The sequence below is a fragment of the Arthrobacter sp. StoSoilB5 genome (assembly GCF_019977235.1).
Lineage (GTDB): Bacteria > Actinomycetota > Actinomycetes > Actinomycetales > Micrococcaceae > Arthrobacter.
This window is the reverse complement of record NZ_AP024646.1, coordinates 2,353,165-2,410,835: the sequence shown is the minus strand read 5'-3', so window position 1 is coordinate 2,410,835 and position 57,671 is coordinate 2,353,165. Positions and strand designations below refer to the sequence as shown.

At 60.4% G+C, this 57,671-nt stretch carries 46 protein-coding genes and 1 pseudogene (1 of these 47 running past the window's edge); 17 read left to right on the top strand and 30 right to left on the bottom strand.

Translation table 11 applies throughout. From position 1 onward, the window contains the following. Positions 1-343 precede the first annotated feature (343 nt). The 6 genes from LDN75_RS24265 to LDN75_RS10870 form a co-directional block, all read right to left on the bottom strand. On the bottom strand, positions 344-595 hold the full coding sequence (locus tag LDN75_RS24265; RefSeq protein ID WP_346347167.1) for a hypothetical protein: 252 nt from the start codon (positions 593-595) through the stop codon (positions 344-346). Between the two features lie 158 nt (positions 596-753). Continuing rightward, complete coding sequence (locus LDN75_RS10890; RefSeq protein ID WP_263422365.1) at positions 754-1,707, bottom strand: LacI family DNA-binding transcriptional regulator; 954 nt, start codon at positions 1,705-1,707, stop codon at positions 754-756. A 267-nt stretch (positions 1,708-1,974) separates the two neighbouring features. Further along, positions 1,975-2,268, bottom strand: a complete 294-nt coding sequence (locus tag LDN75_RS10885) for a hypothetical protein (RefSeq protein ID WP_223937283.1) — start codon at positions 2,266-2,268, stop codon at positions 1,975-1,977. Then, positions 2,265-4,565, bottom strand: coding sequence for a family 78 glycoside hydrolase catalytic domain (locus tag LDN75_RS10880; protein ID WP_346347166.1), 2,301 nt, complete (start codon positions 4,563-4,565; stop codon positions 2,265-2,267). Before LDN75_RS10880 ends, LDN75_RS10885 begins: the two co-directional genes overlap by 4 nt. A 90-nt stretch (positions 4,566-4,655) precedes the next feature. Beyond that, positions 4,656-5,711, bottom strand: a complete 1,056-nt coding sequence (locus LDN75_RS10875; RefSeq protein ID WP_223937282.1) for a hydroxyacid dehydrogenase — start codon at positions 5,709-5,711, stop codon at positions 4,656-4,658. Positions 5,712-5,824: 113 nt separating this feature from the next. Further along, complete coding sequence (locus LDN75_RS10870; RefSeq protein ID WP_223937281.1) at positions 5,825-7,006, bottom strand: glycoside hydrolase family 99-like domain-containing protein; 1,182 nt, start codon at positions 7,004-7,006, stop codon at positions 5,825-5,827. A gap of 165 nt (positions 7,007-7,171) precedes the next feature. On the opposite strand from LDN75_RS10870, the gene LDN75_RS10865 reads away from it, so the two are divergent. The 4 genes and pseudogenes from LDN75_RS10865 (at position 7,172) to LDN75_RS24155 (ending at position 10,721) form a co-directional block, all read left to right on the top strand. After that, positions 7,172-8,071, top strand: coding sequence for an AraC family transcriptional regulator (locus LDN75_RS10865; RefSeq protein ID WP_223937280.1), 900 nt, complete (start codon positions 7,172-7,174; stop codon positions 8,069-8,071). Between the two features lie 193 nt (positions 8,072-8,264). Continuing rightward, positions 8,265-8,418, top strand: a pseudogene (locus LDN75_RS10860) (ISL3 family transposase); the annotation flags it as partial. Positions 8,419-8,540: 122 nt separating this feature from the next. After that, positions 8,541-9,710: a glycoside hydrolase family 99-like domain-containing protein gene (locus LDN75_RS10855; RefSeq protein ID WP_223937279.1), complete on the top strand. Its 1,170-nt coding sequence runs from the start codon at positions 8,541-8,543 to the stop codon at positions 9,708-9,710. Between the two features lie 684 nt (positions 9,711-10,394). Then, on the top strand, positions 10,395-10,721 hold the full coding sequence (locus LDN75_RS24155; RefSeq protein WP_263422364.1) for a hypothetical protein: 327 nt from the start codon (positions 10,395-10,397) through the stop codon (positions 10,719-10,721). Between the two features lie 307 nt (positions 10,722-11,028). On the opposite strand, the gene LDN75_RS10845 is transcribed toward LDN75_RS24155, so the two are convergent. The 4 genes from LDN75_RS10845 to LDN75_RS10825 form a co-directional block, all read right to left on the bottom strand. Next, positions 11,029-11,304 (bottom strand): hypothetical protein, encoded by a 276-nt coding sequence (locus LDN75_RS10845; protein ID WP_223937278.1) that lies wholly within the window; start codon positions 11,302-11,304, stop codon positions 11,029-11,031. Between the two features lie 34 nt (positions 11,305-11,338). Next, complete coding sequence (locus LDN75_RS10840; protein ID WP_223937277.1) at positions 11,339-11,938, bottom strand: polysaccharide deacetylase family protein; 600 nt, start codon at positions 11,936-11,938, stop codon at positions 11,339-11,341. 153 nt (positions 11,939-12,091) lie between these two features. Beyond that, the gene (locus LDN75_RS10835) at positions 12,092-12,361 is read right to left on the bottom strand and encodes a cupin domain-containing protein (protein WP_223937549.1); all 270 of its coding nucleotides are present in this window, start codon (positions 12,359-12,361) and stop codon (positions 12,092-12,094) included. Between the two features lie 392 nt (positions 12,362-12,753). Then, positions 12,754-13,107 carry a cupin domain-containing protein gene (locus tag LDN75_RS10825; protein ID WP_223937276.1) on the bottom strand — a complete coding sequence of 118 codons (354 nt, stop codon included), beginning with the start codon at positions 13,105-13,107 and terminating at the stop codon, positions 12,754-12,756. A 410-nt stretch (positions 13,108-13,517) separates the two neighbouring features. Between LDN75_RS10825 and LDN75_RS10820 the strand changes: the two genes are divergently transcribed. The 7 genes from LDN75_RS10820 (at position 13,518) to LDN75_RS10790 (ending at position 22,010) form a co-directional block, all read left to right on the top strand. After that, complete coding sequence (locus tag LDN75_RS10820; protein WP_223937275.1) at positions 13,518-14,507, top strand: extracellular solute-binding protein; 990 nt, start codon at positions 13,518-13,520, stop codon at positions 14,505-14,507. A 65-nt stretch (positions 14,508-14,572) separates the two neighbouring features. After that, a complete protein-coding gene (locus LDN75_RS10815) occupies positions 14,573-15,478 on the top strand; it encodes an ABC transporter permease (RefSeq protein ID WP_223937274.1) in 906 nt (301 codons plus the stop codon). Next, positions 15,475-16,257 carry an ABC transporter permease gene (locus LDN75_RS10810; RefSeq protein ID WP_223937273.1) on the top strand — a complete coding sequence of 261 codons (783 nt, stop codon included), beginning with the start codon at positions 15,475-15,477 and terminating at the stop codon, positions 16,255-16,257. The genes LDN75_RS10815 and LDN75_RS10810 overlap by 4 nt, the downstream gene beginning before the upstream one ends. After that, on the top strand, positions 16,254-17,429 hold the full coding sequence (locus tag LDN75_RS10805) for an ABC transporter ATP-binding protein (RefSeq protein ID WP_223937272.1): 1,176 nt from the start codon (positions 16,254-16,256) through the stop codon (positions 17,427-17,429). The genes LDN75_RS10810 and LDN75_RS10805 overlap by 4 nt, the downstream gene beginning before the upstream one ends. A gap of 23 nt (positions 17,430-17,452) precedes the next feature. Next, the gene (locus tag LDN75_RS10800) at positions 17,453-18,676 is read left to right on the top strand and encodes an NAD(P)/FAD-dependent oxidoreductase (protein ID WP_275959812.1); all 1,224 of its coding nucleotides are present in this window, start codon (positions 17,453-17,455) and stop codon (positions 18,674-18,676) included. Between the two features lie 211 nt (positions 18,677-18,887). Further along, a complete protein-coding gene (locus LDN75_RS10795) occupies positions 18,888-20,369 on the top strand; it encodes an NAD-dependent succinate-semialdehyde dehydrogenase (protein WP_223937271.1) in 1,482 nt (493 codons plus the stop codon). Positions 20,370-20,978: 609 nt separating this feature from the next. Beyond that, a complete protein-coding gene (locus LDN75_RS10790; RefSeq protein WP_223937270.1) occupies positions 20,979-22,010 on the top strand; it encodes a DUF4192 domain-containing protein in 1,032 nt (343 codons plus the stop codon). Between the two features lie 1,766 nt (positions 22,011-23,776). Here the strand turns inward: LDN75_RS10790 and LDN75_RS10785 are convergent. The 15 genes from LDN75_RS10785 to LDN75_RS10715 form a co-directional block, all read right to left on the bottom strand. Next, complete coding sequence (locus LDN75_RS10785; RefSeq protein WP_223937269.1) at positions 23,777-24,700, bottom strand: carbohydrate ABC transporter permease; 924 nt, start codon at positions 24,698-24,700, stop codon at positions 23,777-23,779. Continuing rightward, the gene (locus tag LDN75_RS10780) at positions 24,693-25,637 is read right to left on the bottom strand and encodes a sugar ABC transporter permease (protein WP_223937268.1); all 945 of its coding nucleotides are present in this window, start codon (positions 25,635-25,637) and stop codon (positions 24,693-24,695) included. The genes LDN75_RS10785 and LDN75_RS10780 overlap by 8 nt, the downstream gene beginning before the upstream one ends. Positions 25,638-25,827: 190 nt before the next feature. Further along, a complete protein-coding gene (gene uxaC / locus LDN75_RS10775) occupies positions 25,828-27,228 on the bottom strand; it encodes a glucuronate isomerase (protein ID WP_223937267.1) in 1,401 nt (466 codons plus the stop codon). Positions 27,229-27,231: 3 nt separating this feature from the next. Beyond that, positions 27,232-27,870, bottom strand: coding sequence for a bifunctional 4-hydroxy-2-oxoglutarate aldolase/2-dehydro-3-deoxy-phosphogluconate aldolase (eda, locus tag LDN75_RS10770; protein WP_223937266.1), 639 nt, complete (start codon positions 27,868-27,870; stop codon positions 27,232-27,234). Beyond that, positions 27,863-29,278, bottom strand: a complete 1,416-nt coding sequence (locus LDN75_RS10765; RefSeq protein ID WP_223937265.1) for a mannitol dehydrogenase family protein — start codon at positions 29,276-29,278, stop codon at positions 27,863-27,865. The genes eda and LDN75_RS10765 overlap by 8 nt, the downstream gene beginning before the upstream one ends. Positions 29,279-29,331: 53 nt before the next feature. Further along, positions 29,332-30,297, bottom strand: a complete 966-nt coding sequence (locus tag LDN75_RS10760) for a sugar kinase (protein ID WP_223937264.1) — start codon at positions 30,295-30,297, stop codon at positions 29,332-29,334. Next, the gene (gene manD, locus LDN75_RS10755; protein ID WP_223937263.1) at positions 30,294-31,505 is read right to left on the bottom strand and encodes a D-mannonate dehydratase ManD; all 1,212 of its coding nucleotides are present in this window, start codon (positions 31,503-31,505) and stop codon (positions 30,294-30,296) included. The genes LDN75_RS10760 and manD overlap by 4 nt, the downstream gene beginning before the upstream one ends. Positions 31,506-31,601: 96 nt before the next feature. Further along, a complete protein-coding gene (locus LDN75_RS10750; RefSeq protein WP_223937262.1) occupies positions 31,602-32,606 on the bottom strand; it encodes an acetylxylan esterase in 1,005 nt (334 codons plus the stop codon). Positions 32,607-32,658: 52 nt separating this feature from the next. After that, on the bottom strand, positions 32,659-33,282 hold the full coding sequence (locus tag LDN75_RS10745; RefSeq protein ID WP_223937261.1) for a Poxvirus protein I5: 624 nt from the start codon (positions 33,280-33,282) through the stop codon (positions 32,659-32,661). A gap of 26 nt (positions 33,283-33,308) precedes the next feature. Then, complete coding sequence (locus LDN75_RS10740; protein ID WP_223937260.1) at positions 33,309-34,229, bottom strand: carbohydrate ABC transporter permease; 921 nt, start codon at positions 34,227-34,229, stop codon at positions 33,309-33,311. Beyond that, a complete protein-coding gene (locus LDN75_RS10735) occupies positions 34,226-35,179 on the bottom strand; it encodes a sugar ABC transporter permease (protein ID WP_223937259.1) in 954 nt (317 codons plus the stop codon). Before LDN75_RS10735 ends, LDN75_RS10740 begins: the two co-directional genes overlap by 4 nt. A gap of 33 nt (positions 35,180-35,212) precedes the next feature. Further along, positions 35,213-36,502, bottom strand: coding sequence for an ABC transporter substrate-binding protein (locus LDN75_RS10730; protein ID WP_223937258.1), 1,290 nt, complete (start codon positions 36,500-36,502; stop codon positions 35,213-35,215). A 50-nt stretch (positions 36,503-36,552) separates the two neighbouring features. Further along, positions 36,553-38,223 carry an acyltransferase gene (locus LDN75_RS10725; RefSeq protein ID WP_223937257.1) on the bottom strand — a complete coding sequence of 557 codons (1,671 nt, stop codon included), beginning with the start codon at positions 38,221-38,223 and terminating at the stop codon, positions 36,553-36,555. 91 nt (positions 38,224-38,314) lie between these two features. Continuing rightward, positions 38,315-39,277: a hydroxyacid dehydrogenase gene (locus LDN75_RS10720; RefSeq protein ID WP_223937256.1), complete on the bottom strand. Its 963-nt coding sequence runs from the start codon at positions 39,275-39,277 to the stop codon at positions 38,315-38,317. A 240-nt stretch (positions 39,278-39,517) separates the two neighbouring features. Then, on the bottom strand, positions 39,518-40,585 hold the full coding sequence (locus LDN75_RS10715; RefSeq protein WP_223937255.1) for a substrate-binding domain-containing protein: 1,068 nt from the start codon (positions 40,583-40,585) through the stop codon (positions 39,518-39,520). A gap of 472 nt (positions 40,586-41,057) precedes the next feature. On the opposite strand from LDN75_RS10715, the gene LDN75_RS10710 reads away from it, so the two are divergent. From LDN75_RS10710 to LDN75_RS10685, 6 genes are all read left to right on the top strand, one after another. Continuing rightward, a complete protein-coding gene (locus LDN75_RS10710) occupies positions 41,058-43,529 on the top strand; it encodes a rhamnogalacturonan lyase (RefSeq protein ID WP_223937548.1) in 2,472 nt (823 codons plus the stop codon). 83 nt (positions 43,530-43,612) lie between these two features. Next, positions 43,613-44,890: an ABC transporter substrate-binding protein gene (locus tag LDN75_RS10705; protein ID WP_223937254.1), complete on the top strand. Its 1,278-nt coding sequence runs from the start codon at positions 43,613-43,615 to the stop codon at positions 44,888-44,890. A gap of 35 nt (positions 44,891-44,925) precedes the next feature. Continuing rightward, positions 44,926-46,053, top strand: a complete 1,128-nt coding sequence (locus LDN75_RS10700; protein ID WP_223937253.1) for a hypothetical protein — start codon at positions 44,926-44,928, stop codon at positions 46,051-46,053. 31 nt (positions 46,054-46,084) lie between these two features. Further along, positions 46,085-46,579, top strand: coding sequence for a LacI family DNA-binding transcriptional regulator (locus LDN75_RS24260; RefSeq protein ID WP_346347165.1), 495 nt, complete (start codon positions 46,085-46,087; stop codon positions 46,577-46,579). Positions 46,580-46,606: 27 nt separating this feature from the next. After that, on the top strand, positions 46,607-47,905 hold the full coding sequence (locus LDN75_RS10690; RefSeq protein ID WP_223937252.1) for an extracellular solute-binding protein: 1,299 nt from the start codon (positions 46,607-46,609) through the stop codon (positions 47,903-47,905). Between the two features lie 147 nt (positions 47,906-48,052). Further along, on the top strand, positions 48,053-49,306 hold the full coding sequence (locus LDN75_RS10685; protein WP_223937547.1) for an IS256 family transposase: 1,254 nt from the start codon (positions 48,053-48,055) through the stop codon (positions 49,304-49,306). Positions 49,307-50,759: 1,453 nt separating this feature from the next. Here the strand turns inward: LDN75_RS10685 and LDN75_RS10680 are convergent. The 5 genes from LDN75_RS10680 to LDN75_RS10660 all read right to left on the bottom strand — a co-directional run. Beyond that, positions 50,760-52,112, bottom strand: a complete 1,353-nt coding sequence (locus tag LDN75_RS10680) for a cyclic GMP-AMP synthase DncV-like nucleotidyltransferase (protein WP_223937251.1) — start codon at positions 52,110-52,112, stop codon at positions 50,760-50,762. After that, complete coding sequence (locus LDN75_RS10675; RefSeq protein WP_223937250.1) at positions 52,112-53,020, bottom strand: SAVED domain-containing protein; 909 nt, start codon at positions 53,018-53,020, stop codon at positions 52,112-52,114. Before LDN75_RS10675 ends, LDN75_RS10680 begins: the two co-directional genes overlap by 1 nt. A 1,128-nt stretch (positions 53,021-54,148) precedes the next feature. Then, positions 54,149-55,750 (bottom strand): DUF6119 family protein, encoded by a 1,602-nt coding sequence (locus LDN75_RS10670; protein ID WP_223937249.1) that lies wholly within the window; start codon positions 55,748-55,750, stop codon positions 54,149-54,151. 1,244 nt (positions 55,751-56,994) lie between these two features. Then, positions 56,995-57,186: a hypothetical protein gene (locus tag LDN75_RS10665; protein ID WP_223937248.1), complete on the bottom strand. Its 192-nt coding sequence runs from the start codon at positions 57,184-57,186 to the stop codon at positions 56,995-56,997. A gap of 195 nt (positions 57,187-57,381) precedes the next feature. Then, positions 57,382-57,671, bottom strand: partial view of a hypothetical protein gene (locus tag LDN75_RS10660; RefSeq protein ID WP_223937247.1) — the end only. Its footprint extends 385 nt past the window's final position; only the last 290 of its 675 coding nucleotides appear in the window; the start codon falls outside the window, past its right edge; the stop codon is at positions 57,382-57,384.

Below are 57,671 nucleotides of genomic sequence, written 5' to 3'. Positions count from 1 at the left end.
GTGCGAACGACACCCAGATCATCGTAGGCCGTGGCGAGACCTCGCTGCGAACCCAAGGCACGACCTCACCACCTCCCGCCCCAACACCAAGTGGGTATTCCGCGGAATATCACATGGGCGCCACATCCAGCCCGGACACCTGATCATGTCCCTCGAGCGTCCAGCAGAGGATGACTAACCGGCCAGCGATCAATGCGTCCCTATGGGTTGGCGACCAGCTCCAATTCGAATCCGTCGGAGTTCACCAGATAGGCGGCGTAGTGGTCGGGGCCGCCGGCATACGGATACTTGTCCACGAACAACGGGTTCCAGCCGTGATGTCCGCTATCGCCAGCTAAAGCGTCTACGCTCCCGGCGTTGAAGCCAGATGATTCAGCCCGGGCGCAGTGCGCTGATGCTCGCGGATGCTCAGGTCGGGTGATTCTTCGACAACTATGTAGGTGGGACCTAGCTTCCAGCTGATTCCGCTGCCCCAATTCTGATAATTCTCGTAGCCCAAGATGGAGAGGAGCCATCCCCACTCATCCTTAGCTCGGCTGAGGTTTGGTACCCACAGTTCGATGTGGTGCAGGTCGCCCTTCAAGTCATCGCTCACCTCGTGAGTCTTTCACGCCAACTCCACACAACGATGGCGGGTGGCCCTGAATCAGGCCGTCTTGGTGGTCCTGAATTACGTTGACATAGCAATCGGATCGGGTTGACCCAATTGCCCCGCGCACGCAAACAGCGACTTCGATAGTTCAATCATGCCGTTCATGGTTTGCCCACTGACCTTACTGGAGCTGTTGTGCTGGCTCGGAGCATCACTTCCCCTTCCAGGACACAATCAACGTCCTCCCCGATCGCTATCTCGGCTGCTCGGGCGCCGATTTCCTGGAGCGGGAGTCTCACTGTCGACAGGAGTGGCCAAAAGTCTTGGACTTGAGGAATGTCATCAAAGCCCCCGATGGCATAGTCGCGGGGGCTTTCGCAGCCGGCAGCGCTGAGGGCTGAAATACACCCCATGGCAACCCTGTCGTTGACGGAAAGGACGCCGTGCCTCATCCCGTACTGCTGGTCCCTGATGGTGCGAAGGACTTCCTGTCCGGCCTTGAGACCGCCCGCACGGTTCATCTCGCCGCGGATCACCTTGGCCATCGGAGCACCCGACTCCCTCAGCCCACGGATGAACCCACTAACCCTACGATCGGATTGGCGCACAAGTTCAGGCCCCGCGACAATCGTGAATCTGCTGCAGCCCCGAACTGCCAAGGCAGAGGCCAGTTCGGCTGCGCGTTCCTCCTCCTGGATACGGAGGACAAATTCAGCGCCGGGCGTGTTGGCGAGGATTCCTTCACCTACGGTCACCACGCGTCCCCCGGAACGCGTGTACCTTTCTATTGCCTCCGCCAGGAGCAAGGTCGTTTCATGGAAACCGGGACCATCGCACCTGCTGCCTGCGAGAATGATCCCCTCGACACGCTGGGAAACGAGTGCCTTAAACGCACGCAGCTCGTCGCCGGTGCTTCCGTCGATGCCGGCCAACAGCAACAACGTTCCGTTCCGCGCACTTGCCTCCTGTGCCCCTTTAGCGATTGAGGAAAAATAGGGGTCGCCGATGTCGGGGACGACGAGCCCAAGGAGTCTGGATGTTGACCGGATCACGGCCTGTGCTGTTGCGTTGGGCCGGTAGTCGAGCGTCTCGGCAACAGATCGAACGCGTTCCACAATATCCGGCTTCGACCGTCTATTCCCCGAACCGTTAAGGACCCGTGATGCCGTGGCAACAGATACGCATGCCTGCCGGGCCACGTCAATGAGTGTCGCTGCCACCGCGGTTTTCCCCTCCACCCTCCGCTCGCCGAACGCATCTGGCCAGGTCCCCGCTTAATCGGCTATCTGCCGGCAAGGGCATGCAAAAACGATTATCCGTTCTCACGCCGCAGAGCCGGCCCACATGGCTCATCGAGGAAAACAATGGAGAGCGCAGGATACTCATGGCCGCTCCCACAATTGCTCACCGAGTTCGCTGGAGTGGACCAAACTGACGCTGTATTCCTGAAATTCCACGATGCGCCGCTCACCGTGGTCGTCGGTTGCCCAGAATAGGTCAAATTGAGGCATCAGCTCAGTGACGCGCGCTGAGAAGTAGAGCACGCCCCCTCGACGGGCCTCGATCCGGTCGCCAGACCTTATCCCATCACAGGATTCGATGGCCGGGTGTGAGCCGGTGGCTGCCGCGTCGGCCAGTTCAACAGTGCCGGACCCGGTTGGGATCATGGACGTCATACCCCCACTGCAAGGACTGAAGCCTTGGACTTCCACGGAAAGCGCCGTTCATGGGCTCCTGCAGCAAGGACCTCATCCGCTGCGCCAGGGACACGCAGAACAGCCTCGGTACCCGCGGGGATCACGAGAACGAGATGCAACTCATCCTCACGGATGACCTCCCACCGGACACACACGAGTCCGTGCAGAGTCTCAAGAGTTGTCTTGGCCCAGGTGAGCCCGCCGCCTGGCTGGGGGGCGACCAGGATGCGGCGGTAGCCCGGCTCCAGCGGCGCCAGACCACCGACACAACGGTGCAGCCAGTCCACGACCGCGCCGAGGGCGTAATGGTTGAAGCTCGTCATGTCGCCGGGGTTGATGGTCCCGTCCGGGAGCATCGAGTCCCACCGCTCCCAGATAGTCGTGGCGCCCTTGGTTACCGAGTACAGCCACGACGGGCATTCTGTCTGCAGCAGCAGCAGGTACGCGGTGTCCAAATGCCCTGTGGCAGTGAGGGCATCGGTGACGAACGGGGTGCCGGCGAACCTGGTCGAGATCCGGTGCCCGGCGGCCTCGACGAGTCCGGCCAGCCGGTCACCGGCAAACTCGACGTCGGCCTGGTTCAGGATCCCGAAAACGATTGCAAGGGCGTACACAGTTGTGCAGTCGCTCTTAACCACCCCGCCTTGGACATAGTGCTCGTTGAATGCGGCGCGCAGTCCGTCGGCCATGGCACCGAACTCGGCGGCCGCGGACGCGTCGCCAAGGACCTGGGCAATGCGCGCGAGAAGGTCCGCGGTCCGGTACGCACAGAGCGTGGCGACCACGTGCCGGTCCGCTTTCGCCTCCGCGGGCTGCTCAGGGGCCGCGTCCGGATCCAGCCAGTCACCGAACTGAAACCCCGTGTCCCAGAGCCCGTTCGGCGAGAGCAACTGACCTAAACGCCTGGCGTGGGAAAGCATCGAGGGAAACGCCTCCTCGAGCACCCTCCTGTCACCGTAGGCCTGCCAGAGCGCCCAAGGCACCCACACGGCCGCGTCGCTCCACAAGGCTGTGGTTACCGGATCTGGCAGCTCCGCCGAATGGTTAACGTACTTGAGTACATCCGGGACCACAAAGGGCACAATGCCGTCCTGGTGCTGCTGCTCTAGAGTCAGATCACGCAGCCAGTCGCGTAAGAAGCCCTGGGAGTCGAAGAGAAAGCACGCGCTGGGGGCGAACGCCGCGATGTCCCCGGTCCACCCCAACCGCTCATCGCGCTGCGGACAGTCCGTGGGCACATCAACAAAGTTTCCCCGCATCCCCCACACCGTATTCTCATGCAGCTTGTTCACGAGCCGGTTCGACGTTTCAAACCTACCCGTCCTGCGCAGTTCGGATGAAACTACGACGGCGGTCAGCCCACCATGGGACTGCAACGCCCCGGCACCGCCGGGCCAACCCGCGACCTCGACATACTGGAAGCCGTGGAACGTAAACGACGGCTCGAACACATCCGCCCGGCCCGAAAGCGTGAACCGGTCCGTCGCCTCCGCCGTACGCAGCGGCCGCGTGCCCAGTTCCCCATGGTCCAGAACCTCAGCGTGCCGCAACGTCACCACAGCACCTTCCTGCCCGACAACTTCGGTCCGCACCCACCCGACTACGTTCTGACCAAAGTCCACAAGCACACGGCCCGACGGGGACTCCCAAACCCTCACCGGCTCCAGCTCCATCTGCTTCCGCACCGGCGGACCAACATACGGCTCAAGGCGGGACAGGTCGTCGTCGAGCACAAGCACGCCCACCCACTCAGGTGAGGCGAACCCGGGAGCCAGCCAACCGTCGTCGTACTTCCGGGCATCAATATCCTGCCCGTCATAAAGGTCATTCGAAGTCGTAGCCGACGCCCCCGCGCTCCAGGAGGAATCCGTCCCGAACACCTGCACATGCCCATCCGCGAACCGCACCCGCAACTCCGCGAACCCGGCCAACTCATCCCCGTACAACGCCGACGCGCCAGTCCACGTCAACCTCCCCCGGTACCAGCCATTACCCAGCGCAAGGCCCAGCACCGTCGTCGGCCCCACCAACGCGGTCACATCCAGCTCCGCATACCGGACCCGCCACTCATAAGCCGACCACCCCGGCGTCAGCAAGTCCTCCGAAGCCTTCTTCCCGTTCACCCACGCCTCAACCACACCAAGCGCGGACACGAACAGGGTCGCCGAGAGAACCTCCCCATGTCCCTCCTCAAGGAGGAACTCCCCGCGCAACAGCGGGGCACCACCAAAATCAACATCAGAAGAAACCAGTCGGGCATGCCAGGAAGTCATCATCGTGCTCCATTGCGTTGGAAGGTTACTTTGAATATCTTGACTGCCGTCTATAGGCAGTACCGTCCGGATGGTTGGGAAGCCTGGGGGCACTCAGGCCTGTAGGGCCAGTGTTTCCCTGGTAATCGGGCTGAGTGGGGGCAGCCCAGTGGCGTACCGTTCAAGTTCGGTGAGTACTGCATGTGTCATCCTCCGAGTCTCTGAGCCCATCGAGCCCGCCACATGCGGGGTCAGGACGACGTTCGGAAGGTCATAGAACGGCGATTCCGCAGGCAGGGGTTCGGGGTCGGTGACGTCCAGAATGGCGTCCAGCCGGCCCGTGGCACACGCCCGTTCCAGAGCCGCGGTGTCCACCAGCGACCCGCGGGCAGTGTTGATCAGCGTCGCTCCCGGCCGAAGCAGCGCAAGCTCCGCCGACCCGATCATGTGCCGCGTCTCCGGCAGGGCCGGCGCATGCAACGACAGGACATCCGCACGCGAGAGGGCATCGGCCAGAACTGCCGGTTCGGCGCCCGCCGCCATGACTTCGGCAGGGTCCGCGTACGGGTCCACCACCAAAATCGTGTTACCGGTCTCCAGCCTGCCCAGCAGATCAACAACCCGCCGGCCAATCCGGGAGAAGCCCACTACTACCACCGTGCGTCCGTAGCCGCTCAGCTCGCCGTGCCGGTCACGATACGACACGTCCTGGCGGAACCGGCGGGCGTCCTGCGCGAGGAACGGGACCTTCTTCAACGCCCACAGCACAGCTGCCACCGTGTACTGCGCTACCGGCTCGGCGTTGACACCCGCGGCGGTCGTGACCAGGAGACCACGCTCAAACACCGCCTCACCCACGTGCCCCCGCACGCTTCCGGCCGCATGCAGGACCGCCCGAAGACGCGGGGCAGCATCCAGAACCGCTTTATCAAGCGGCGGGCATCCCCAGGACGTAATCAGCACCTCAACCTCGGCAAGACGGGCACGGACACCAGCCGACCCCAGCTCATCGGTCACCACAGGCGTCCCAACACTGGCAGTTTTATGAAGCCGAGCCAGCTCCGCCGCACCAAACTGCCACCCCACCACATCGTTGCCCATAACCAGCAAGGTCTCAGGCCTATGCTGTCGGGTGCTCAGGTCGCGTTCGTGTAATTCAGGAAAATTCATATGTACCTCCAGTGAAAGGGTGGCCGCGGGTCCAAGCCTCCGGCATTAATCAAGATTGGGGTCGCACGAAAGTGAGAGCCACCGCCCCGGGCTCGCCGGAATGCCCAGGACGCTCACTCCAGATGGGAAGGAAATTGTGCCGAAGCGGTATTCAACGCTGAGCCAAGCGCGTTCCCGAAGACGCTTCGGATCTGCTCCAGATACCCGGTGCCGTGAAGCGTATCCGGTTCAAGGTAGCTACCCTCGGTCCATTCGTTCCACGCGTTGATGGTCACTAATGGAAGCTTGTTGTTTTCCACGAAGTTGCGGACTTTCTCCAATGCGCGTCGGAATTGCTCCGGATTGGCATCCGAGAGGATATTGGTGTGCGGGTAGCCCAGGCTCGGGTCATATACGTCGGACTGGACAGTTCGAGGCGACGGGTCCCAGCCGACTGTGACATTGGGGAAGTACGGTACGTCGTACCGTGCTGAGTTCGTCTCCCAGCCCTTCTCAGCTTGTTCGAGCATCTCAATGTAGGGGGTTTGCAGCTTTTGCATAGGGTAGTGGTGCACCCAGACATAGGACGTCACGCTATCGAAACCAAGGCCGTTGATCAGCCGCGCCTCACTCCAAGCGGACAGGTCCTGCCCGAAAGTGGAGCCTTCCCCTGCAATCGCGTTGAGATGGATCTCAGGATGTCCGGCCCTGGCTGCCCGGTGTCGAAGACCCTGCAGCGCGTCCTTCGTGGGACCAACACCGCCGAGACCTTCCAGAAGTGTGGTCAACGAGTAGATCGAAAGGTACGGCCGGCCATCGAGCCGCAAATATGCTGGATGGCTCAAGTACCGCTCCAAGAGATAGTCTGTCGAAGCTTCGAACTGATCCGCGTCGACACGGCCTGACTCCAGTCTGGTGGCCGGTGTAGCCGTCTTCCACGGATGAATGTTAACCAAGTCGTGATTCGCCCACATGATCGCAAACTTCATATCGTGGGCGCCGGCATTTGGCATGAACGCTTCCTCCAGTGGGCGTTCGAGGAACGGACGATCGGCATACCAATACCAGTCGAAAATGAATGCATCCACGCCGTGCGCCGTTGCCAGGGCGATCTTGCCCTCCATTACTGCAGGGTCGGCCTCATCCTCGTAGCCGTGGAGGGGAACGCGAGGCTGCTGGTGTCCAGCGAAGCGTGGAGTCGCCCGTTTCAGCAACTCCCACTCCGTCCAACCTCTGCCATGCCACTTCTCATTTCGCGGGTCGATGTGGTAGTTGGGAAAGTAATATGCGGCAATAGTCGCATCATTCCCGTTCATGAATGGCCTCCATTGCCGCGTTGATGATGGACGAATAAACCCTCGTCTTTAGGTCAGTATTGTGATGTTATTGAATTTAAATCCAGTCCGCACGGGTGCGGGTTGAGGGAAAGTAGGACAAAATTGACATCCATTCGACGAAAGCCGCGTTATGAGGCGGCGCTCGTGTTCAATCCGGATGGTCTGCCCGTCTGGGCGGACCGCCACAGACTCGACGGCGGCGTTGCTGCGCACGATCACGACTTTTTCGAGATAGCACTGGTCACCCAAGGCAGTGGCCTTCACATTGCGGCCGACGGTGACTATCCGATTCAGCCAGGGAGCGCTGTGATCGTGCCGCCCAACCAGTGGCATGCCTACGGCGAATGCGAGGACCTGGTGGTCTTCGACTGTTTTGTCGCACCGGACCTTATCGACAGCACCTTGTCGTTCCTCGACGCCGAGCTGCCGCTGATGCAGTCGATCAGCACATCGAGCCTGACACTGCCGCAACGCATCCAGTTGGATCCCCACGACCTCAGCCTGGTAATTGCTCAGTTGTACAGCATGAGCGATGTCAGTTCCGGACGGCGCTCACGTATTCAGGTTATTGGGCACCTTTTGATTTACCTGGATATCCTCAACCGTGCCTGGTCTGCAGACCGCGGGACAGGCCGTCGTATCCCCCTCCATCCTGCCGTCTCTGGAGCTGTAAAGATGATGGAGGACGAACCTGGTCACAGTTGGACGCTGGCGGAATTGGCCAACGCGAGTTGCACGGAACGCACGCATCTCGTGCGATTGTTCCAACGCGACCTCGGGGTACCGCCAATCGCGTACTTGAACCGGTTGCGGGCGCAGGCTGCAGCGCGGCTGCTAGTTCAAACCGACGAGCCGATCGCACAGTTGGGGGCACGGCTTGGATGGGATGATGCCAGCTACTTCGCTCAGCGATTCAAGAGTGCGTATGGTCTTAGCCCTTCTGCGTACAGGAAGCGCGCAGTCACAGGTGAAAACCGCTATCACTCCCCTGAGCCCAACCTGCCCACGAGCGGTGCACGTTTTGATTTGGCTTCTGAGGACTGAAGCGGCGAAGCCTGAGCTCCTGATATCAGGAACTGGACCCAGAAAGATCCGTCCCATTCAAAGAAGGCTCGGCTCGACCGAGCGGAGTTCGGACACCGACGAAGACTCACGGGTCACGGTCAGACCGCCGGAGATGATTCGAGTTCTCCGTCCCTGTGCAGGCTCTCGGCCGATCCAGTGATCGGGCCTGGCGGTGTTGGAATGCCGTGTTGTTGATCCGGAGGACTGGTGGTGCGCATGGCATCGCTCGCGGCACGGTCGCGCGGCCCCTCGCGCACTGACGATTGGGCTGGCGGCCTCCGACGCTGCTGGTGAGGGTCTGCCGCTACAGGTGCATTGGCTGCGGGTTTGCTGACAGGACCCTCGTGCGGCTTGTGCCCTGAGCGTGGCAGCTGACGACAACTTTGTCCTACTTTCACCCACTCCATTGCCTAACGGCCCCAACTACAGGCTCTATAGCCTCGTACGTATGACCGATAGCTCACCTTCGCATGACAAGAAGTCCTCATCACCTAGCCCGACTGTCGGCGCCTACTACTTTCCCAATTATCATGTCGATCCCCGAAATGAGGACTGGCATGGAACAGGGTGGACCGAGTGGGAACTGGTAAAGCGCGCCGAGCCACGCTGGGATGGTCATCAGCAACCGCGCATCCCGTTGCGCGGTTATGAGGACGAGGCGGATCCCGCCGTCATGGCGGACAAGATCGCGATGGCCACGACGCACGGTGTGAACGCGTTTCTCTTCGACTGGTACTGGTACAGTGGCCGACCTTACCTGCAGCGCGCTCTTGAGGATGGGTTCATGCCTCGAGCCGAGGCGGGCGGCATCCAGTTCGCATTGATGTGGGCAAACCACGACTGGACCAACATTCACCCCATGAAGCGGGGGACGCCGCAGACAATCCAGGAGCACGGCGGCCTCGATGCCGACCAGTTCCGTGCTGCGACCGACTACATGATCGACCAGTACTTCGGACATCCGAGTTATTTGCATATCGATGGCCGCCCGGTACTGCAAATTTACGACCTTCCTACGTTGGGGCACGGATTGGGCAGCATTGATGCCGCTCGCGCCTCCCTTGACGACTTGCGCAAGCGCGTCGCTAATGCAGGGCTAGGCGATCTCCATCTGAACGCCATCGTGAAGGATGTCACCGTCCTGCCGCAAGAAAGCGCCGGCTTCGACGGGCCGGGCCTGGTCGCCGCCCTTGGCTTCGACAGCGCGACCTCTTATGTGTGGGTTCACCATGTCGAGCTGCCTGAACTCGAGACGCCGTATTCTGCGGTCGCAGAAGAAGCTGCGGATGGTTGGGAAGTTCTCGCGTCGCGCTACAGTGTCCCCTACTATCCCAACGTCACGGTCGGCTGGGACTCGTCGCCCCGCACGGTGCAGTCCGATCTCTTCGACCCGGCCCAAGGCTATCCTCACACCAACACCATCGCCGAGGCCACACCGGCGGAGTTCGGGAAAGCGTTGGAACGAGCCAGCGCCTTCGCCCAGCAATCCGATTCGCCTCTGGTCACCATTAACGCCTGGAACGAGTGGACTGAGGGCACGTACCTTGAGCCCGACACGGTCCATCTCCACGGCCATCTTGAAGAGATACTTCGCGTCTTCGGAGGCCACAAACTCTGAATCCCGTTCGGCGCACCGCCCATTAAACGTGAGTGCAGGGATCCGTTGTTTTGCTACGGGAAGGGTCCGGGCTGCGAGACTTGCAGCCCGGACCCTGTCGCACGAGGCACTCCGTCCTCCTCCGTCACCAGTACCCACTTCACATGGGTGTTTTTGGACTTCCAGGAAGGGTTCGGCTGAACCACCGTACTGCTTGTTGTCCACCTTCAAATGGATGCGATCCATAAGCGAAGCTATGGCGGGGTCGGTCCTGCCCTCAGCAGTGATGTCCTCCAAGGCCACGCCGTCGTGCAGCATAGCAGCGGCCAAAGCGAAAGGCATGCTTAGTTGTGCTGCGACGAGGGATGACACGTCCCGGCCCCCACACATGTCGAAAATGAGGGCGCTGGTATGTACAGTGATCTGCTCGATGGATCGGGGTTCAAGCCTGTGTCCCTTCTTAAGGAGGAGCAAGGCGTCAATGGCAGAATGGGTGCTCCGGCAGGAGGCATAGGGTTTGATCGAAGAGTTTTCGACGAGCCAGTTGTCCCCGAGTCCGATGGATAGTTCGGACTCGTCTGCTGCGGGTCCGCCGTACAGCTTCAAAAAGCTTCCCCAGGGCGCGGAAAAGATGTCTGCTGGTCCTGTGAACCCGGCTCTTGCAAGGAGTGCTGAATTGAGGCCGGCCTCCGCGGCGCGTCCGACATGGAGTCTTTTAGACATGGTGTCGTCACTCATAAACGCCCAGGTGCCTCCGGTGAAGGATCCGGCGAGGCCTATCGCGGAAGTGAGCTGCTGCTCATTCAAATCAAGAACAATGCCTGCTGCGGCTACGGCCGCGAACGTTCCACAGACGCCCGTGGAGTGCCAACCTGCATTATTGACGTGGTCATATCCGCCCAGTGCATTTTGTACGCGCCTGCCCAGCTCGTAGCCTGCGATGACGGCGAGGACCAGCCGCTCCCCTGTTACGGGCACCTCGGCCAATTCGGCGGGGACGACGACGGCTCCGGAGTGGTCGCAGCCGCCTGAGTCATCCAGCTCGAATGCATGGGCTGCTATGCCGTTGATGAAGGCTGCCTGCAGCGGGGGGCGGACGCGGGGGTACCCCGAGGGGAACACCGGAACCGCCCTGCGCTACCTGCCCCGTCGGGGCCAAGGCCAACCGGCTGACTTCAGCCTCAAGGGACGCAGAACCGGCAATCCCGGCCCCCAGGGTGTCTAGTAGGTGCAACTTTGCCCGGTGTTGGGCGGAAGTCGGTATATCGCTCAGGTCCAGGCTGGTAACGAACTTCGAGAACGTCTGAGACGCAGTCGCCTGTGTGGTTTCCATGGTCACCTATCTGGTGTTGTAATTCTGATGTTCAGAAAGGGTCAACGCGTGGAAGATCTCTGCGGGGTGAGCGGGGCTGTTTTCAAGGTCTAGCGAGCTCCACCAACTTGCCACCTCGCTGCCAGTGGCGATCCAAACATCGTCGTACGCGGTCACGTAGTCCATGAACTCCCGCAGCAGCCCGATGCGGCCGGGAGTGGCAATTATTTCCGGGTGGACGGTCAGGACGAAGCAAAGACCTTCTGTCCGGTATGCATCAAACTCCAGAGTCCAGTTACGCAAAACCTCGCGAGTAGAAGCGATGCGTGGACTTCCCTTAGGAAGGGGGGTCCAGATTGAAGACAAAATAGGGATAATCGTCGAGTTCGTGATGTCTGCTCAATTCCACAAGGGCACTTGCTTCCGCTGCGTGAAAGTGGGGGATGTCATCACCATGCCACGACGAGGACCAGCTAAACCCTGCTTCAACCAGGGCAGACGGCAGTCCCCGGGCATATGAACAGCGGCCAGCGCGGAACCCCGTGGGCTTCACCCCTAAAACGGACTCGAACGAATCCTGGGACTTCGCCACCGATTCAACTTGCTCGTCCAAGGTCATGGCCGACAGGTTTTCCAGCGCCCAGCCCATATTCGCTATCTCGTGTCCCGCAGGGGCCACTGCCTCAACCTGACGAGGATAGCGCAGAAGGTTCGAAGCCGGGATAAACCAGCTGGCACGAGTCTGGGTGCGGCCTAGTTCTTCGAGCAGCCCATCCACTCCCCTGGTACCGCCGTACTGACCAACGGAAAGGCTTTTCGCCCGGTCTACAGCGTCGGGTGCTTCTGCAAGAATAGCCAGTTCAGCTTCGAAGGCCACCGTCAGTACAAAGGCGCAGGTTTTACCGGTGGGCCAGCGGGGTCCGGATTCTGTGGTCATTGCTTGACTGCCATGTTGTTTTGGCGCCACCAGGTACTGACTTCGTTGCACGTGGCAAACCAGACCCCGTCAGCTTCCTGCATGTGGGTGATCCAACGATCAAGTAGTACCGCCCGGCCCATCCCGGTGAGCATTATCTTTCCTGCGGCCGAGCTATTTTTTCGCCTGGGGGTCAGCGTCCATTGATGGTGGTGAGACGAAAATAAGGGCGGACCCTACCGCCTCGGATTCATTGCGGAGCCGGTGGGGAACCGATGAACGGAATTCCACTGTGTCCCCCGTTCCCAGTACGTACGTATCTTCGCCAAGATCCATTAGCAACTCGCCACTCAGAATGAACACGATTTCATCCGAGTCCCCGTGCGTATAGGGGGCGTCACCGGTGCTGTGACCTGGGTCAAGGGTGGAACGGTAGGCTTCCATGGTTCGGTGCATTGGCGTCGTAAGAAGTAATTTTGAATGCCCCGGTTCCAGATGAAGTTCTGGATGCTCATGGGAGCGTGTTACGTGTCCCTCGGGGCTATCTCCTTCGAAAAATTGGGGCAAACTCATGCCAAGGGCCCTAGTCAATTTCACCAGTGTCGCCAGACTTGCTCCACTTTCACCGCGCTCAAACTGACTGATAAAGCTGGCCGTAGTTCCTGATAGGCGCGCAAGTTCGCGAAGGCTCAAACCGCGGAGGCGGCGTATCTCCCGGATCCTTGTGCCGGTGCCGGCGTGCGACTGGCTGCTAACGTCCGTCACAGAAATCTCCTGTCAAATAGCTTGGATTCATCGCGTGATGGACGCCCCGATTCAAAACGAAAGCCTGGGGCTCAAACAGAAACACTTATATACACTTTTCGCAGGGTTTCCTCAATGTGCCACTCGCCCGAAAAACCATCCGGTATGACGACCATATCGCCAGCTGAATGAGACGAGGTGTGGCCCTCATCTGAAACCAAGACGCCGGATCCTGAAAGAATATACACGATTTCGTCTGCGCCCTCTCGGGAGGTCCTAAAGACCCCGGGCGTGCACTCCCAGATCCCCGCGCGTACCCGAGAATCAGCTTTTTCCCATACTTCCCGGGTGACATCACAGGGGCTGCCCGCTGTCGTCGTCGGCTTGGCCAGCTTGACTCCAAGTGAGAGATCACCGGCACCCTTACAAATAAGAACTGTTTCCACGGCCCCGACCTTCAGTTATGTTCCAAGCTTCCCTGGGACAGCTATGTTCCAAGCTTCCCTGGGAAGCGGGAATCTACGTTACTACCTACTGTATGCATGCTTAGTGGCTCTTGACAAGTCATCAACCTCCACTGTACAAATAGTACAGCGGTAGTGAGGCGGGTCACTCTAGGTCCTGATAACGAGGCCCACTCCACGTGGGGCCCAGAAAATCTTCCTGATGCTTCTGCGCCTATGAAATAGCAAACGGTCCGTGCTTTGGCTGTAACAGACAAGAAGGAAACCCAATGGCAAAACATATGTCCCGTCTCACCCCTCTCGCCGCGTTCGGTCTGGCTACGACGATGGCTCTTAGCGCCTGTTCTGGAAGCGCGCCGACCCCAGCGGCCTCGAGGGACCTAGGTACACCTGTGGCGGGCAAGATCAAGCCTGGAAGCCTGAAGGGAACGACACTGACTTTCGCCTCGTCTGGGGGGATCTTTCAGGATGGTCAAATGAAGTCAGTCTGGAATCCGTTCGCAGAAGAATCCGGGGCGACCATGCAACAGGATGCTTTCGACCCGGCTAAGACTAAGGCCATGGTGGAGTCCGGCCAGGTAAGTTGGGACATCGTGAACGCCGCAAGCATCCAGGGCACCATGGAGTGTGGAACGACTTACCAGAAGTTGGACAAGACCCAGATTGATTTTTCCAAAATACCCAAGGGGCTGGTAGCTGACGACTGTTCGGTGCCGAGCATTTTATACGGTGACATTCTGGTGTACAACACAGCTCTTTTCGGCGCCAATCCTCCCACCAGTTTCGCCGACTTCTTCGACACCAAGAAATACCCCGGGAAGCGAGGAGTGAATATGACGACCCATGTTGAGCCCGAAATTTTGGAGATAGCCCTTCAGGCAGACGGCGTCGATCCCTCCAAGCTAGCTCCCGCGCACATCAACCAGGCTGTAAACAAATACAAGTCACTCGGGAACAACCTCGTGGGCTGGACTTCCGGAGCCCAGGCGCAGCAGCAGCTCGAAAGCGGAGAAGTGGCCATGAGCATCGTCTGGAGCGGACGCGGATTCGGCGCCGCGAAGGCCGGCGCTCCGGTGGCTCCGATGTGGAATCAATGGAAGATCATGACAGACTCGCTCCTCGTTCCCACCGGGGTGAAGGACCCTCAGGCGGCATTCGCTGCCCTCAATTACTTTCTTGGTTCAGAACAGCAAGCAAAGTCTACCGAAGCAACCTCATATGCGCCCGTCAACATCGATGCCAAACCCAATGTTTCCGAACAGACCGCTAAATGGTTGGTGACTTCGAAACTTGATTCTGGTACACCCAGGAATGCGAAGTTCTGGCGGGAAAATTTTGATGCAATGACGAAGGCATGGGGGGATTGGGTCACAGGAAATTAATCACCCATCTCCGGTGCTGTTACGCGGCCAAATAACTTTTGCATCACCAGGTAGAAGGAGTCAGGATGTCAATCGACACAAACCTGGACACCCCCCAGCAAGAATCGAACGCTCAACGGAGAACTGTTCGAAGTCGTTTTGGAAAGCTCCGCAATTGGACGGTTCTACTGCTAGTTCCCGGGATAGTTCTCATCATCGGTTTCTTTGGCCTCCCACTGGGGGACGTCATCATTCGAAGCCTCAGTGATCCAGTGTGGGGTATTCAAAACTTCCAGTGGCTGGCGCTCAGCGAAACAAATATCGCAGTAGCCGGGCGAACGTTCGGGACAGCGTTCCTTGTGACCGTGATCTGCCTTCTGCTTTCATATCCCTACGCCTACCTCATGACCATCTGCTCGGAGCGGACGCGTCGGCTGCTGACAATTTTCGTCATGATGCCGCTCTGGACTAGCATCCTCGTCCGCACCCTCGCCTGGATGGTACTTCTGCAGGATTCCGGACCGATAAATGACCTCCTGGAGTATATCGGAGTGGGAAGGCTACCATTGATTCGGACAACCCTGGGCGTCGCTCTTGGCATGACGCAGGTCCTTATGCCATTCATGGTATTGCCGCTTTACTCTGCAATGGCCAAGATCGACACCCGACTGCTGCCGGCAGCCAGGAGCCTTGGGGCAACACCCATGACAGTATTCCGCACCGTATATCTGCCGCTATCAAAACCAGGAATCGTCGCAGGCTCAACCACTGTATTCATTCTTGGGCTGGGATTCTACATCATTCCATCGCTCTTGGGGTCTCCGAGGGAATCTATGATGGCAACGCTCATTCAGCAGCAAATCGGCGGCTTCCTTCAGTGGGGCCACGGCGCGGCAATGGGGATCGCACTTTTGGTGGTGACGGTGGCAACACTGACTGTGGCGACCAGGCTTGCCAAGGGCGCCAGCATAGTGCCAGGAGTGCAGCGATGAAATTAAAAGCAATCCTTGGCGTCTTGGCCGTTTTTATCGTCCTCTGGCTCACGCTTCCTACACTTGTCATTATTCCAATTTCATTCAACTCAGCGCCCTCATTTGACTTTCCGCCGAAGGATTTTTCCCTGCGCTGGTACGAAAACTTCTTTACTGATCCTGCGTGGCTGCGCTCTCTGGGCGTTACTGTCCAGGTTGCCCTTCTGACCACTTTTGTGGCCACAATCTCTGGTGTTGCTGCTGCCTTGGGACTCTCAAAAGTGAATTTCCGGGGCAAGTCGATTATTGAGAACCTATTCCTGGCGCCACTGATCGTACCGGGCATCGTGCTTGCCATCGGCATGTACTCCATTTTCCTGCGGTTTGGCATGCTGGGCACGCTTTTTGGGTTTGTTGCCGCGCATACCGTCCTAGCCCTTCCGCTAGTGATCATGAACGTCGCAGCAAGCCTGCAGGGTATGGATCCAAAACTTCAGCATGCATCTGCGAGCCTTGGCGCTCCTCCAATCACGACCTTTTTTAGGGTGACGCTTCCACTTATTGCCCCGGGAGTATCCGCCGGCGCCCTCTTCGCATTCGTTACGTCATTTGATGAGGTAATCCTGTCGCTCTTTATCCAGACCCCTGCCCTGCAAACGCTGCCGGTCAAGATTTACAGAAGCGTCACGCAGGACACGGATCCCACCGTAGCTGCCGTAGCTGTCATCATGATGACAATTTCCATCATCCTGATCCTTGCCACACAGTTTTTTTCGAGGAGAAAGAAAGCCCGCTCATGATCCATGCATCGCAAGGCACCGCTAGTAAAATAGGCATTGAACACGATCGGGCGCCCCTTGGTACGGATGCGCCGAAAGGCTCTGGTATTCGACTTCGTGGTGTTAGTAAACGCTATGGCGGGACGACAGTCGTCGATAACATAAATTTGACCATCGAACCGGGCGAATTTATGACACTTCTTGGCCCCAGCGGCTCAGGAAAGACGACCACACTCAACATGATTGCCGGCTTTACGGAGATCACGGAAGGCGAGCTTTTAATTCATGGAAGGCCAATAACTAACGTTCCTGCGCACAAGCGGGAACTTGGGGTGGTATTCCAAAATTACGCACTGTTCCCGCACATGACCGTAAGAGAGAATATCGAATACCCTCTCAAGCGGCGCCGCATCGACAAGCCGAGACGCCAAAGCATGGTGCGTAAAGCACTGGAGATGGTCCGCATGGAAGATTTTTCCGATCGCTTCCCCTCGGAACTGTCAGGCGGACAGCAGCAGCGCATAGCGCTGGCGCGGGCTCTAGTCTTTGGGCCCAATGTTCTTCTTATGGATGAACCGTTGGGTGCGCTTGATAAGAAGCTCCGTGAGTGGCTCCAAAGTGAAATAAAGAGAATCCACCGCGAAGTAGGTACTACATTTGTCTTCGTAACGCACGACCAAGAGGAAGCACTCTCAATGAGTGATCGAATCGCCGTCTTCAACAATGGAAAAATCGAACAGGTAGGCACAGCAGTCGAGCTATACGAAAGCCCTGCGACGCTCTTTGTCGGCCAATTCCTGGGTGAGTCAACAATCCTCGAGGGAACGGTCCAAGCCGATCACCACGGCAACAGCGTGATCGAATTTGCTGGACATAAGTTGATAGCCCGTGGAGAAACAAGCTCTAAACGAGCCACGATCCTGATCCGTCCTGAGAATCTCCAACTGCTGCAGGCGTCAGACAGCCGCGAGTCGCCATCCGGGCACAACGCCATCCCGGCGACAGTCAGCACCGCCACATACCTGGGGTCAGGATGGCGCTACGAAGTTTCCCTTCCCGGTGGCATAACCGGAGTAGTTCGCACGGCACACGATACGCACCGATTCGCTCCAGGACAAGGAGCGATCATGGCTTGGAGAATCACCGCCGGGGTGCTCCTGCCGGTCCATGACCAGAACACTAATCCCGCCTGACTTCCCAGAGAAGGAACAAATTGATGAAAACCATAATTATAGGAGCAGGGTTGTCGGGTCTCACGGCGGCCTGGGAACTTGAAAAACTCGGGCATGAAGTGGTGGTTTTGGAAAGCCGTGACCGCGTTGGAGGACGTGCTTGGTCGCAGCAACTTGACAACGGCCAGGTCATGGAACGCGGCGGGGAGTACATCTACCCCGACGATTTCGAAATACGAAAACTCGCCTGCGAAGTGGGCATACCAGTGCTCACCCACAACGTTCGCTTTGCCCGTCGAACGGTCGGCAACTCACATATGGCGTTTGCCGAGCTAGGTGAACTGACGAATCTCCTAAAGCAGCGGCTTCACGAAATGACTTCCGACCACCTCCACGACGTGTCGATAGATTTTCTATACGCTGAAGCACTAGGTAAGACTTACCGCACGCACCCGCTCTACCTCCGACACGCGACCTCCATTTCCGCCCCTCCAGAGCTAGTTAGCGCCCAAGCGGTCTTTCACCGTCTGGACGGGGTCCATAGTTACATCGAGGACGGCGGACGCTTCATTAATGGCAACCAGTCCCTGCCCACTGAGTTGGCCAGCAGGCTCGCGGGTCCGGTGCGGCTTGAATCCCCGGTCGCCGCCATCGACCAATCCCTGCGTGGTGTACAAGTCCGTCTCGCCGACGGTAGCACCGTTGACGGCGATTTCGCCGTAGTCTCGGTGCCCCTGCCGATACTTCGGGAGATGGAATTTGGCTTCGAACTAACACCCGCGCAAGTACTGGCGCTTGACCACCGGTTCATGGGGGTCGCCGCGAAGATCGCCATACCCGTGAGCAACACTGATGGCGACACCGCCCTCCAGAATCCCCAGCAAACATGGTGGACCTGGAGGTCTATGTCCCGGGACGGTGAAACCCGTATTCCTGCCCTTGCCGGGTTTGCCGGCGGCCCCACGGCCCTCAGTGCACTCGACACCGGAAACGGACCGGACGGATGGATTAAAGCGGTGACGGCAATGCGACCAGAAATGGTTATTGACGGCGACCCGCTCCTCACTGACTGGACCCGTGAGGCATGGACCCGCGGCTCCTATTCCGCTCCCTCGCTGGGCTGGACCCCAGATGACACGGCCGCCTTTGACACAGCGGCCGGCCGCGTCGCGATCGCAGGAGAACACACAGGGATGGCGCAGACACTCAACGGTGCAGTGGTGTCCGGAATCCGGGCGGTGACCGCGCTGAGCAGGTTAGCAACCTAGCGCCTCCACTGGGTGCGGGGACACCCCTCCGAATACGGTTAGCCCGCTAGCCAAACCCCCGGAAACGAGGGGCTAAGACTTTAGGTCTGCAGACCCCAAGACCCTTACTCCGTCGCGGGTCAATCACCTCCAACGGACCAATCCGCAATCAACGTCAAGGCCAGCTTTCGAAACGAAGCCGCGGAGACATCCCTACCGAAGGAATTAGTTGATGAGCTCCTCAACCGACGCAGAACTCCTTTTGCTCGCCCGCGTTCCCAATGGGCTGCTGATCGACGGCGAGTGGCGTCCGGCCGCTTCCGGGAAGACGTTCGACGTCGAGGATCCGGCCACGGGCAAGGTGCTCCTCAGCATTGCCGACGCGGGCGCCGAAGACGGCAAGGCGGCGCTGGACGCCGCGGCCGCGGCACAGGAATCCTGGGCGAAGGTCCCGGCCCGTGAACGCGGTGAGATCCTCCGCCGTGCCTTCGAACTCGTCACCGAACGGGCCGAGGACTTCGCGCTGCTGATGACCATGGAAATGGGCAAGCCGCTGGCCGAAGCCCGCGGCGAAGTCACCTACGGCGCCGAATTCCTGCGCTGGTTCTCCGAGGAAGCCGTCCGCATCTCCGGCCGCTACTCCACGGCACCGGACGGCAAGAACCGTCTCCTGGTGACCAAGAAGCCGGTGGGCCCGTGCCTGCTGATCACGCCGTGGAACTTCCCGCTGGCCATGGCCACCCGCAAGATCGCCCCGGCCGTCGCAGCCGGCTGCACCATGGTGCTCAAGTCCGCCAACCTCACGCCGCTGACCTCGCAGCTGTTCGCCGCCGTGATGCAGGAGGCCGGCCTGCCCGCCGGAGTCCTGAACGTCATTCCCACGTCCACTGCAGGCGCCACCACCGGTCCGCTGATCAAGGACCAGCGCCTGCGGAAGCTCTCCTTCACCGGCTCCACCGAGGTCGGCCGCCGGCTGCTCGCCGATGCCTCCGAGACGGTGCTGCGGACCTCCATGGAACTCGGCGGCAACGCCCCGTTCGTGGTCTTCGAGGACGCCGACGTTGATGCTGCGGTTGCCGGTGCCATGCTGGCGAAGCTGCGGAACATGGGCGAGGCCTGCACCGCCGCGAACCGGTTCATCGTCCACGAATCCGTCGCCGACGAATTCGCCCAAAAGTTCGCCGCGAAAATGGCGGACATGACCACCGCCCGCGGCACCGAACCGGAATCCAAGGTCGGTCCCCTGATCGATGCCAAGAGCCGGGACAAGGTCCACGAACTCGTCACCGACGCCGTCGCCTCCGGCGCCAAAGCTGTCCTGGGCGGCGCCCCGGCCGAAGGCCCGGGCTACTTCTACCCGCCCACCATCCTCACCGGCGTCACCGAAGGCACCCGGATCCTCTCCGAGGAAATCTTCGGCCCCGTCGCACCGATCATCACCTTCACCACCGAAGACGAAGCCGTTCGCCTGGCCAACAACACCGAATACGGGCTGGTGGCGTACGTCTTCACCCGCGACCTGAACCGCGGCATCCGGATGGGCGAACGCCTCGAAACCGGCATGCTCGGCCTCAACACCGGCGTCATCTCCAACGCGGCCGCACCCTTCGGCGGCATCAAACAATCCGGACTCGGCCGCGAAGGCGGCCACGAAGGCATCGAGGAATACCTCTACACCCAATACATAGGTGTAGCTGACCCTTACGCCAGCTAGTTCAGCGGAAAAGCTGCACAAGCCGCCAGGGTCTCCCACGCTCGCAACGGGGAGGCTCTGGCTTTCTCTGTTCCTGGTAACAATCCGACGTCCGAATCACGACGTTGATTCTCTTCACGAGGCCCGTTCCGTGTTAAACGGGCGACGTTGAGTCGCGCTCGAATGAATCGTTCCATCTCCGCGTCGCCGGGTGGTCGTACCGCTTCGATCGCCGTATGGCGGATCCGCCTGTCAAGCCGTGTCGCCAGGTCCTTCCAGTTGTTCGAGTTCTATCCACCCTAGAGATCCCGCGTCCGCGCTTCTGTCAATCATGCCGCCCCACTCCCCCGCCTTCATGAACCACCAGAAGCAACTTCGCTGTTTGTCGTTCTGATTCCCATCATCGCTGGGCGGGTCCTCCGCGCAACCAGGGCGCTCCGCGCCGGTCACGATCCAAAGTTTCGTTCGGCGCTCCTGGCGTCGCTTATTTCCTCCCGAAACTTTGAACCGCTCCCGGTTCCCCAAGTTGCACTCCGGACCCTCAAACCCAGCGGTGACTCCATGAATCAGAACGACGCCAGAATCTGACAGACACATCCGGTGCCCGCCAGCCGCTGAAGGAGAAGGACCATGGAACCGCTCACCATCAAAACCCCAGCCGACGTCCTCAGTTTCGTAGGCCACACCCTCGGCTTCTGGCCACACGAAAGCCTCGTGTGCATCACCCTGGACAACAACCGCGTCGGCGCAACACTCAGGGTTGACCTCCCCAACCGCGAGGGCGGACTCCAATACGCACGCACAGTGGCCGACTACCTCGCCCACGACACCAGCGCCGCCAGCGTGCTCTTCGCCGTGTACACCTCCGAGCCCCAGAAACCCGGGCAGCCCAAACCGCACGCAGCAACCATCGCAGCACTGACCTGCGCGCTGGCCGAACGCGGAATGACCATCCGCGACGGGCTCCTCGTCGGAGACAACACCGTCTCCCCGTACGACGGCGATCCCCAGGACGGACTGACACTGCCGCTGAACACGACCCAGTCCAGCCAGATCAACGCCGAATTCGTCTACCGCGGCAGCACCATCGCACCGACAAACCACATCACCCTGCCGGCCTCCACCAAAGAAGCCCGCACCGCAGGCGCCGTCGATGACCGCGTGAAAGCAATCCACAGGATGAACCCGGGCGAGGCCCTCGAACAGGCCAGGACCCTCTGGGACGGCATGCTGGAGGCGATCTCCTACCCCAACGACAACCAGACCATCAGCCTGATTGCGAACTTCCAGGCCCCCGCGATCAGGGACAAGCTGATGGCCGATATCCCAGGAATCGACGAGCCCATGGACCGGGTCCTCCTGGCCCAAACACACGGCAGCCCCCAGTGGTCCCGCGTCGAATGGGCACAGCAACTGCTGCTCCACGCATACACCCACAGCAGCACCAAACACTCCGCCCCCATCCTCACCGCCATCGCCTTCGTCAACTGGTGGGAAGGCCGAGGCAGCAAAACCCACCAGTTCCTCCAACTCGCCCTCGAAGCAGACCCCACCTACCGCCTGGCCAGGCTCAGCGACCTCATGATCGGCTCCGGAATGGTCGCCGGCTGGAACATGGACAAAGACCGGGCCTTCCGGCCCTGGGGCCTCGAAGCCTCGTAGGCCCCCAGTGTCATAGGGATATGGACGACGACGGCGGGACGTTCCGGAGCCAGTTCTCCACCGCCGCGTCCCAGCCGTCCGGATCGGAATTCCACTCCTGCGTATGCTCAGCGGACGGGAAAGTGAGCAACGCTGCCAGCAGCGGGCGCCAAAGTCAGGCGGATCAACCATCGGGGCTGTCCGGAAGGAGAGTCCGGATCCCACACACCTCCGCTCTGTGGACGGATCGGACGCCACTGCCGCAGATACCCCCAAAGACGTCCCCGCTGAACCCGGAACGTCCAACGACACCGACGATCCAGGCCGCAAAGTCATGTCGCCTGCAACAGAGAACTGCATGAAGTGGTGAAGGCAGAACCATGAGGAAGGACCAAAATGCAGGTCGAAAAGCCGGATGTGGACAAGGTGTGGACATTGTCCACACCCCCTTTGGCGGGACAAATACGTGATGCGCTGCCCCTGCCTAGTTCGCAGAAAGCAGCTATCCGCGGCAGATCCTCGAAGAGCATCCGCCTTCGTCATGTCGTCACCACGACTCTGGGCCATGAATCAGTAACGGCCAACAACTGGCTACCGGAAACAGCAGGAAGGGACGGCAAATAACCCCACATCCCAGCAAGCAGAGGGCCCACAAGCCAGGGCCCTGATCCCGCCACCCACACACCGAATCGGCGACCGCGGCGCCAGGCACAGACCGCGGACAGTGTCATAGGGACCCTCCGAGGGACAATGTTCACACATTAAAGCAAAAACCCCTCTGACGAGGGGTTATGCGTGCCCGAGGTGGGACTCGAACGGGATTCCCGGCCGTGGTACTGCTGGGAAGTCGCGAAAACCTGCGGAATCCTGGGCAGTCCGGTGGTTGTACGGCCAGTACGAGGTGGAAAGTGTGGACATTGTCCACACTTCTTTTTTGCTCGAACGAACACGGACAAAGGGCCGCTTGACCCATCCCCGCGCACTCAAAGTCTGCGCCAGGAAATCGGCACTGCCGCCTCCACAGTTTTCCTGCTGGACGGTACCGCTTGGTCCGTGCAAAGTCTTCGGTCGGAGGAGGCCCCCACGTCCAAGGCATGACTCCCGCCTGTCGGTAAAACAACACAAAACGGGACGGAACTCAACCCGCCAGAACGATGAATAACTCGACACAGTATCTGCACCTCCTTCATCCATTACATGGCGGAGACGACACCGAGCATCATGACAAGACCTCACCGCCGGGCCGACGACAGAACGGTGGTTATCGGCGTTGCGAACGAGTCGCAACTGGATAAGAGAATCGTGCATTAGAGGTTGTTGGCTGGTGCTCGCGGAAGCCATCGCAGCAGCCGAATGGGCTCGACGCCGATTATTGGAAACCACAAGCGCTGGCCCCGCCAATAATGGGGGGCCAGCGCTACTGTGTTCGGTCCGTGCCCAAGGAAGAGCACCCGTGCAAGACGCCGAGTGGAATCGCGGTGCTCGTCGACGGGCCTTGGACGTCTTCTGGAATCGATGGAGGGCCCGAAATTCACTGAGGAACGTCTTGGTGATCAATGGCCGCTTGTGCTCACCGCAAGCTTGCGCCTGATGGCTAGCTCTTGGGCGTCCAAGACCTCGTTTCCTAGAGGTTTGATCCGCTTGTGGAATGGCAACAACGTCTCCCGATGTCGGGGCGCGAGCAGCCTCTGCGACAGTCAGATGGTGACATCAAGGCGCCTCATCAGCGTTGGCTGCAATTTTCTCTGCCCGTCCCGATCTCGTACCCGACGAGTCAATATTTTGCCCTATTTGATGCCGGTGGTGGCGATGCCCTTGATGAGGAACCGCTGGCCGAACAGGAACACCAGGAACACGGGGAACAGGGACACGATGGACATCGCGAACAGGGAGCCCCAGCTGGTTGCCGATTGTGAGTCAACAAAGGCGCGCAGCGCGACCGGGACGGTGAACATGTCCGGGTCGGTCAGGTAGATCAGGGCGCCGAAGAAGTCGTTCCACGTCCAGATGAACGTGAAGATGGTGGTGGTGGCCAGTGCCGGAACCATCAGGGGCAGGATGACCCGCAGGAAGATCCGGGGGTGCCCGGCGCCGTCGATGCGGGCCGCTTCATCGAGTTCCTTCGGGATGCCGCGGATGAACTGGACCATGAGGAACACAAAGAACGCATCCGTAGCCAGGAGCTTGGGAACAATGAGGGGCCAGAAGGTGTTCACCCAGCCGATCTGGGAGAACAGGATGTACTGGGGCACGATCACCACGTGGAAGGGCAGCATGATGGTCAGCAGCATGATGCCGAAGAACAGCTTCTTGCCGGTGAACTGCAGCCGGGCGAACGCATAGGCGGCCATGGAGCACGAGACCAGGTTGCCCACGATCGAGCCCAGGACCACGATCGCCGAGTTGATCATGTAGTGCCCGAACGGGTGGGTCAGGGCGGACCATCCGTCGGTGTAGTTGGTCATGTCCAGGCTGTTCAGCCAGAGGCCGGGTTCGCGGAAGATGAGGTCATTGGGCCGCAGGGAAGAAACCACCATCCACAGGAGCGGGTAGATCATGACAAGCCCCACCACGATCAGGATGGCGTGCTTGACCAGCCCCTTGATGCGGGCACTACGGCTGAAGGCCAGGTTTCCCGGCGATTCGCGGCGGCGCGGAGCCTTGCCCGGCTCGGTGGTTTTTGCTGCGGGAAGGCTCTGGAGTTTAGTCATCGTAGAACACCCAATACTTTGAAGCGATGAAGTTGATGGCGGTGAAGACGCCGATGATGACCAGCAGGACCCAGGCCATCGCTGAGGCGTAACCCATGTCGAACTGGCCGAAGCCCTTTTGATACAGGTACAGCGTGAAGAACATGGTGGAGTCGGACGGTCCGCCGTTGCCGCCGGAGACGATGAACGCCTGCGTGAACGACTGGAACGAACCAATGATCTGGAGCACCAGGTTGAAGAAGATGATGGGGCTCAGCAACGGGAGGGTGATCCGCCAGAACCGCTGGAGGGTGGTGGCGCCGTCAACTTCCGCGGCTTCGTAGTACATGTTGGGGATCTGGCGAAGGCCGGCCAGGAAGATGATCATCGGAGCGCCAAACGTCCACACATGCAGGAGGATGATCGAGCCAAGAGCTGTGCTGGGATCCGAAATCCAGCCGGGTCCTTCGATGCCCACCATGGCCAGGACCTGGTTAACCAGGCCCGTGGTGCCGAAGATTTGCTTCCAGAGGATGGCAACGGCGACGGAACCACCAAGGAGGGACGGCAAGTAGAAGATGGAGCGGTAGAACGGCAGGCCGCGAAGACCCTTGTCCAGGACCAGCGCGATCAGCAGGGCCACTGCCAACTGCAGGGGAACACCCACCAGTACATAGGTGAAGGTGACCCGCAATGAGTTGTGGAGGCGGGCGTCGCCGAACATGCGCACAAAGTTGTCCAGGCCAACCCATTCCGGCGGCTGCAGGAGGTTGTAGTCGGTGAACGACAGGTACAGGGACATCAACATGGGTCCCACGGTGATGACCACCAGGCCGATCAACCACGGCAGGAGGAAGACGTAAGCGGCCTTGTTGTCGCGGCCGTTCGCCTTCTTCTCCTCCTTGGTCATGGCGCCCTTGCGGCGGGTCATCGAAGAGAGTTCGCCAATAGCGCTCATTGCGTCCTCCCTGCGTGACCCCGGACGCCCTGCGGCGTTGCGGGGTGATGCTGTGCGGCCATGTGGTCTCCTTTGCTCATCGTGGCCTTCCACGATTTGGTGGTGGGGCTTCCCAATTTCGATTGGTAGCTCAGTGCTATTCGTTGGGTTTGGGCATATCGCTTTGTTGGGTCATGGTGAGCGTGAGTGGTCACAGCTTGAACACCCTCCGCGGGGATCCATCGACGACGTCGAGGATCAGCTCGTGTGCGCGGTCCTCGCTCACGCGGTGCTCGGCGACGAGGCGGGCCAGGAACGAGGCTTCGATCCTGCGGGAGGCGTCGTGGCGGGCGGGGATGGAGCAGAAAGCACGGGTGTCATCGATAAAGCCCGAGGACCTCGAGAAACCGGCAGTCTCCGTCACGGCCGAGCGGAAGCGCAGCATGGCGTCCGGAGCGTCGAGGAACCACCACGGCGCGCCCAGGTATACGGACGGGTAGAAGCCTGCCAGCGGCGCCAATTCGCGCGAGAAGGCGGTCTCGTCCAGGGTGAACAGGACCAAGTGGAAGTCCTTGGCCGTGCCGAAGTCCTGCAGCAGCGGGCGGATGGCTTCGGTGTAGTTGATGGCGAAGGGGATGTCGTGGCCGGTGTCCGCGCCGAACTGCTCGAACGTGGGGCCGTGGTGGTTGCGGTACGAGCCCGGGTGGATGGTCATGACCAGCCCGTCCTCCACGGACATCTGCGCCATCTGGTACATCATGTGTGCCTCGAACGCGTCCCGGTCCCCGGCTGTGGCCTTGCCGGCGCGGGCCTTCTCGAACAGGGCTTCGGCCTCGGCGTCGTCCAGTTTGAGCGTCGCCGGAGTGCGGACGCCATGATCCGCGGACACCGCGCCATGGTCCACAAAATAACGACGGCGGTTTTCCAGGGCCGCGATGTAGCCGGCGTAGCCTGTTGCGCCGTCGGCTGCGGTTTCGATCAGCCGTTCCACGTTTGACGCCCACGACGGGTGGGCGATGTTGAGGTAGGCGTCCGGACGGAACGTGGGCAGGACGCGGCCGTTGAAGCTGGGATCCTCGGTCAAGGCCTTGTGGCTTGCGAGGTTGTCCAGCGGATCATCGGTGGTGGCCGAGACCTCGATGTTGAAGTCCTTGAAGAGCTGCCGGGGGCGGAAATCCGGCTCAACGAGCTTGGCGGAAATCGCGTCGTAGCTGGCATCTGCGGACAGTTGGCCGAGGTCCGCGCCGAGCTTGAACACTTGCTCGAGCTGGGTGCGCAGCCAGTAACCGGAGGCGGTCCCTTCGAAGAGCGGCCAGGCTTCGACGAACCGGCGCCAGACTTCGCGGGAATCCTGGGAGCCGCTGGCATGGAGTTGGTCCATCGGGACACCGTCGGCGTGGATCAGGCGGGTGACGTAGTGGTCCGGGCTCACCAGCAGTGCGGCGGGATCCGGGAAGGTCGTGTTCTGCTCGATGACTGCGGCGTCAACGTGGCCGTGCGGGGAGATGATGGGCAGGTCCTGGACGCGTTCCAGCAAGGACCGCGCGATGCTGCGCGTCCCGGGATCAGCGGGCAGGAGCCGGTCAGGGTGTGCGGCAATGGACTGTGACATGGGTCAGCCTTCCTGGCCAGAGGTTAGTGCGGCGGCTTGGCTGGCGAGACGGGTGATTCGGTCCCAGTTTTTGGCCGCTACGGCTTCCGCCGGGGTAAGCCAAGAGCCTCCGACGCAGGAGACGTTTGGCAGCTTCAGGTAGTGGGGCGCCGTTCCAAGAGTGATCCCGCCGGTCGGGCAGAACTGAACGTGCGGAATGGGTGCGCTGATGGCTGCCAGGTAGTCGGGGCCTCCGGCCGGTCCAGCGGGGAAGAATTTCATGGTGTTCAGGCCTTGTTCCATGACAGTCATCACCTCTCCCACTGTTGCCACACCAGGGAGGAGCGGGACTTCCAAGGACAGCATGTTGGCGAGCAGGGCGGGGGTGATGCCAGGACTGACCAGGAACCGTGCGCCTGCGGTCACGGCCTCGTCGGCCTGCGCCGGTGTAAGGATGGTGCCGGCGCCCACGACGATGTCCGGCACTTCTTTGGCGATCAGCTTTAACGACGTCAGCGCGGAACCGGTCCGGAGCGTGAGCTCGATGATGTTGACACAGCCATTGGCCAGGGCCCGGGCAAGCGGGACAGCGTCCTGGGGATCGTCGATGGTAACCACCGGAATGACCGGCGAGATGGGTAGAACACTGGATGCGTCAGCCATGGTTGATCTCGTTTCCCAGGCTTCTCAGCCTGTCGTCAATGGTCTCGGCATCGTGCAGGATGCGGTACCAGTGCAGCAGCAGCGTCGATAGCCGTTCATTCCTTGCCAAGTCTTGGTCGAAAATGGGCCTGAAGCCCAGCAGCGCGGGAACCACCGTATCGGCGGTGCGGGTGGCGGGCAGGGCGCTTTGAAGCTGGGCGGCCAGCGGATCGTTCAAGTCCGTCGGCGCGGCGGTGGCCACACGGTACATCCACGCGGCAACAGCGAGGGTTGCCCAGCGCGGTTCCCTCCCGGCGTCGAAGGTGCCGCGGAGGGTGGGGAGCAGGCGTAGTCCGATCTTTTGGGAGCCGTCGCTACCTACTTTCGCGGTGGTGTGTCCTAGCGCTGGGTTGGCGAAGCGGCGCAGCACCTCCTCGCAGTACCGTTCGCCGTCCAGTCCTTCCGGCAGGGTGATCGCAGGCAGGGCCTCTGTGAGGATCATGCTCCGTGTGGCCTTGAAGAGAGCGGTTTCGGCGACGGCGTCGTTGATGGTTTCCTTCTCCACTGCGAGGCCGAGGTAGGCCAGCATGGAGTGGCTGGCATTGAGCAGACGCAGCTTGGCCGCCTCCCAAGCGGCAACCTCGGTGCTAAACAGGGCGCCGGAGTCCTCCCAAGGTGGGCGTCCTGATGCGAAGTTGTCTTCGATCACCCACTGCTTGAACGGTTCGGCAACCACTGCGGCTTCGTCCCGCAGGCCAAGTTCGCGTTCGACCGCGTCAAGGTCGCTTTCGGTGGTGGCCGGGACCATCCTGTCCACCATGGTGCTGGGGAAGGTGGCGTTTCCGTCCAGCCAGGCCAAAAGGGGAGCGCGTTCAGGATCTGGCAAGCCCGCCGCGAAGCCACGGACCAGCGTGGCCGTGAGTTCGCCATTGGCCGGGAGGTTATCGCAGGACAGGACAGTGATAGGGCCGGCTCCCGTGCGGGAGCGCTGCTGCAGGCCGCGGGCGATCTGGCCGATGGCGGTCAGCGGTGGTCTGCCGGCCAGGTCGGCTTGCACCTCGGGGTCTGCCAAGTCCAGGGAGCCGGTGCGGGGATCGAATCGGTAGCCCTTTTCGGTGATGGTGAGGGTGACGATGCGTGTGGTGGTTGCGGCGATCCGGTCCACAACGTCCTGCGGGTTGTCCCGGCCGGAGATGGTTTCCACGATACTCGATACGACGCGCAGCGGAGCGGCGCATTCTCCCTTTTCGACGACCGTGAAGAGACCATCCTGGGGCGCAAGCTGCCGGGCAACGGTGGCCGAACGCTGGGTGACGCCGACGATCCCCCACGAAAAGTCGCCGCCGGCGAGCATGGCGTCCTCGGTGTAGACAGCGGTTTGGGCGCGGGCGAAGGCGCCCAAACCCAGATGGACGATTCCGGGCTGCATCTTTCGGTGCTGCAGTACCGCAGTGTGACCGGCGCCTGCCAATGTTGAACGACTTAGGCGTGCGATGACACGGTCCTTTCCACGTAGCTGCCTGAGGCGTGCGCGCTGGTCTGTTCGAACGTGGGAATGAACCCAGTCCCACCCTTGCCGCCCACCACAAGGGAGGACGCGGCCGCACCATAACGTGCCGCCGTCGGGAAGTCATCTCCGAGGACCAGCCGGGCCGTGAGCGTGCCCACGAACGCGTCACCAGCGCCGGTCTGGTCAACGACTGCCGGAGCTGGAACCGACGGAACCCACGTCGACTCCCCCGCCGCTTCGAGCTGGGCGCCCTCGGCGCCGCAGGTGACAGCAACAAACTGCGCGCCCAGCGACCGCAGCTTGGCGGCCGCGTCTTGCGGGGATGAAGCGCCCAGGAGTGATCTGGTTTCGCCAGGATGGGACGGCGTCACAAGGAAAGCCTGGGGCGCGAGTTCGGTGAGCGCTGCCGCTGCGTTTTCCGCCGTGGTGAGCCGGGGGCGGTAGTTGGGGTCGAACACGAAGCGCTGCGCCAGAGAGGCAGCTTTGACAACGGCGGCGCGGGACGTCGTCGAAATGGCGCAGGCGATGCCGCCCGCCACCACGGCGCCCGCGGCCTCGAATACTGCCGGATCGATGTCCTCCGGGCTGAGCGTGGAGCCGACACTGCCGCCACGGGCGTAGGAGAACTCCCGCTCACCGTTGGGGTCAATGTGCACCAGGTAGACGCCCTGCTGGCCTTTGCGGAACGTCAGGAGGTCGGTGGAGATACCGAGCTCGGCAATCCGGGCAGCGATCATCTGCCCTAGATCGTCGTCGGTGAGGACGGACAGCAGGCCCACCCTGGCGCCGGCGGACGCCGCGGCGGCGGCGACATTGAGCGCGTCGCCGGAGATACCGAGCTGGGCAGGGACACCGTGGGCGAAGGGCATGTCGGTGGAGACTTCGACGAGAATCTCCCCCATCACCACCACGTCGAAGGTGTTGTGGGCTGTGTTCACCAGTCGTGTACCGATCCGTCGAGGCGTCGGTTGACGGGCAGGTATTTGGGGTCGAAGGGGAAGCGGGCGGCGGCTTCCTCGTCGAACTCCACGCCGATGCCGGGGGCGTCGCCGGGGTGCATGTAGCCGTCATTGAAGGAATGCGTGGTCTTGAAGACTTCACCGGCGGGATCCCGGTGGCCCATGTATTCCTGGATGCCGAAGTTGGGGATGCTCAGGTCTACGTGGAGCGCGGCGGCGAAGGAGACCGGCGACAGGTCTCCGGCGCCGTGCGAACCGGAGCGGACTCCGTACAGGTCAGCGAGAGAGAAAATCCGGCGCAGGTGGGAGATGCCGCCCGCATGCGACACGGACGTGCGGATGTAGTCGACCAGGCGTTCGGTGATGAGCTGCTGGCAGTCCCAGATGGAGTTGAACACCTCCCCCACCGCGACGGGCGTCGTCGTGTGCTGACGGATCAGCCGGAATGCGGACTGATCCTCGGCCGGTGTGGGGTCCTCCATCCAGAACGGCCGGAACGGCTCCAAGGCAGCGCCCAGACGTCCCGCCTCGATTGGCGTCAGGCGGTGATGGACGTCGTGCAGGACGTGAACGCCATAGCCGAACTGTTCCCGGACGTGAGCCATCATCGTCGGAGCGAAATCCAGATAGGCCGTGGTTTCCCACGTGTCTTCCTGCGGAACATTGCTGCTTGCGGGCTCATAAAGCTTCCCGTCAACGGGGGCGATGCCGTAGGTCTTGTCCAGCCCTGGTACGGCAGCCTGGACGCGGATGGCTTTATAACCCAGGTCCAGGTGGTGCTGGAAATCAGTGCTGAGGTCGTCCAGGGTAGTGCCGCTGGCGTGGCCGTAGACCATGACACCCTCGCGCGCGGCGCCGCCGAGGAGTTCGTAAACGGGCATGTTGGCGGCTTTGCCTTTGATGTCCCACAGGGCCACATCAATGGCGGCGATCGCGGTCATCGTCACCGGGCCGCGGCGCCAGTAGGCGCCCTTGTAAAAGTATTGCCAGGCGTCCTCGATGCGGCGGGCATCTCGGCCGATCAGCAGCGGGCAGAGATGATCTGACAGGTACGAGGCCACTGCCAGTTCACGGCCGTTGAGGGTGGCGTCTCCGATGCCGGTGATGCCGTCCTCGGTTTCAATAACGAGCGTGACGTAGTTTCGTCCTGGTGACGAAACCACAATCCGTGCGTCTGTGATTTTCACTGGGATCCTTCAGGAGTCTGCGGTGGTCAGGTAGAGCGCAGTAAGTGCCGTCGGGTCGTCACCGGCACTTACTTCGAGTTGGTGTTCTCTAAGCCGTCAGCCGAGGATCTTCCGCAGGTGCTTGAGCTGAACGATCCATTGGTGTTCCTGGCCGCCTTCGTGGTTGTTGAAGCGGTAGACCTCGATGTCTTTCGGGACGCCGGGGTTATCCGTCCCGTACGCGTTGTAGCTTGCGAAAACAGTTGAGGGTGGGCAGACGTCGTCCATGAGGGCTACCGAGTAGAGGGCGGGCGCCGCGGCCAGCCTTGCGAGGTTGACTCCGTCGAAGTAGTTCAGGACCGTCAGAATCGATTCGTACTCGTTCCGGTGCCTGCCGAGAAATGAGGCGACTTCCGGATACGGGCCTCTAGGCGTGATGTCGATTGCCCGTGGGAAGTCCTGCAGGAAGGGAACGTCGATGTGGGCCGCGACGATGCCGTCCAGCCTGCCCGCCGCCAGACCTGCAACAGCAACCGTGATGCCTCCGCCCTGGCTGGTTCCGGAGAGAATCACCCGGCCCGGGTCAATGGCCGGGTGGGACTGGGCTGCCTCAACGGCACGGAAGGCGTCAACGTAGACCCGGCGATAAAAGTATTCATCCGGACTGTGAATACCGCGCGTCATCAGTCCGGCATAGTTGTTCCCGCCTGCGGAAGGGTGCGGATCCGGGGTTTCCCCATATGCGCCACCGTAGCCCTGACCACGGGTGTCCATGATGAAGTGCGCGTAGCCTGCTTGGGCCCAGCGGGTGTTCTGGTTGACCAGTCCACGGCCTCCCCCGTAGCCCGCGTACTGGATAACCACCGGCAGTGGGTTGCGGGGGTCCGTTCCCGCTGGCAGGTGCAGCCATCCCTTGATCGGCGCGCCGCCGTAGCCAGCGAAGGACACATCGTAGGTGTCGATGACCGTGAGGTGGTTTTCCGCCCGTTCAAATCTCGCATTCAGGGGATGCTCACGGGCTTCGGCGATGGTGCGCTCCCAGAATTCGATGAAATCCGCTGGAGGCGCAACGGCAGATTCGTACTGCCTGAGCTGGTCGGGGTCTTTTTCGAACAAGGGCATCGGTTGAAGATCCATTCTCTTGAATGATGTTGCTGAGAGTACGCGGCAGGGTTCAGGCCCGGCGTGCGCGGAGTTTGATGGCTGCGGCGGCGAGGATGAGGGTGCCGGGGACGACTACGAAGAGCGCCACCAGCATCCAGACGAAGACGACAGCGCTGAGGAGGGCACCGGCGAGCAGGAGCGAACCGGTCCAGTCTTTGAGAGCCAAGGCTTTGCCGAATTCGAGGGCGGACTTCCATGCCTCCCGCGGCTGGCTGTGTTCCTCGCTGGCATCGGACCATGCGGCCGCGGTGCGGAGCAGGAGGATGGCCCCGCAGCAGGCGAGCATCAGCGTTGCTGGGAGGACCACCTCCCGGCCGGGCAGCTGGCCTACCCAGGCCAGCAAGAGATTGAGGACAATCACCACGGCGGCAGCCGTCGTCATCAGGCCAAGTTTCCAGCTGCCCGGCAGAGCAGCCCGGAAAGTTCCCCAGAGCCCGCGGACGGAATCGTCGCGGCCTTCGAGGTGGCGTTCGAGGTGGGCGATCCCCGCTGCGTAGGCGGCAGGAATCGTAACCAGTGGAGCGGACAGCACCAGCACGAGCAGCCCCGCCAGCAGAGTCTCGGAGAACAGGGCGAACCGGTTCACAGGGATGGGTTCGTGGTGGTTGGGTGTGGTGGTGTCCATGATGGTCATTGTCTTCCTCGGGAGCAACGGACTTTTTAGCCTTTGAGGCCTTGGGTCGAGACGCCTTCGACGATGTAGCGCTGGAACACCAGGAAGAACACCAGCACGGGCAGCAGTGCCAGCACGGACATGGCGATCATGGCGCCATAGTCGGAGCTCTGGGTCTGGTCCACGAAGAGCCGCAGAGCCAGGGGCAACGGGTACTTCTCGGGAGTGTTCAGGTACAGCAGGGGGCCCAGGAAGTCGTTCCAGCTCCAGATGAAGGAGAAGATCGAGGTGGAGATCAGGGCCGGCTTCATCAGCGGCAGCATGATGGACCCGAAGATCCGGACGTGCCCGGCACCATCGATGCGCGCCGCTTCGTCCAATTCGGCCGGGAGGCCTCGCATGAACTGGACCATCAGGAAGACGAAGAACGCGTCGGCTGCGAGGAACTTACCGATCAGCAGCGGAACATAGGTGTCCACCAAGCCAAGCTGCTGGAAGATGATGTACTGCGGGATGATCACCACGTGGAACGGCAGGAGCAAGGTAGCGATCATCATGCCGAAGAACAGCCCGCGGCCCGGGAAGTTGATCCGGGCGAAGGCGTAGGCGGAGATACTGGCGGAGAGGATCGTGCCCACCACCGCGCCCACGGCCAGGACCAAGGAGTTGGTGAAGAACGTCAGGGTGGACACGCCACCAATGCCGTCCATGGCGGTGACGAAGTTGTCGAAGCTGAAGTTGGCCGACCACAGGGACGTGTTCGCGCCGCCGATTTCCGAGTTCGGTTTGAACGACGAGGCGATCATCCACAGCCCCGGGTAGAGGACGATGGCGGTGAGGATAAGGGCCACCGCATGGAAGGCCACGCTCTTGGTCCGTTTCATGCCCATGGATTCGGATTTCGGGTTGTAGACGGACGGCGGTGGGGTTGCTGACTTGGATGGGGTTGGAGTGGTCATGGTTGTCATTTCGAATCACCGCTGTAGTGGACCCAGGACTTGGACGTGCGGAAGATGATCAGGGTGAGGATGCCGACCACAATCAGGAGGAGCCAGGCCATCGCTGAGGCGTAGCCCATCCGGAAATCGCTGAAACCGCGCAGGTACAGGTAAAGGGTGTAGAAGAGGGTGGACCCTGCCGGACCGCCTTCGCCGTTGGAGATGATGTAGGCAGAGTTGAAGATCTGGAACGCGTGGATGGTCTCCATGAGCAGGTTGAAGAAGATCACCGGGGAAAGCATGGGCCAGGTGATGTTGAAGAATTTCCGGACCGGACCCGCGCCGTCCATGGACGCGGCCTCGTAGAGATCGGCGGGAATCTGCTTCAGGCCCGCCAGGAAGATCACCATCGGAGCCCCGAACTGCCACACGGTCAGCAGGATAAACATGGGCATGGTCATGGACGGGTTGCCTACCCAGCCGCCGAGGTTGATGCCGAAGAAGGACAGGCCCTGGTCCACCGGACCCGAATCGCCGAACATGGCTTTCCACACGATCGCGATCGACACGCTGGCACCGACAAGGGACGGCGCGTAGAACGCTGACCGGTAGAAGCCCTGTCCTTTGCGCTTGCTGTTGAGCAACATGGCCACGGCCAACGCGGCGGCGAGCTTGAGCGGGGTGCCGAAGACTACATAGCCCACGGTGACGCCGACGGACTGCAGGAACCGTTCGTCCTGGAACAGCGTGGCGTAATTGTCGAAGCCGATCCATTTGGGGGCTTCGAAGAGGTTGTAGTTGGTGAAGGAGAGGTACAGCGAGGAGATCATCGGGCCCACGGTCAGGGCGATGAATCCCAGCAGCCAGGGCAGCAGGAACGTGTAGCCGGCACGGGCATCCGCAGCCCGCTGCCGCGACTTGCGCGGGAGCGGGGCTTTGGATGACACCGCACGCCGGGACAGGGTTGGGCTTGAAGTCACGAGTTCTTTCCGTCAGTTGTGAATGCCAAGGGATCAGGCGTTCTGCTTGATGAGGTCTTCGGCTTCCTTGAACCAGGCGTTGACGGCCCCGTCCAGAGTTAATTTGCCGTAGTTCAGGTCGGAATTGACCCGTTTGAAGGATGTTTCGAGCGTGCCGAAGCCGACGATGGGCGGTTCGGGAGCGTCCTTAAGGTATTTCTCTATGGATTTTTCGTAGTCGACCACCGCGGTGTCTGTGCCGCTGTAGGTGGTGCCGTCGCGTTGGCCCTTGGAGGCGGGGATACCGCGTGAGGTCTTGAAGATGTCCCCAACTTCGGGGTCGTTGACCATGAAGTTGATGAACCGGGCCGCAGCGTCCTTGTACTTGGTCTTGGCGCTGGCCACCATCAACTGTGAGGGTTTGAGGAACAGGCCCAGATTGTCCGGGTTGTTTGATGGGACCGGGAGGAGCTTGAGTTCCTTGGCGCCGCTGTCGGCCATGTAGCCAGCCATGAGGTTATCCCAGTACATTTCCGACGCTGTGAGGCCAGCCCCGAACGGGGATTTGGGTGCGACCTGGGTGACGCGTTCTTCGGAGACGATGGCCGGTGTTCCCCGCAGGTCCGCGGTCAAACTCCACCACTTTTTCAGGTCGTCCTTGGCGAAACCGAGCTTGCCATCCGAGGTGAAGGCTTCGATGTTGTTTTGCCGCAGCCAGATGTTGAACATCCACCAGATCCCCGTGAAGTCCGCGGAGCCGTACACCGCTCCCCCACCTTTGCTTCCGACGTCACGGAGGAATGCTTTGTATTGGTCGTAGTTCCAGTTTCCGTCTGGCGCTTTCACGCCCAGGGATGCCAGCTTTGCCGGATCGTAGAACACGCCAAAGGCATTGGTGCTGTTAGGGATGCCGTAGGTCTTTCCCCGTACCTGTCCGGAGGGCAGCAGGGACTTTTCAAAGCCGCTGGTGTCGATCTTGACTGTGCCCAGGTCCAGGAGTTGGTTCCTTTGGGCGTAGTCGCGCAGGTAGATCAGGTCGAATTGCATGACGTCGGGCAGGCCGCCGCCGGCGGCCTCGGTGGCTCGCTGCTGAAAGTAGCTCGCACCGTCGGAGAAGTTGCCGTTGACTTTGATGTCTGGGTTCTTTGACTCGAAGAGGGCAATTGCCTTGCGGGTGCGCTCGGCCCGGTCGTCGTTGCCCCACCAGGTGTACCGGATGGTGACGGGATTCTCGGCAGATCCGGTCTGTCCTGAGTTATTGGGTCCGGTTCCGCAGGCCGCCAGGATGCCGGCAGATGCGGTGCCGACGACGACTGTTGTGAGGAAATACCTTCTGTTGATCACAGGAGCCTCCTTGCTCAAATGATGTGGGTGGTTATTTCGGTTGTTTGTGCCTACAGTGCAGGCAGCAATAACGCTGGCTCAGGCCTGTGTACGCCTCGTGGTCGGTAGCCGAGTGCTTCGGCGGCATCCAGGGTGTCTGCGAGGTACCAGATGATGGCCAGCCACATTTCCGTGCCTTGAAGCCCGGGCTCGTTTTGAGTGTCCGCCCCAGGAGAGACGCTGAACGCCATTCCGGCGCCGGGATGCCACCGCGTGAGGGTATCCGAAAGCTGGGTTCTGGCCCAGTCGCGGATATCGTTCCCCCGGTAATCCGTCTGTTTACGCGTGAGCCAGAGCGGATGGATGACGTCAAGGACGTTGCAGGCATTCTGTTTTCCCGTGCCGAAGTAGCGCGGGTCTGCGCCGTGGAGGAGCACTGTGTCGATCAGGTTCTCGGCGTGGGGAACGGGGATCCCAAACTGCGCGAACGTTCCGCGTGTGAGCCGGTAGTAGCCGTTGACGATCTTGAGTCGTGTGTCGTCGCGGGGTGTGCCCCATGTTCCCGTGGCGCTGTTCACCCGGGTGATGAGCCAGCCAAAGAGCGCTTCTAGTGATCCTGTTGCTCCCGTGATGCCCTGGGCGAGATTCCAATAGGCCGCGGTTCCCCAAGCGTCGACCCAAGCACCTGATTCCCAGGCTTCCTTACGCCAGGGCAGGGCGTTGAGTGCGCCCACGAGTTCGTTGGCGGACAGGTCGGCAACGGCCCGGATGGGGTGCGGGAAGCGGGAGCCGAGCAGGTCGAGGGCGTACCCGACGGAGAGGATGTGGTAGGGAACAGGCCCGTTGCCCAACGACAGCCCGGCGCTGCTCGGGAGCCCATCCGGCCCGTATTCGGGAACAAGGCCGGTGTGGGGGTCCTGGAGGGCGACGAGTGTTTGGACGTGGTCTTCGTGCGACAGCTGGGGCGGGCTTGAGCGGTGCAGGAGATCGTAGAGTTCGATTGCATCGCAGTGGGCACGGACGGTGGGTCCTGCTCCGGGTTTGTCAACGTATCGTCCCTGCCCGATGCTTTCGTCCCAGCCCCGGTTGACGAGCCCTGGGAGTTCCCTTCGCGCCCTCTCGGCGAAATCGGCCAGCTGCTGGTTGATGTTGTCACCGGCAGCACGTGTGCTCGCCGTTGTCCTGCGGTCACGGATAAATCGGGCTGGGTTTCCTCCGACGATTGCCCAATCGGGAACGTCTTTGGTGACGACGGCGCCTGCCGCAAGGACAGCGTGCGACCCCACTGTTACACCGTCCAGCACCACCACGTTTGAACCTATCCAGACATCGTCGCCGATGTGGATGCCCTTGCTGGTCAGCGGCTGCTTGAAAACCGGTTCGGCGGGATCCATGGAATGGTTGAACCCGAGGATTGAGGTGTGGGCACCGACTCGGACGGCGTCTCCCATGGTGACGTTCCCGCGGACAACGGTGAAAGCATTTACCGTGCAGTCCTCGCCCATCACAATGGTGCCGGTCACGTACGCGTGTGCGGCGATCAGTGAGCGCGAGCCCATGGTCAGGGTGTCGGGGTCCACCATGGCCAGTGGTGAGATGAAGGCTTGCTCGCCTATGACGACGCTGTCCTGCTCCGCGAGCCGCTTCTGGTGTTCCAATTGAGCGTGGCCGTCCGCTTCGGATGCGTTGGGCCAGAAGGTCCAGGGTGAGTAGTCATAGCCCAGGGCGTGGTCGGGATTCATCGTGTCTCCGCATTGGCTAGTTGGTTTTGCTCGTGGCGTATTGGCGACTGCGCCGGGTCTCGGTGGCCGTCAGAGGAGTTCTGGATGCGCCTCATGCCATGACCTGCAGTTCGGAAAATTGCACAGCGTGGACGTACTCTCTGCCCTCGGCGAGTCGGACTACTTCGTCTACCGCGCTGGCGCCCATGCGCCGGAGTTCGTTGCCCATGGAACCGGCGATATGCGGGGTCAGAAGCACGTTGTCGAGGCTGTAAAGCGGGTCCCCGGAAGGGAGCGGTTCAGGCTCCGTGACGTCCAGGACTGCACTGATCCGTCCGGTGAGCAGCTCACGGCGGAGCGCGTCGTGGTTGACAAGGGCTCCGCGCGCGGTGTTGATGAACGTGGCACCGTCTTTCATCAGGCCAAGCTGCTGCGGGCCGATCATGCCGACGGTCGTGGGAAGCAGAGGCGCGTGCAACGAAATGATGTCGGCGCGCATCATCAGATCGTCGAGCCCGACCAAAGAAGCACCCAGGCCGGCAGCGTCACTGCCTGTCACCGTCGGATCGGCAAGGAGCACTTGGTGGTCGAAGGATTTCAACTGATTCAGGACCAGGCGGCCAATCCTGGAGGCACCGATAATACCTACCGTGCTGCCAAGGTTGCCGGTGGAAACTGGCAGCCGACCAGCGTCAAAGTGTTCTTGCAACTTCTGTAGCCGGGCTGCCGCCCGAAAGGTCCCTTTGCCGGCCAACAGAATGAAAGCCAGGGTGAACTCAGCCACCGGGACGGCATTCGCCTGCGCTGCGGTGGTGACTGCGATCCCCCTTTGCCAACATGCAGGGTCCACATGCTGCTTGATGGTGCCGGCCGAGTGAGCAATCAGCTGAAGGTGCGGAGCGGCATCCAGCACAGACACATCTATCGTTGGCGCCCCCCAGCCGGTGATCAGTGCGTCCACTCCGGCGAGCACATGAAGGGAGCGGGCGGACTCAAACTCCGTCAGCACGTGGTGCTCGATGTCCGCCACTGAAGCAAGACGCCTGAGCAGGGCTTCCGGAAACAATTCGTTCATCAACTCCTGTGAACGAAGAGCAAACGCCACCTTCGGGCGGAAGTCGGCGCTCATTTCCGCTGACTCCCATTAGCCGCTCCCAGCGAGGCGCCAGAAGGACAGGGACAGAAAAAAGCCGGGCATCGGCGGGACATGTGTCTCCCTTGACTAAGGCCCCGTGTGGGGTGTGACTTACCTCCTAATGGTCACCCAGTCCGAGTGACCGAGTCAACAAACAAATGAGTAATCAATCAAATTCGGTCAGGCGTGGTACTTGGTCGTGGATTCTCTGACCGTCAGTCCGGGCATCAGGGACAGGTGCTGTATCGGCACGTCATTGCCCCCCGTCGGGTCGCCAAGCCGCGCGTCAAGGAGCCGCATGGCTGAGGCACCGACAGCATGCTTGGGTGGTGAAACAGCCGTTAACGGCACGAGTGCAAAGGCCGCCACTTCATCGTCGTAAGCAACAATCGACAGATCCTCCGGGACGCGAATGCCCCTCGATGCTGCCAGCTCCACGAGCCGGGACGCGTGCGTGTCGACATGGACGATGGCCGCCTTGGTACCCTGCCGGATGCACTCATCGAGGAAGGCATTGAGGGCTATGTCCGTGCCCTCCGGATCCGTGGCAATAATGGGCAAAGGCTGATACGGGGCATCCACGTCCAGTTTCAGCTGCGCGACGGTCTGCTCGTAGCCGGCCTTCAAGCCGCGCGCGGTGGGGGTTTCCTCGCGGATCGCCAGACCAATGGAGGTGTGCCCAAGTTCCGCAAGGTGGCGGACCGCCAAAGCTGCACCATAAGTGTGGTCGGACCGGACGCTGTCGTACTCCCTGGCCGTTTCAGGATAGGTGAAAGAGCGCTCCATGAGCACCACCGGCAGGGTCAGCGAGTCCAACCACTTGCCCGTGACCCCACCCGGCTCGTAGACGCTGGTCGCCAGCAAAATGCCTCGGACCCCGAGGTCGATCAGACGCTGCACACGTTCTTTCTCCGAGCCTTCGTCGTAGTGGGTCACACCCAACACCAGACGAGTGCCGAGCTGGGCTGCCACGCTCTCGGCCCCGGCTATCACCCTCGCGTAGTAGTAGTCCGAGGTGGGCACGACCAAGCCGGTCGCGGACCCGAGGACATGTTCTACTTTGGTATTGGACGGGAGGGTGGCACCCCCATGCACCCGCACGAGATGGCCCGACGAACACAATGAATTGATGGCGCGCCGGGCGGTGATTTCCGACAATCCAAGCTCCTGCGCCAGCGCCGTGGTGATCACCCGGCCGTCCCGGCGGGCAACCTTCAAAATCAGCTGTTCTCTTTCTACCGCAAGCACGTGATTCACCGTCCAATGAGTAATGTAGGGCTGCTTTGATGATCAGACGGTCAAAGACCGGACCAAATCTGCCTTGTTTCTCCTCAACGGTACCCTAAGCAATTGCAAAAATGATCGAAATTGTCCGATTGCACCTGTTTTCATTGACCGTTCATGAAGACACTCAGATACTGGATTACGTTTTCCCCGGCGTCAGGCTGCGCAAGTCCGAGCTTCTACTCCTGCCGGCCTGCACCACACCGTGAGACCCGCCTGATGGGTCACGCAGATCAACGTTGATCAACAGAGGAGATCAGAACATGAAGTCCTGCCAGGCTGCTGGAGCCCAGCATCTGATGAAACATCCACCATCCACCGCGGCGTTCCGGACACGGATCTGGGGGTCGGCCGCGTGAACGACCTGAAAACAAAGGCCTCCCGGGCGCTCACCGCTTGCGCCACTGCCGTTGCTCTGGCTGTCGTCCCTGCGGGAGTGGCAGCTGCCTCACCAACGGCGCCCTCACGCTCCACACCAGCAATTGCTCAACTGGAGAATCTGGACAGGGGCGCAGTTGCGGCAGTAACCCAAAACGGTGTCTTCATCAGCTGGCGCCTGCTCGGCAGCGAGGTGACCGGGACCTCCACGACCGGCGTGACCGGCACCGACTTTAGCCTTTACCGGGATGACACCAAGATCGCGACCGTAACCGACAGCACCAACTACCTGGACAGCCAAGGAACAGGGGCAAACTCCTACCGGATTGTGCCGGTCGTAAACGGCATCGAGATCGAGGCCGGGACCACAGTCGAACCCTGGTCCAGCAACCACCTGGACCTTCCCCTGCAGAAACCCGCGGACGGCGTAACGCCAACGGGCCAGGCGTACACCTATTCAGCCAACGACATCAGCGCAGCGGATGTCGACGGCGACGGAGCCCTCGAATACGTCGTTAAGTGGTACCCCTCCAACGCCAAGGACGTCTCCCAAGTCGGCTACACCGGCAACACATACTTGGACACTTATGAACTGGACGGGACGCTGCTGCACCGCATCGACCTGGGCATCAACATCCGTTCCGGCGCACATTACACGCAGTTCAACGTCTACGACTTCGACGGGGATGGCAAAGCCGAGATCATGATGAAAACGGCGCCCGGAACAACGAGCACCCCTTACCGCAACAACTCCGCCGGTCCTTCCAGCTACATCACGATGCCCGCTGCGGACCGGGACGCCGGATACTCCGATACCGACGACTACCGGATGTCGGCCCAGGACTACTACGACCATCTGGTCACGATGTTCAAGGGCTGGTCTGCACACCCTGAAGTTGTAGCAGGGCACTGGCCTTCCACCCTTGAAGAAGCTTTCGGGATTGAGCCCAAGTACGACTACCCGCTCTCCGACGCCGACGCACGCACCTTGGCAGATTACTTCATAGACGTCTACGCACCAGCACGCAGTTCCAACAACAAGCTGCGCGCCTTTGAGGGATACATCCTCCAGGGCCCCGAGTACCTCACAGTGTTTGACGGGCAAACCGGCAAGGAGCTGGACACCGTCCCGTACGAGCCGGGCCGCCATGACGACGGCCTCATGTGGGGAGACTACAAGGGTTCCCGGATCGAACCCGGCAACCGGGTGGACCGCTTCCTGTCCGGCGTCGCCTACCTCGACGGACAGCACCCCTCATCAATTTTCAGCCGCGGTTACTACTCCCGGACCGCCGTCGCAGCCTACGACTGGAACGGCAAGAAACTGCAAAAACGGTGGCTCGCCGACAGCGGATGGACCCCATCGACAAACCCCTTCCAAAACGGAAGCAACGTCGGTACGGATCCGGAGCTCGGCAAACTCGCCGGCCAGGGCTTCCATTCCCTCAGCGCCGCCGACGTCGACGGCGACGGCAAACAGGAAATCGTCTACGGCTCGGCGACCCTGGACGACGACGGGTCACTGCTGTACTCCTCCTGGGACGTGATGCCGCCGGGCACACCCACCGCAGGTGAACTACGGCCACTTGGCCACGGCGACGCCATGCACGTCACCGACATCGACCCCGCCCGACCAGGACTTGAGATCTTCACCGTCCATGAAACCACCAACGCCCCCTACGGCATGGCCATGCGCCGGGCAGAGGACGGGACAGTCATCTTCGGCCAGTACGCCGGACGCGACATCGGACGAGGCATGATCGGAGACGTCGTGCCCGGTTCCCCCGGACTTGAATCCTGGTCCGGGCTACCGGACGGCTCCGGAGACTCAGGAGTCCGCACCCCCGATGGGGACACACTTCCCATGGAAACCCCGGGAACAAACATGTCGATCAAGTGGGCAGCCGACATGACAACCCAGCTCGTGCGCGGATCAGGGACGACAACACCATTCATCAGCGACGTGCAGCGCGGAACACTGCTCACAGCCGAGGGCACCCTGGCCAACAACTCTACGAAAGGTAACCCGGGGCTGGTGGGCGACGTCTTCGGGGACTGGCGCGAAGAACTCCTCGTACGGACCACCGACAGCAGCGCCATCCGCATCTATACCTCCACGGAAGTGACAAACCACAAACTCTATACTCTCCTGCACGACACCCAATACCGGGCCGAGCTCGCCCGGCAGCAAACCGGCTACAACCAGCCGACGTACACGGGCTTCTACTTCGCATCCGACACGAACTTCGCTAATGTACCGCTGCCCAAGTACTGGGCTCCGGGAAGCGCGACCACCATCGCAAACAAGATTGAGGCGCTTGCGGACCAGGGCGGCCTTTCCAGAGGCACCGCAGCCCAGGCTGTGGCCCATCTGCGGAACGCGGAACGGGCCGCCCAGGCCCGGCAGTACGGGACCGCACTGCAAAGCCTTGCCCAAACGGAGAAAGCCTTGGACAACAATGGCGTCCCGGAAGCGGCCCGAACGGAACTGCTGTACGACGTGAGGCTCATACAGCGAATGCTTGGCTGACCACCAACTTCCTTGCGCCGCACCCGGGAAAGGACCGGGTGCGGCGCCACCCCTCGGCAACACCAAACTCTTTGGAGACCCTCATGATTAACAGAAGGCAGTTCCTCGCCACCGTCGCAGTCGGCACAGCAACCGCGGTGACCGCATGTGGTACCCCGGCCCCCAGCAAGACCGGGACCGCGGAAAACCCGGTCACCATCAACTACACCTGGTGGGGCAACGACGACCGGGCCGAGCGCACCCGCAAAGCCATGGCCCTGTTCGAGTCAAAGAACCCGGACATCAAGGTCAACGGAAATTTCACCGACTTCGGCGGATACTGGCAAAAACGGGCCACCGAAGCTGCCGGCGGGGGCCTGCCCGACGTCATGCAATGGGACCTGTCGTACCTTCGCGACTATGCCCAGAGGAACCAGCTTCTGGATCTGGGTACCGTCGACATTGATACTTCCGCTTTCGAAAAATCCCTGCTGCCCTCCGGCCAGGTCCGCGGCAAGACCTACGGCATCCCCACCAGCACCAACGCCTTCGCAGTCTTTTGCGACCCGGCCAAACTCACCTCGCTGGGCATCGCCGAGCCAGACAGCACGTGGACCTACAACGACTACAACGCATTCTTGGCCGAGGTAGGCACCAAGAGCGGTGGCGCACTGAACGGCTCCAGCGACTACACCTCCGTTTGGTGGATGTTCAACATCTGGCTGCGGCAGAACAACATCGAAGCGTTCACCTCGGACGGCAAGCTCGGCTTCACCAAGGACGACCTGAAAAAGTGGTGGAGCCTGCCCGCAAACCTGCGCGGAACCCCTGCCATCATCACCGAAGAACGTATCACCCAACTCGCACCCAAATCACCCTTCGGCGCCAACGCCGTGGCCACCGAAATGACCTGGGACAACTTCATGGCCGGCAACCTGAAGGACAGCGGCGCGAAGGAACTCCGAATCCTGCCCCCGCCCTCCGACGACCCGGACAACCTGGGACTGTTCCTCAAACCCTCCATGCTCATGGTCGCCAGCGCCAAAACCCAATACAAGGACGCCGCCGCCCGTTTCATCAATTTCATGGTCAACGACCCCGAAGTCGGCGACATCTTCAAAACCTCCCGCGGCGTGCCAGCGTCCAAGACCCAGCGCGACGGAACAACGTTCGAAGGAACCGACAAGGTAGTGGTCGACTACGAGAAGTCCATTGAGAAGTACCTCAAGGACGCACCCGAACCGCCCATCGTCGGCTTCGGATCACTTGAAGCTTCCTTCAAACGCATCAGTTCGGACCGGAACTACGGCAAACTCACCATGGACGCCGCGATCGACGCCTGGTTTAAAGAAGCCGAAGACGTCATCAAACAGAACGCCTGACCTATGCTGCACAAACCCTGAAAGGTGTTCCTCAAATGCATCACACCACAAGTAACAGCGTGAATTCGCCCGGTGAAACCATCACCGACGGTCTGACAGCCCTCGACGGGCTTTTCGCCGACTTCCTGCGCTGGATCCCTCGCCTGTTCGACCCAGAACGGGGCGGCTTCTACTACGCCCTAAGCTCGACCAACCAACCGGAATTCGAAGCCGACATCGAGTCAACGTGCGCCGCAATGGCCGCCATCGACGAACTCGGCCTTCTGCCCTCAGTAACCGACAGCGTCCGGGCACGCATTGTGAACTTCCTCCAGGAACGGCAGGATCCCGAAAGCGGATACTTCTTCGACCGGCAAAACGAAATGCGTGAAGTGGAACGGCTCAGAGGGCGTGCCCTGAACGTATCGCTCAAAACACTTTCCATGCTCGGAGCGAGCCCACTCCACAACCTCCCGGGGCAGGACAAAGAAGACCAAACACTTGAGCACCTGTGGTCAGAAGCGGCATTCGCTGCATGGCTGGACGCACGACCCTGGCACAATTCCTGGCTGGCACAGGACAACATCCAAGCCCAGACCTCTCTGATCCGCCTCCTGCCACAAGCGCAACAGGAAGCCCGTGTGGCACAAGCCATCGCCTATGTCCGCAGCCGGCAAGACACAGCAACCGGACACGCGGGCGGCGGCACACCCTACGTCGTCCTTTCCGGCAGCTTCAAACTCGCCCTGTTCTGCCGCGACTTTGGACGACCCGTGCCGTTAGCCCAACAAATCTATGCGTCAACGCTCGAATGCATCCGCGAGGAAGACTGCCTCGACGCATGCTGGCTCCGTAACCCGATCGAACTGGTCGAAGTTCTCGCACCCCAAATCGGCGGCATCCCGCCAAGCGAACTTGCCGACATCGTCCGCATCTCGGCCGTCAACGCCTCCGCCTTCCTGGAGCCTGATGGAGGCTTCTCCCGCAAGATCGGCCAGTCCTCCGCATCACCCAACGAAATCAGGCTTGGCCTGGGTGCCGCCGAAGGTGACTGGAACGCCTCAACCCAGCTTGCCGCACGGGTCCGGCCCGCCCTCTACCGCTTGGCGGGCCAAAAACAACCCGCGCTCCCCTGGTCCAATGACTTCGGCCAAGCCCTGCACGCCGCAGCATCCGGTCGCTGAAACAGATGCCCAGGCTTGGGAGGAAAAAGCGATGCAGAAACAATCATCCATACATGACGTTGCCGAGACGGCGGGCGTCTCGGTCTCTACTGTCTCCAACGTACTGAACCGCCCCCAGCTCGTAGCAACCGGCACCCGCGCCCGAGTACTCAGCGCAATAGAGGTCCTGGGATTCCAGCGCAATCCCCACGCCGCCTCCCTCCGGCTGGGGAAACCCGGCAGACGTCCCGGAAACCACGTCCAGAAGCAGCCTCCACGGGCAGAAAGCCCCGGAACCATGGCCAATCCGGACCAGGACGACACAGTCCTCGAACTGGCCGAACTCGCCGCAGAGGGCTGGCAGTACATACCTCCGCTACACCCTGTTCTGGTCGGCCGATCCGGTCACAACCTCGGGTCGGGACTGGCCGAAGGATCCATGCCGGACGGCTCCGGAATCTGGGTTCGTTACGACGACGGAAGGGGACGACAGTACCTCACAAAAGATGACGGTTACCTCATCGTCCCACTGCCCACCACCAACTGACCAACCATCCACAGAAAGGTCGCAGCAATGCGCACACGCCTAAAGAAACCTTCCGCGGCGATAGCCGCGACAATAGCAATCTTCGCGCTGGCTCTCACGGGCTGCGCCGGCAGCCCTCAAGCCGGAAAAGTCGGCACTGTTGAAGACCCCGTAACCATCCGGTTCGCATGGTGGGGCAATGACGCCCGCGCCAAGACAACGCAGGAAGTCATCAAAGATTTCGAGGCCGCGAACCCTACAATCAAAGTTCAGGGGGAAAACACCGAATTCAGTTCCTACTGGGACAAAATGGCCACCCAGATCGCCGGCGGCACCACCCCGGACGTCTTCGCAATGAGCGGCGCCTACCCAAGCGAATATGCCAGCCGCGGCGTCCTTCTGGATCTGGGCAAGGTTAAAGAACAGATCGACACCTCAAAGATGCCCGAACAGGCAGTGAGCCTCGGCAAAATCGATGGCAAGCAATACACCATCACCGCAGGTGTGAATGCCATATCCATGGTCGTTGATCCCAACGTCTTCGAGGCCGCCGGCGTGCAGCTCCCTGACGACGACACGTGGACATGGGACGACTATGTGAAGATTGCCGCCGACATCAGCAAAAAGTCACCCGCGGGAACATTCGGGGCCACTCAGGCTGCCAATGATTCCGTACTGTCAGTTTGGGCACGCCAACACGGAGAACAGCTCTACAGCGACGACGGCAAAAAACTCGGAATCAGCGAGGACACGGCAACCAGTTTCTTCGAGCTCAACAAAAAGCTCATGGAGTCCGGTGGAGGACCCTCCGCCTCGCAGACCGTCGAAGACGGCTCCGCTCAACCTGAGGCGACCCTTATGGGCCAGGGCAAACAAGCAATGCGCATCTCATGGAGCAGCCAAATCGGCTCCTACTCAGCCACGGCCCCGTTGAAAATGATGAAGCTCCCCGGGGAGGGCAAACAACCAGGAACCTGGCTCAGGTCATCCATGGAATACGCCATCTCATCCAAATCCGCCCACCCCAAAGAAGCAGCATTGTTCATCAACTACTTGGTAAACAATCTTGACGCGGCAAAGAAGATCAAGAGTGACAGGGGCATGCCGGCGAATACCGAACTCAAGGCCGCAATCACTCCTCTGCTCAAGGAAACCCAGCAGAAAGAGGCCGCATATCTGGACCGCTTGGCAGAGATGAACGTCGAACCACCGCTCCCCCTGCCAGCCGGGTCGTCGGCAACCCAGGAAGTCCTGAACCGCTACAACACCGACGTACTCTTCGGCAAGGCTTCACCACGGGACGCAGCTAGAGGATTCATCCAGGAAGTGAACCAAAATCTAGGGTGACATAGTCTGGCGGACGCTGATGGCGTAAGCGCAATAAGGCGCAAGCAGAAGACTGGCGGGGACTGTAAGAAAAACGGTGTGTGAGGGTCCGGCCTGATCCGAAAGGAGACGGCCGTGTCGGAATCCACGACCGAGATGATAGGGGTGATGATCGATCCTGTGACGGGAGAGATCATCGATCAGAAAGAGCTTGCGGAGCGGTTGCTCGCGCAGGCCAAGGAGCAGGGCGTGAGCCTGGTAGGCCCGGGCGGGCTGCTGAACCAGCTCACGAGGAATGTGCTGGAGACGGCGCTGGAAGCGGAACTGACCGAGCACCTCGGGCACGAGCATGGCCAGACGCCGATCGCGGCCAACATGCGCAACGGCACCAGGTCCAAGACTGTGTTGACCGAGATCGGTCCGGTCGAGATTGAGGTGCCCCGGGATCGGGACGGCTCGTTCGAGCCGGTGATCGTTCCCAAGCGGAAACGGCGTCTGGACGGGATCGACCAGATCGTCCTCTCGCTGTCCGCCCGGGGGCTGACCACCGGGGAAATCGCGGCGCATTTCGAGGAGGTCTATGGGGCCAGGGTCTCCAAAGACACCGTCAGCCGTATCACGGAGAAGGTCGTCGGGGAACTGGCCGAATGGTCGGCTCGACCTTTGGATCCGATCTATCCGGTGCTCTTCGTTGATGCGGTCGTGGTCAAGGTCCGTGACGGGCAGGTGCGCAACACCCCGTTCTATGTCGTCATGGGCGTGACCGTGAACGGGGAGCGGGAGATTCTGGGGATCTGGGCCGGCGACGGTGGTGAGGGTGCCCGGTTCTGGCTGCAGGTCTTCTCCGAGCTGAAGAACCGCGGTGTGGACGATGTGTTGATCGCTGTCTGCGACGGGCTCAAGGGCCTGCCGGAGGCGATCACGACCACGTGGGAGCGAACGGTGGTGCAGCAGTGCATCGTGCACCTGATCCGCAACAGCTTCCGCTACGCCGGCCGCCAGCACCGCGACGGGATCGTCAAGGCGCTCAAGCCGGTCTACACGGCCCCGTCCGAGCAAGCCGCGAAGGACCGGTTCGCCGATTTCACAGCCGAGTGGGGTCAGCGATATCCGGCAATCGTGCGGCTCTGGGAGTCCTCCTGGGCGGAATTCGTGCCGTTCCTGGAGTACGACGTTGAGATCCGCCGGGTGATCTGCACGACGAACGCGATCGAGTCGATCAACGCCCGCTACCGGAGGGCTGTGAGGGCCCGCGGGCACTTTCCAAACGAGGCCGCCGCGCTGAAATGCCTGTATCTGGTCACCAGGGCTCTTGATCCGACCGGCGGCGGTCGGGCACGCTGGGTGATGAGGTGGAAGCCTGCGCTGAACGCGTTCGCGATTACCTTCGCCGGTCGGTTCGAAAGAACCATTCACAAATGAAAACCGGCCGGACCCACACACCGTTTATCGGACAGTCCCACAGAACGGCGAAGGGCGCTTCCGTGATGAGCCAGCCAAGGCGGGTGGGCGCCCTTCGCAAGTACAAAGCCGGAACCGCAGCGACAACCAACAATAACGAGGAGCCAAGCTAAGCTCCGCGCCATAAGAATCAGGAGACACGCAAAGGAAGACGCGACATATGGGTGCTTATCGGCAGACTGGTCCGGGTCGACGTTCTCAGCCGACGTTCGCGTGAGGTGCAGTGTTCCTGCAGCACAACTACGAGCGGTCATCCGTGTCGGGACCGCGTCCCTCTTGATTTCGCAGTGCGCTTCGATGACACGGCCAGGACCCATTTGATAGCACCCGGCCGATCGTGGCCGCCGAACTCTCACCTCGGAATCACCCTGCACATGTAGAGCGCTCCCGGATCCGCGTCATGTCGGTACTGCCACTCACATGCATGAGTAGATGAAGGCGCAAGGAGGGAAGAGCCAATGGCTGCGATCTGTCACTATAAAGAAGATTTAAGTGTGGACAATGTCCACACTTCCTTTGGCCTGACAAAGCAGCCACCATCCACGTCTCCTCACTCCAGGTACGAACCGAAGTCACGATCTTTGGTGCAAGTTCGCAAAGTCATGTCGTGCCCAGCATCCCTACCCATGAAGAGGTGTAGGCCAACCACGACCTACCGAACGAACCAGGAAAGGAACGCATAGCCCCAGTTCCGAGCAGGCGGAGGGCACACCAGCCACGACCCTGAACCCGCTCCCCCACAACCAAACAGGCGACCCGCGGCGCCAGGCACACCCCGCGGCCAGTGTCAGAGGGACCTGACCACCCAGAATGTACACACATTAAAGCAAAAACCCCCTCTGACGAGGGGGTATGCCGTGCCCGAGGTGGGACTCGAACGGGATTCTGGGCCTTGTCATTGCTGGGAAGTGCCGGAAACATGCGGAATCCGAACCAGTCCGGCGGCTGTACGGGCCATTCCGAGGTGGGAAGTGTGGACATTGTCCACACTTCTTTTTTCCTCGATTGAGCACCGAAAAAGGAGCACGTGTCGCGTCCCTGCGCACTCATGGCCTGCGCCAAGAAATCGGCGCTGCCGCCTCCGCAGTTTTCCTGCTGGACAGTACCTCTTGGTCCGAGTGAAGTCTCCGGTAGGATGAGGCGCCGACGCCCAAGGCGTGACTCCCGCCGGTCGGTAGAACAACTCAAAACGCGACGGCACTCAGCCCGCCAGAACGATGAATGGCTCGACATAGTAGCTGCACCTCCTTCATCTACTACATGGCGGAGACGACACCGAGCATCATGACAAGACCTCCCGGCCGAGCCGACGACAGAACGCCCGTTATCGACGTTGAAAGTACGGGAGTGGAAGTGGCTGCGAGAACTGGAACAACCGCCAAGATGCCTTTCTTCGCTAGTTGGCGGTTTGCGTTCATTCGATGACGACCTCGTGGTGGTCACTGGCTACCACCACGCCGTCCTTTACGACATAGACCTCGATGTAGTGGCGTCCGGGGTACCGGGTGGTTTCTCGGCGGATACGGGAATTGAAGTCACTCTTGAGGAGTTGTCCGCGAAGATTTCCGGCGAGAGTCGCTGCTTCTCCGTGATTCCGGACCTTCCAGATCACCTCAAACTGGCCGGGGGTGTCGGTGTGGAGGCTGAATACCAATGACATGCCCCGCCGGACGAATTTCCGGGACCGGATGGGCCGCGACCTGAAGCCACCGAGCTCTTCCACGCGGCCTTCTATTCGGGCCATGTAGCGGGCAGAGAAGCGGTAGCCCTTCTCCTCAATGAATTCCTCTTGCGGGGCACGAGCAGCTGGCGGGCGGGTAGAAGCGCGAATGGGAGAGGTGGCAATGGCTTTTCTGGCGGCTTCAACGACCGGGGTGGTGAACTCCGGTCCAAAGAGTTTCTGCCACGCGACAAGGGCTTTGTCTTCTTCGGCATTGATTGCTTCCCGTGCCCAACCAGCGTACTTCGTGATCATGGCCTTGAAGTTTTGGTACTTCTCTTCCGTCCACCGGTGATTGAACGATGTCCCTGGGCAGCTGGGGTCGTCCAGCAAAGGCATCTCATCGTACTCAGCCAGCCATGAGTCCAGATCTTCCAGGAGGGAAACGAATGCGGTGGGAATATCGGCATAACGTGAATCTGCATTGAAGGCTTGAACCCGTCCTCCCAGAAGCGTTGTGAGGATGACGGAAACGCAATCGAACGTGTTTTTGTAGTCACGGAGGTATTTCATCAGCCGGATGACCTTGCGCAGGTTGCCGCCTGTGAGGGTATCCCGTTCCTGCATCCAGTCGCTGAAGCCACCAGGGTTGGTTTCCTCGAAGGTGTTTTCGGCGTAGTTGATGATGACCTGACGGCCGTCGCTGAGAGTGAGGTGGGGCACTACGTCGACATGGCAGTCACCGGCGTACTCGATACGGACGCACCTGTTCTTTTTGGTCACCTTGTCCTTGTAGGTCGAGGTGGCCTTGAACGCAGCGCGGATCTTCCGCAGGTATTCCCCGGGGTCCTCGGACCAAGCTTCATCTTCTTCGAGGTGCAGCAGGAAGTCTGCATCGAACTGGTCGAAGGCGCCGACAGGTTCGATGATGGTGGCGTGCGCCCATGAACCTTGGGGAATGTGCTCCTTATACAGCGGGCCGACCTCAGTGTCCTTTTGCAGCGCGCTTACGATTGCCGTTACGTGACCGTCGAGTTTGTCGAGCTTCCACTGCTTGAGATTGACGGTCGTGTCGAGGAAGGCGACGAAGTGGTCGTTGATGTCCATCAGAATTCCATAACTCGGCGGTAGCCGTCAGAGGTGAGATCATACAGCACGACCAAGGGTCTCAGGTCGCGGGCTTTGAGACTCTGGCCGAGGGTCACTGCAGCCGAGACGGGCATTCCGCCAAAAAGATGCAGACGCCGGATCTTCTTATTGGACTCAAGCCCTGAAAAGAACCGACGGACAGTGGCCTGGAACGACTCCAGGCAGGCACGGTTTGCGATGATGTCTTCGTGTGCGCTGTCGCCCCTCACTCTTAGTTTGAAGACCGGAGCCGTCGAGAGATCGGCCGGCAAGTCATTGACGTGCGTGGTCCCTGAGAGGTTAGTGATAAGGACGGCATCCTCGGCCATGTGCGGAGCAGTACGGAGGACCTCTACCTTGAAGGCGGTGTCGGGGGCGGCATCGGACTGAGGCCACTCCCAGCCTCCGCTGCTACGGTGGCGCTGGTAGACGTCGGTTGCTACGCCGTCCTCGAGCTGCCAGCCGAGGTACACAAGCAGAGGCAGGCGGGCGATAGCGAAGACACTCAGATGCTCGATGTCGTTGCTCCGGATGCCCTCATGGATACGGTCCCGCACGGCTGTTTCGATCTTCTTCTGCGCTGCAGCATAGTAGGAAGGGCTGCCTTCCTCTTCACCGTCGATATGGCGCAGGTCAATCTCAATGCCTCGCCGGTCGTAAGCCGGAAGGAAGAAGGGAAACCGGTCACTGGATCGGATGACGGCAGCTGCGGCAGTGTCACGTCCGAGCTCCATCGCAGCTCCGCGAACCCACCCCTGCACACGCAGCACTGTGCTTCGCCGGTCCGAGGTCATGCCGGTCAAGTGATGGATTTCGTCTTCATGCTGAGCCTTGCGGCGCCGCAATTCAGCAACGGTCATGAGCTTGGCAACCAAGGCCTTATCCATTTCCGTATGACAGCTTGAGCAGGCCAGGAGAATATTGTCAGCTAGATCCCGGTCGGCTTCCGGTAGGGGATCAAGGCCGCGAGGCGAACCTTCCGTAGCCTGCTGGCCCACAATGTGTGCCCCTTCACCCACAGGAACTGTCTTGAATGTAAGCGATCCCTCCATGAGGTCTACCTTGCACAATGTGCAGCGGCCCCCGGCCCTAACCCAGAGTTTTCTCTGCTCAATCGTGCCCATGGACATCGCGGATTCCTTCATGTCGATAAAGTCTTCTTTTCATCATGCCAGTCGGTACCGACACAATCCGCGCTTCGGCACCAGGAGGCCAGTACAGAAAAGTTCAGTCCGACAGGAGCCGCCCAGATTAACAAGCTCAAAACCGCATTCCCCGTCACCCACCACGGCGGTCGTCATGGCACAACGGGCCGCGCCGCCTGATGGGTGGGAGCCGATTCGAAGTCGACATAAGGAGTCAGCTTGGGATACACCCCATCCTGACGTTGTGCCGCCTGTCCAGGAAGGATCGCCTGTCGGCGGAGCTCCGCTATGGTTCTTGGGACGCGTATGGCCACTAGAGGGGGAAGTGGCTAGACCTTGCACCAGTGATTACCATCAAGCCCCATATTCTCAGCCATCTCGCTGATCCTCGGCTGGGGCGCCCCTCAGTATCCTGCACCTCGAACTGCCAGAGTGGGATCTGAGAGCATCCTTGGGCGGCCGTCAAAGAAGCGCGATTGCACTTGGACTGGCGCAAGGCCACGCGGGGCTTGCTCACCCTAGAGCACGACAACCCGTTTAAGGGAGCTGTCCTTGAAACCGAGGACTCTATTAGAGAGGCGTGGCGGACAACGCTAAATGCGCCTTCCGTCGCAAATTTAGCCAGTATGCTGTTCGGTGTGCATAGCAGGACATGGCGGCAGCCGGAACCGAACTTTGCGTGCGCGGATATGATTGCTGCCCTTTATCCAACCTCTTGAAGTACCTAGGCAGCTGTCTGCCGCTCCAGGTTGACGGAAAATCCGTTATCGGCATTTGGAAATTAACGGGGAAGTGCCCGAAAAAGGAGCGTCATCGGCGCCTTATTTCATAACCACCTCAAGACCAGCATCCGCTCGTTCCGGTAGCAGGTTATGGGGTAATGGCGACTCTCGAAACTGAGACTCGAAAGCCGAGATTCAGTAATTGCTGGCCATTCTGCATCAGGTTCAGCTTGCTGAAGAAGGGCAGCCAATCCGTTCCTGACCGAGTGGAGTTGGCGATCACCGCATAGGAAACGGAGTACCGGGACCGATCCACAAAGGATTTTCCGTCGGGAATCATGTCGAGCCAGGCCGTCCTCTGCGGTTCTTCCGTTTCAACTTCAACGACTTTCCGAAGCTCATCACGGAAGGTGCCATCAGCAACAAATGTCGTTGCCGACACTGTTCCTTGGGCAAAAAGATGACTAAGGGTGGCCGAGCGGGTCTTCCTCTTAACGTGTATGAATTCTCCGTTGGACGAAAGGACATCGCAGAGCTCAATCCCGCTGGATGCTCCTCCCGGCCGCTTGATACGCGCATCAAGCAGTAGCAGGTCCGAGGGCGCCGAATCCGCTAAGCGTGCGTTGTATTTCGCCTCTATCTCTCCAGCCCTGGACTCAATCAGCGTCGTTGTAGATGCCGGCAACGCGGACGCGAATTGATCGACCTTGGCGACCAAGGAATCACTCACGACGAACCAGCGTCCCTCAATCAGTACGTGAAGTTGAGATCCAAGTCGTTGCTCTGTCACTAGGCACTGATATACATTCCATCGGGAGTCAAAGTCGTTGGAGCGGCTAAAGCGCACAGACACATGGCGGGACCGGAGTCTTTCAATCGTGATTTCTGATTTGTCCTGGCCTAAGCGGCCGAGGTAGTCATCCAGATCCAGATCCTCATACTCTTCCTTTCGGGTTCCCCCGATCCTGAACGCGTCGACGTCTTCCCAGTCGATTGCTTCAGGCATCGCCAGGTGCGTGTTGGAGGTGTCGCCGGCTACGAGCTGTTTCTCGAGGAGAGCGTTCAGCTTAGAAACAGACTCTGCATCTGTGACCAACGCTAGGTGATCGATCCACTCGAAGTTCGATTTGTAGGTATCTTCTTGGAACGCTTCGAAAAGATCCTCGCAGAGCTTTGGCAAATCTGTGGGAAGGATCTCCACGTTGAGGACCAAGGCATCCGAACCCGAGAGCCGCTTAGCTAGGGTTTTATCACGGGGCTCGCCAGTAACCGCTCGAAGCATGTCACGAGATACGTCAACTCCAAATGTGGGCAGCTCAGAGCTTTTGCTGGATTGCGTGTTCTTGGTCACGACCATGTCTTCAAACGTCTTGGTGTCCAGGCTGCGGATGTGGCGCGGATCAATACGATTGAGGGCGACTCGAAGCCCGAACTGATGCTCGACCTTGGAAGGATTTATGAAACCTCGCCCATAACCGAAGGTAAGGGCAAAATACCTGTTAACAGCCTTCATGACCAGGAGACCAGAGGCGGACGACGTTTTCACTGACTGAAGCGATGAGGAAAGTATAGGTTGAACGAACGAAACCCATGCGGGTGGGTCGGCTGGCCGGGACGAATAATAAAACTTTCCGTCAAGGCCGGAGGATGGGTCAAGCGTTTGAGACTGTGGGGTCTTATCGTGAGCAATTGCATCGTCTGGTTGCGAGACGTTACGCAGTAGATAAATTGTTAGCCGGCTGGTTCCCATAAGTCCCCCATCAATTTTAGAAAGAGTAGCAGTTCGACCTGAGTTAGCGCCCGGAAACGTTGAATTAGGACGACGCTGCAGAGCCTCCGGGAAGGGCGTCGCCACCCCACGGAACAATCAAATTGCTCCGACGCCAGCCAGCGACCAGGACACATAATGCTTACTTTGCCGTGTGGGCGTCCTACCTCTCATCGAGAAAGCTCCCGGCCCCGCTCTGTTCGTCGCGCTCGCTCCCGCTGGCGAACTGTGTGGCAGCGTGCACGGCATCCGCGTGGAACTTGGCTAAATTGCTGCGACAGCCCGACGCTGAAAAGCGCCATCGACCGGCGCCTCAAGAGCCCCTAGAAGGGCGGTGGCTAGTCCGTGATGGAGCCGCTCCTGTTTGGGGTCCTTCGGTACGACCCGGTCAGAAACCCACTCGAACTGCTCCCACCAAGCCTTAGCCTGCGCTTTTTGCCTCGTGTGCTTCAACCCCTGGCGTAGATCCGGCCGCGATGATCGCCGCTAGTAACGCGGCTGCGCCAGCGGCTGCCGGGCGTGTTACGAAGCGTACAGGAAACGCTTCCCACTCCGATGAGCTTTTCCAACCAATAACAGCTTGGACGACCAGCGGACCGTACCCAGATGCCACCCAAACGATTCCCGCAAGAAGAGCAACCCCGACGATTAGGCGGACGGTCGATCGCACCCCGGGTCCGCACTTCCTCAATCCCCGCTTTGCTAAGTGTTAGGTGAGGAGGGGCGCATCGAGCCACCCGACTGGATCGTGTGGCTCTGCCATCGGACTAGGCTCAGTCAATCGCGCTTCACCGGACGAAGCCGCGCCACGTGACTGAGGTTTATCGCTTTTACCGGCAGGATCAGATGCACTCAATAGAGGAGCATATGGGGTTCGTTTACCAGGCGCCTGAACCACCTACTCCGACGATAAATCGAGTGAGTCCGAATCGCTCGAGACGTCGCAGCAGAAAATCGCCGACCGTCTAGGCGCGCCTACCGGCGCTTTTTTGAGCACCATGAGTTGACGCTGGTGATGGCTCTGGCTTGGGCGAAGTTCAGGGTGCCCGATGCCGCGGATTTCCGTACGCCGAGACGGCCACGCATGATCTGTTTGATGAACCACGAGCTAATCACGCTCTTAAATCGGCCAGACCGAGTCCCGCAACACAAGAAGAGGCCCTCCCACATGGGCGTAATTACCCCGGAGGGCCTTCCTGTGTGAAAGAGAACATGCCTTCAACGCGCTAGGCGTCGACATGGTCCCAAGTGGCACCATATGCGTGCGGGGACTTCTTCATGTCTTGGTAGAAGTCCCATCCCTGATCTCTGCTTGTGAAGACCTTTTCATAGGTCTTCCCGCCCTCATCCACTGACCTCCATGTGACCCGGTAGTTCAGGCTCGCGTCTTCATAACCACTGCTCGGTTCGTGTCTCATGTTCATGCTCCCTTTGTTGTGTGCAGCGAAATTAGCATTTTCATCTTTAACCGTCCAACGCTGAAGCGCTGGCGGACAACGTTGCTTCCATTCCCGTGATCCGGACCCGCCTCATCGCTGAGACGGGTACCATGTGCCTGGCTGACCTCAGGGACCAAGCTACGAGCCACGACTAACACGTCTATCGTGATGCCTTCACGCTGCCGAGGCTCGCACCATCAGCCACTTGGAAGCTTGATCTTTGAAGGGCTGCAAGCGTCTGTAAGCATCTCGAGCGAACGAAACCTGCCATTCAAAGTCGTCCTGCCGAAGCTCCGCGTGGATGTGAATGTAATTGCGGGCTGTATAAAAGCCGGCTATTTCCTTCCCTAGACTTTCCTCAAGGATTCCCAATGCGACTGCGGCCGATACTTTGCTATCGAATCTGATCTTCGACTCCTGCGTGCGCCGCGTCGCTCTTATAGCACCGACGATGCTACCGGCAT

Excerpts from the sequence above, each read along its gene's own strand:
- LDN75_RS10685 (WP_223937547.1), top strand. The coding sequence starts at position 48,053 with ATGATCGATCCTGTGACGGGAGAGATCATCGATCAGAAAGAGCTTGCG.
- LDN75_RS10790 (WP_223937270.1), top strand. The coding sequence starts at position 20,979 with ATGGAACCGCTCACCATCAAAACCCCAGCCGACGTCCTCAGTTTCGTA.
- LDN75_RS10725 (WP_223937257.1), bottom strand. The coding sequence starts at position 38,223 with ATGAATCCCGACCACGCCCTGGGCTATGACTACTCACCCTGGACCTTC.
- LDN75_RS24155 (WP_263422364.1), top strand. The coding sequence starts at position 10,395 with ATGGAGTCTTTTAGACATGGTGTCGTCACTCATAAACGCCCAGGTGCC.
- LDN75_RS10740 (WP_223937260.1), bottom strand. The coding sequence starts at position 34,229 with ATGACAACCATGACCACTCCAACCCCATCCAAGTCAGCAACCCCACCG.
- LDN75_RS10765 (WP_223937265.1), bottom strand. The coding sequence starts at position 29,278 with ATGCAGCCCGGAATCGTCCATCTGGGTTTGGGCGCCTTCGCCCGCGCC.
- LDN75_RS10780 (WP_223937268.1), bottom strand. The coding sequence starts at position 25,637 with ATGAGCGCTATTGGCGAACTCTCTTCGATGACCCGCCGCAAGGGCGCC.
- LDN75_RS10875 (WP_223937282.1), bottom strand. The coding sequence starts at position 5,711 with ATGAATTTTCCTGAATTACACGAACGCGACCTGAGCACCCGACAGCAT.
- LDN75_RS10705 (WP_223937254.1), top strand. The coding sequence starts at position 43,613 with ATGATTAACAGAAGGCAGTTCCTCGCCACCGTCGCAGTCGGCACAGCA.
- LDN75_RS10675 (WP_223937250.1), bottom strand. The coding sequence starts at position 53,020 with ATGGATAAGGCCTTGGTTGCCAAGCTCATGACCGTTGCTGAATTGCGG.
- LDN75_RS10680 (WP_223937251.1), bottom strand. The coding sequence starts at position 52,112 with ATGGACATCAACGACCACTTCGTCGCCTTCCTCGACACGACCGTCAAT.
- LDN75_RS10750 (WP_223937262.1), bottom strand. The coding sequence starts at position 32,606 with ATGCCCTTGTTCGAAAAAGACCCCGACCAGCTCAGGCAGTACGAATCT.
- uxaC (WP_223937267.1), bottom strand. The coding sequence starts at position 27,228 with ATGTCACAGTCCATTGCCGCACACCCTGACCGGCTCCTGCCCGCTGAT.
- LDN75_RS10835 (WP_223937549.1), bottom strand. The coding sequence starts at position 12,361 with ATGGAAGCCTACCGTTCCACCCTTGACCCAGGTCACAGCACCGGTGAC.
- LDN75_RS10745 (WP_223937261.1), bottom strand. The coding sequence starts at position 33,282 with ATGACCATCATGGACACCACCACACCCAACCACCACGAACCCATCCCT.
- LDN75_RS10805 (WP_223937272.1), top strand. The coding sequence starts at position 16,254 with ATGATCCATGCATCGCAAGGCACCGCTAGTAAAATAGGCATTGAACAC.
- LDN75_RS10855 (WP_223937279.1), top strand. The coding sequence starts at position 8,541 with ATGACCGATAGCTCACCTTCGCATGACAAGAAGTCCTCATCACCTAGC.
- LDN75_RS10880 (WP_346347166.1), bottom strand. The coding sequence starts at position 4,565 with ATGATGACTTCCTGGCATGCCCGACTGGTTTCTTCTGATGTTGATTTT.
- LDN75_RS10690 (WP_223937252.1), top strand. The coding sequence starts at position 46,607 with ATGCGCACACGCCTAAAGAAACCTTCCGCGGCGATAGCCGCGACAATA.
- LDN75_RS10665 (WP_223937248.1), bottom strand. The coding sequence starts at position 57,186 with ATGAGACACGAACCGAGCAGTGGTTATGAAGACGCGAGCCTGAACTAC.
- eda (WP_223937266.1), bottom strand. The coding sequence starts at position 27,870 with ATGGCTGACGCATCCAGTGTTCTACCCATCTCGCCGGTCATTCCGGTG.
- LDN75_RS10785 (WP_223937269.1), bottom strand. The coding sequence starts at position 24,700 with ATGACTAAACTCCAGAGCCTTCCCGCAGCAAAAACCACCGAGCCGGGC.
- LDN75_RS10815 (WP_223937274.1), top strand. The coding sequence starts at position 14,573 with ATGTCAATCGACACAAACCTGGACACCCCCCAGCAAGAATCGAACGCT.
- LDN75_RS24260 (WP_346347165.1), top strand. The coding sequence starts at position 46,085 with ATGCAGAAACAATCATCCATACATGACGTTGCCGAGACGGCGGGCGTC.
- LDN75_RS10800 (WP_275959812.1), top strand. The coding sequence starts at position 17,453 with ATGAAAACCATAATTATAGGAGCAGGGTTGTCGGGTCTCACGGCGGCC.
- LDN75_RS10885 (WP_223937283.1), bottom strand. The coding sequence starts at position 2,268 with ATGACGTCCATGATCCCAACCGGGTCCGGCACTGTTGAACTGGCCGAC.
- LDN75_RS10670 (WP_223937249.1), bottom strand. The coding sequence starts at position 55,750 with ATGGGAACCAGCCGGCTAACAATTTATCTACTGCGTAACGTCTCGCAA.
- LDN75_RS10700 (WP_223937253.1), top strand. The coding sequence starts at position 44,926 with ATGCATCACACCACAAGTAACAGCGTGAATTCGCCCGGTGAAACCATC.
- LDN75_RS10870 (WP_223937281.1), bottom strand. The coding sequence starts at position 7,006 with ATGAACGGGAATGATGCGACTATTGCCGCATATTACTTTCCCAACTAC.
- LDN75_RS10720 (WP_223937256.1), bottom strand. The coding sequence starts at position 39,277 with ATGAACGAATTGTTTCCGGAAGCCCTGCTCAGGCGTCTTGCTTCAGTG.
- LDN75_RS10840 (WP_223937277.1), bottom strand. The coding sequence starts at position 11,938 with ATGACCACAGAATCCGGACCCCGCTGGCCCACCGGTAAAACCTGCGCC.
- LDN75_RS10795 (WP_223937271.1), top strand. The coding sequence starts at position 18,888 with ATGAGCTCCTCAACCGACGCAGAACTCCTTTTGCTCGCCCGCGTTCCC.
- LDN75_RS10810 (WP_223937273.1), top strand. The coding sequence starts at position 15,475 with ATGAAATTAAAAGCAATCCTTGGCGTCTTGGCCGTTTTTATCGTCCTC.